This is a genomic window from Nocardiopsis sp. SBT366, assembly GCF_001083815.1.
Classification (GTDB): domain Bacteria; phylum Actinomycetota; class Actinomycetes; order Streptosporangiales; family Streptosporangiaceae; genus Nocardiopsis; species Nocardiopsis prasina.
Map to the genome: position 1 here is coordinate 56027 of NZ_LAVM01000006.1, position 49876 is coordinate 105902.

45 protein-coding genes and 2 pseudogenes (1 of these 47 only partly in view) are annotated in these 49876 nt (G+C 70.4%); 28 read left to right on the top strand and 19 right to left on the bottom strand.

Translation table 11 applies throughout. The annotated features are described in order from the left end of the window. A protein-coding gene (locus ADX84_RS02940) for a Ku protein (RefSeq protein WP_156208015.1) crosses the window boundary here: on the bottom strand, positions 1–726 show its 5' portion. The gene continues 228 nt to the left of window position 1, outside the view; only the first 726 of its 954 coding nucleotides appear in the window; the start codon lies at positions 724–726; its stop codon lies off the left edge, out of view. Positions 727–908: 182 nt separating this feature from the next. Between ADX84_RS02940 and ADX84_RS02945 the strand changes: the two genes are divergently transcribed. Further along, positions 909–2138, top strand: a complete 1230-nt coding sequence (locus ADX84_RS02945) for an acyl-CoA dehydrogenase family protein (protein WP_049567030.1) — start codon at positions 909–911, stop codon at positions 2136–2138. Positions 2139–2200: 62 nt separating this feature from the next. Here the strand turns inward: ADX84_RS02945 and ADX84_RS02950 are convergent, their stop codons facing one another. From ADX84_RS02950 to ADX84_RS02970, 5 genes are all read right to left on the bottom strand, one after another. Then, positions 2201–3214, bottom strand: a complete 1014-nt coding sequence (locus ADX84_RS02950; protein ID WP_049567033.1) for an ABC transporter ATP-binding protein — start codon at positions 3212–3214, stop codon at positions 2201–2203. Continuing rightward, entirely contained in the window at positions 3211–4365 is a 1155-nt protein-coding gene (locus ADX84_RS02955) for an ABC transporter ATP-binding protein (RefSeq protein WP_049567036.1), read from the bottom strand. The genes ADX84_RS02950 and ADX84_RS02955 overlap by 4 nt, the downstream gene beginning before the upstream one ends. Next, positions 4365–5381, bottom strand: coding sequence for an ABC transporter permease (locus tag ADX84_RS02960; protein WP_049567039.1), 1017 nt, complete (start codon positions 5379–5381; stop codon positions 4365–4367). The genes ADX84_RS02955 and ADX84_RS02960 overlap by 1 nt, the downstream gene beginning before the upstream one ends. A 16-nt stretch (positions 5382–5397) precedes the next feature. Beyond that, positions 5398–6909, bottom strand: a complete 1512-nt coding sequence (locus tag ADX84_RS02965) for an ABC transporter permease (RefSeq protein WP_049567042.1) — start codon at positions 6907–6909, stop codon at positions 5398–5400. A 135-nt stretch (positions 6910–7044) separates the two neighbouring features. After that, positions 7045–8772: an ABC transporter family substrate-binding protein gene (locus ADX84_RS02970; RefSeq protein WP_049567044.1), complete on the bottom strand. Its 1728-nt coding sequence runs from the start codon at positions 8770–8772 to the stop codon at positions 7045–7047. Between the two features lie 525 nt (positions 8773–9297). On the opposite strand from ADX84_RS02970, the gene ADX84_RS02975 reads away from it, so the two are divergent. The 7 genes from ADX84_RS02975 (at position 9298) to ADX84_RS03005 (ending at position 17349) form a co-directional block, all read left to right on the top strand. After that, positions 9298–10068, top strand: a complete 771-nt coding sequence (locus ADX84_RS02975; RefSeq protein WP_049567048.1) for a hypothetical protein — start codon at positions 9298–9300, stop codon at positions 10066–10068. Positions 10069–10124: 56 nt separating this feature from the next. Further along, the gene (locus ADX84_RS02980) at positions 10125–10778 is read left to right on the top strand and encodes a TetR/AcrR family transcriptional regulator (protein WP_017544755.1); all 654 of its coding nucleotides are present in this window, start codon (positions 10125–10127) and stop codon (positions 10776–10778) included. 622 nt (positions 10779–11400) lie between these two features. Further along, positions 11401–11808, top strand: a complete 408-nt coding sequence (locus ADX84_RS02985) for a MerR family transcriptional regulator (protein ID WP_049567051.1) — start codon at positions 11401–11403, stop codon at positions 11806–11808. Then, positions 11808–12779: an aldo/keto reductase gene (locus tag ADX84_RS02990; protein WP_049567054.1), complete on the top strand. Its 972-nt coding sequence runs from the start codon at positions 11808–11810 to the stop codon at positions 12777–12779. The genes ADX84_RS02985 and ADX84_RS02990 overlap by 1 nt, the downstream gene beginning before the upstream one ends. A gap of 141 nt (positions 12780–12920) precedes the next feature. Further along, positions 12921–15191 carry a hypothetical protein gene (locus tag ADX84_RS26235; RefSeq protein ID WP_049567058.1) on the top strand — a complete coding sequence of 757 codons (2271 nt, stop codon included), beginning with the start codon at positions 12921–12923 and terminating at the stop codon, positions 15189–15191. A 50-nt stretch (positions 15192–15241) separates the two neighbouring features. Next, entirely contained in the window at positions 15242–15949 is a 708-nt protein-coding gene (locus ADX84_RS03000) for an SEC-C metal-binding domain-containing protein (protein WP_049567061.1), read from the top strand. Positions 15950–16044: 95 nt separating this feature from the next. Next, entirely contained in the window at positions 16045–17349 is a 1305-nt protein-coding gene (locus ADX84_RS03005; protein ID WP_049567064.1) for a DUF5685 family protein, read from the top strand. 41 nt (positions 17350–17390) lie between these two features. Here the strand turns inward: ADX84_RS03005 and ADX84_RS03010 are convergent, their stop codons facing one another. After that, complete coding sequence (locus tag ADX84_RS03010) at positions 17391–17726, bottom strand: hypothetical protein (protein ID WP_049567067.1); 336 nt, start codon at positions 17724–17726, stop codon at positions 17391–17393. 316 nt (positions 17727–18042) lie between these two features. On the opposite strand from ADX84_RS03010, the gene ADX84_RS03015 reads away from it, so the two are divergent. From ADX84_RS03015 to ADX84_RS03030, 4 genes are all read left to right on the top strand, one after another. Beyond that, positions 18043–18753, top strand: a complete 711-nt coding sequence (locus ADX84_RS03015) for a Crp/Fnr family transcriptional regulator (RefSeq protein WP_049567070.1) — start codon at positions 18043–18045, stop codon at positions 18751–18753. A gap of 116 nt (positions 18754–18869) precedes the next feature. Continuing rightward, the gene (locus ADX84_RS03020; protein ID WP_049567073.1) at positions 18870–19715 is read left to right on the top strand and encodes a hypothetical protein; all 846 of its coding nucleotides are present in this window, start codon (positions 18870–18872) and stop codon (positions 19713–19715) included. Positions 19716–19944: 229 nt separating this feature from the next. Continuing rightward, positions 19945–21822, top strand: coding sequence for a hypothetical protein (locus ADX84_RS03025; RefSeq protein WP_049567076.1), 1878 nt, complete (start codon positions 19945–19947; stop codon positions 21820–21822). Continuing rightward, the gene (locus ADX84_RS03030) at positions 21819–22586 is read left to right on the top strand and encodes a hypothetical protein (protein ID WP_049567078.1); all 768 of its coding nucleotides are present in this window, start codon (positions 21819–21821) and stop codon (positions 22584–22586) included. Before ADX84_RS03025 ends, ADX84_RS03030 begins: the two co-directional genes overlap by 4 nt. Positions 22587–22645: 59 nt before the next feature. On the opposite strand, the gene ADX84_RS03035 is transcribed toward ADX84_RS03030, so the two are convergent. After that, positions 22646–23023, bottom strand: coding sequence for an HNH endonuclease (locus ADX84_RS03035; RefSeq protein WP_053107237.1), 378 nt, complete (start codon positions 23021–23023; stop codon positions 22646–22648). A 242-nt stretch (positions 23024–23265) separates the two neighbouring features. Between ADX84_RS03035 and ADX84_RS03040 the strand changes: the two are divergent. From ADX84_RS03040 to ADX84_RS26545, 4 genes and pseudogenes are all read left to right on the top strand, one after another. Beyond that, positions 23266–24475 (top strand): annotated as a pseudogene (locus ADX84_RS03040) (PLP-dependent cysteine synthase family protein). A gap of 691 nt (positions 24476–25166) precedes the next feature. Continuing rightward, on the top strand, positions 25167–25355 hold the full coding sequence (locus ADX84_RS03045) for a hypothetical protein (RefSeq protein WP_156208016.1): 189 nt from the start codon (positions 25167–25169) through the stop codon (positions 25353–25355). After that, positions 25355–26053: a caspase family protein gene (locus ADX84_RS26540; RefSeq protein ID WP_234003823.1), complete on the top strand. Its 699-nt coding sequence runs from the start codon at positions 25355–25357 to the stop codon at positions 26051–26053. Before ADX84_RS03045 ends, ADX84_RS26540 begins: the two co-directional genes overlap by 1 nt. Positions 26054–26329: 276 nt before the next feature. After that, a complete protein-coding gene (locus tag ADX84_RS26545; protein ID WP_049567083.1) occupies positions 26330–26563 on the top strand; it encodes a hypothetical protein in 234 nt (77 codons plus the stop codon). Positions 26564–26623: 60 nt separating this feature from the next. On the opposite strand, the gene ADX84_RS03055 is transcribed toward ADX84_RS26545, so the two are convergent. Together ADX84_RS03055 and ADX84_RS03060 are read right to left on the bottom strand one after the other, a co-directional pair. Beyond that, positions 26624–27085 (bottom strand): hypothetical protein, encoded by a 462-nt coding sequence (locus tag ADX84_RS03055; protein WP_049567085.1) that lies wholly within the window; start codon positions 27083–27085, stop codon positions 26624–26626. A gap of 125 nt (positions 27086–27210) precedes the next feature. Beyond that, the gene (locus tag ADX84_RS03060; RefSeq protein ID WP_049567088.1) at positions 27211–27720 is read right to left on the bottom strand and encodes a TspO/MBR family protein; all 510 of its coding nucleotides are present in this window, start codon (positions 27718–27720) and stop codon (positions 27211–27213) included. 417 nt (positions 27721–28137) lie between these two features. On the opposite strand from ADX84_RS03060, the gene ADX84_RS03065 reads away from it, so the two are divergent. The 6 genes from ADX84_RS03065 to idi all read left to right on the top strand — a co-directional run bounded on the left by ADX84_RS03065 (position 28138) and on the right by idi (position 34770). Next, positions 28138–28383, top strand: a complete 246-nt coding sequence (locus ADX84_RS03065) for a hypothetical protein (RefSeq protein WP_053107239.1) — start codon at positions 28138–28140, stop codon at positions 28381–28383. A 44-nt stretch (positions 28384–28427) separates the two neighbouring features. After that, the gene (locus ADX84_RS03070) at positions 28428–29918 is read left to right on the top strand and encodes a cryptochrome/photolyase family protein (protein ID WP_049567091.1); all 1491 of its coding nucleotides are present in this window, start codon (positions 28428–28430) and stop codon (positions 29916–29918) included. Between the two features lie 454 nt (positions 29919–30372). After that, positions 30373–31776, top strand: coding sequence for a family 2B encapsulin nanocompartment shell protein (locus tag ADX84_RS03075; protein WP_049567095.1), 1404 nt, complete (start codon positions 30373–30375; stop codon positions 31774–31776). Between the two features lie 31 nt (positions 31777–31807). Further along, complete coding sequence (locus ADX84_RS03080; RefSeq protein WP_049567100.1) at positions 31808–33058, top strand: family 2 encapsulin nanocompartment cargo protein terpene cyclase; 1251 nt, start codon at positions 31808–31810, stop codon at positions 33056–33058. 120 nt (positions 33059–33178) lie between these two features. Beyond that, positions 33179–34057, top strand: coding sequence for a geranyl diphosphate 2-C-methyltransferase (locus ADX84_RS03085; RefSeq protein ID WP_049567103.1), 879 nt, complete (start codon positions 33179–33181; stop codon positions 34055–34057). 110 nt (positions 34058–34167) lie between these two features. After that, entirely contained in the window at positions 34168–34770 is a 603-nt protein-coding gene (idi, locus tag ADX84_RS03090; RefSeq protein WP_234003824.1) for an isopentenyl-diphosphate Delta-isomerase, read from the top strand. Between the two features lie 43 nt (positions 34771–34813). On the opposite strand, the gene ADX84_RS03095 is transcribed toward idi, so the two are convergent. From ADX84_RS03095 to ADX84_RS03105, 3 genes are all read right to left on the bottom strand, one after another. Then, positions 34814–35116, bottom strand: coding sequence for a hypothetical protein (locus ADX84_RS03095; RefSeq protein WP_049567107.1), 303 nt, complete (start codon positions 35114–35116; stop codon positions 34814–34816). 104 nt (positions 35117–35220) lie between these two features. Continuing rightward, the gene (locus tag ADX84_RS03100; protein ID WP_049567111.1) at positions 35221–35904 is read right to left on the bottom strand and encodes an HNH endonuclease family protein; all 684 of its coding nucleotides are present in this window, start codon (positions 35902–35904) and stop codon (positions 35221–35223) included. A 191-nt stretch (positions 35905–36095) separates the two neighbouring features. Beyond that, positions 36096–36872 carry a hypothetical protein gene (locus ADX84_RS03105; protein WP_049567114.1) on the bottom strand — a complete coding sequence of 259 codons (777 nt, stop codon included), beginning with the start codon at positions 36870–36872 and terminating at the stop codon, positions 36096–36098. A gap of 355 nt (positions 36873–37227) precedes the next feature. Between ADX84_RS03105 and ADX84_RS03110 the strand changes: the two genes are divergently transcribed. The 6 genes from ADX84_RS03110 to ADX84_RS03135 all read left to right on the top strand — a co-directional run bounded on the left by ADX84_RS03110 (position 37228) and on the right by ADX84_RS03135 (position 43797). After that, positions 37228–38784 carry an ABC transporter substrate-binding protein gene (locus ADX84_RS03110; protein WP_049567117.1) on the top strand — a complete coding sequence of 519 codons (1557 nt, stop codon included), beginning with the start codon at positions 37228–37230 and terminating at the stop codon, positions 38782–38784. A 69-nt stretch (positions 38785–38853) separates the two neighbouring features. Further along, entirely contained in the window at positions 38854–39765 is a 912-nt protein-coding gene (locus ADX84_RS03115; RefSeq protein ID WP_049567120.1) for an ABC transporter permease, read from the top strand. 3 nt (positions 39766–39768) lie between these two features. Further along, entirely contained in the window at positions 39769–40722 is a 954-nt protein-coding gene (locus ADX84_RS03120) for an ABC transporter permease (RefSeq protein ID WP_014910150.1), read from the top strand. Next, entirely contained in the window at positions 40719–41579 is an 861-nt protein-coding gene (locus tag ADX84_RS03125) for an ABC transporter ATP-binding protein (protein WP_049567126.1), read from the top strand. The genes ADX84_RS03120 and ADX84_RS03125 overlap by 4 nt, the downstream gene beginning before the upstream one ends. Next, positions 41579–42382 carry an ATP-binding cassette domain-containing protein gene (locus ADX84_RS03130; RefSeq protein WP_017544776.1) on the top strand — a complete coding sequence of 268 codons (804 nt, stop codon included), beginning with the start codon at positions 41579–41581 and terminating at the stop codon, positions 42380–42382. Before ADX84_RS03125 ends, ADX84_RS03130 begins: the two co-directional genes overlap by 1 nt. Positions 42383–42432: 50 nt before the next feature. Further along, positions 42433–43797, top strand: coding sequence for an alpha/beta hydrolase domain-containing protein (locus ADX84_RS03135; RefSeq protein WP_049567129.1), 1365 nt, complete (start codon positions 42433–42435; stop codon positions 43795–43797). A gap of 109 nt (positions 43798–43906) precedes the next feature. On the opposite strand, the gene ADX84_RS03140 is transcribed toward ADX84_RS03135, so the two are convergent. From ADX84_RS03140 to ADX84_RS26240, 6 genes and pseudogenes are all read right to left on the bottom strand, one after another. Beyond that, on the bottom strand, positions 43907–45004 hold the full coding sequence (locus ADX84_RS03140) for a DUF5937 family protein (protein WP_049567133.1): 1098 nt from the start codon (positions 45002–45004) through the stop codon (positions 43907–43909). Positions 45005–45098: 94 nt separating this feature from the next. Continuing rightward, positions 45099–46007, bottom strand: coding sequence for a GntR family transcriptional regulator (locus ADX84_RS03145; protein WP_049567136.1), 909 nt, complete (start codon positions 46005–46007; stop codon positions 45099–45101). A 145-nt stretch (positions 46008–46152) separates the two neighbouring features. Further along, positions 46153–47175 (bottom strand): 4-hydroxythreonine-4-phosphate dehydrogenase PdxA, encoded by a 1023-nt coding sequence (gene pdxA / locus ADX84_RS03150; RefSeq protein ID WP_049567139.1) that lies wholly within the window; start codon positions 47173–47175, stop codon positions 46153–46155. Further along, the gene (locus ADX84_RS03155) at positions 47172–48371 is read right to left on the bottom strand and encodes a four-carbon acid sugar kinase family protein (RefSeq protein WP_049567141.1); all 1200 of its coding nucleotides are present in this window, start codon (positions 48369–48371) and stop codon (positions 47172–47174) included. The genes pdxA and ADX84_RS03155 overlap by 4 nt, the downstream gene beginning before the upstream one ends. Continuing rightward, entirely contained in the window at positions 48368–49426 is a 1059-nt protein-coding gene (locus ADX84_RS03160) for a 2-keto-3-deoxygluconate permease (RefSeq protein WP_049567144.1), read from the bottom strand. The genes ADX84_RS03155 and ADX84_RS03160 overlap by 4 nt, the downstream gene beginning before the upstream one ends. A gap of 156 nt (positions 49427–49582) precedes the next feature. Beyond that, a pseudogene (locus ADX84_RS26240) lies at positions 49583–49876 on the bottom strand (hypothetical protein); the annotation flags it as partial.

A 49876-nucleotide genomic window follows, 5' to 3' on the forward strand; every position in this document is an offset into this window, starting at 1 on the left:
CTCGCCCTTCTCCTCGGGCTCCCTGCCCTCGTAGCTGACCGTGCCGCCCCGCGCCTTCGTGGCGATGAGCTCCTCCAGCCGACGCTCGTACTCGTCGGAGTACTGCGACGGCTCCCACTCGGTGTTCATCGCGTCGATCAGCTGGGAGGCGAGCCGGAGTTCGCCCTTGTCGACCTCACCGCTCGGAGGCCGCATGACGTCCTCGGGGTCGCGGATCTCGTCCGGCCAGTACAGGGTGCTCGCCGTGAGGACACCCTGCTGTGGGGCGATCAGGGCCAGGTGCTGCCGGTTGCGCATGACCAGCGTCCCCAGGCCAGCCCTGCCGGACTCCTCCAAAGCGGCCAGGAGGAGCTGGTACGGCTTCGCGGAGCTCTTGTCCGGACCGAGGTAGTAGGTGGACGAGAACCACAGCGGGTCGACGTCCTCGGCCGAGATGAACCCGTCGATCTCCAGGGTCCTGCTCCGCCCGGGCTGGATCTGCTCCATGTCCGCGGGTTCGAGGAGCACGAAGGAGTCGGAGTCGTCGACCTCGGCGCCCTTGACGATGTCCTCGTTCGCCACACGCTCGCCGGTGTCCTCGTTGACGCGCTGGTAGCGGACGCGCGCGTTGGTCCCGCGCACGAACTGGTGGACGGTCGGTCCGTGTCTCTCACGTGCGGAGTACATGCGCACCCCGACCGACACCAGTCCGAAGCTGATCGTTCCGGTCCACACTGTTCCTGGCACTGCTGACACCCCCGTCTCCCAGTGTGTGAGCGGGGTGGCAAACACCGGACAGACGCACGTCACGACTCTTCCCCGTTCCGGCGTCCGCGATCCGTTGTGCCTGTCCAGACTGACTGTTACCGTTGGTAGCACTTAATGGTCGTCCCTCCGCCCCCGGAGGATCCAACAAAGGATGTAAGCGCATGAGTGAGGCCACCGCGCCCGTCTTCAGCCTGGAACCGAGCGAGGATGTTCGCGACGTCCGGGACTGGGCCCACGGGTTCGCCGCCGACGTCATCCGCCCAGCCGCCGCCGAGTGGGACGAGCGGGAGGAGACCCCCTGGCCGATCATCCAGGAGGCCGCCAAGATCGGGCTCTACTCCCTGGACTTCTTCGCCAACCAGTGGCTGGAGCCCAGCGGACTCGGTATCCCCGTCGCCTTCGAGGAGCTGTACTGGGGTGACCCGGGCATCGCCCTGGCGATCACCGGCACCGGCCTGGCGGCCGTGTCCGTCGCCTCCAACGGCACCCAGGAACAGCTCTTCGAGTGGGTGCCGCAGATGTTCGGATCCGCCGACGACATCAAGCTCGGGGCGTTCTGCTCCTCTGAGCCCGACGCCGGTTCGGACGTCTCCGCCATCCGCACCCGCGCCGTCTACGACCAGGCCAAGGACGAGTGGGTGATCAACGGCGTCAAGACCTGGGCCACCAACGGTGGCATCGCCGACGTCCACGTCGTCGTGGCCTCGGTGGAGCCCGAGCTGGGTTCGCGAGGGCAGGCCTCGTTCATCATCCCGCCCAACACCCCGGGCCTCTCCCAGGGGCAGAAGTTCGCCAAGCACGGCATCCGCGCCTCCCACACCGCCGAGGTCGTCCTCGACGAGGTCCGCGTCCCCGGCTCCTGCCTCCTGGGTGGGAAGGAGAAGCTGGACGAGCGGATCGCCCGGGCCAAGGAGGGCAAACGCTCCAAGGGCCAGGCCGCCATGAAGACCTTCGAGGCCTCCCGCCCGAGCGTGGGTGTCATGGCGGTGGGTTGCGCCCGGGCCGCCTATGAGTACGCCCGTGACTACTCAGTCCAGCGCGAGCAGTTCGGCAGGCCGATCGGTGACAACCAGGGAGTGGCCTTCCTCCTGGCGGACATGGCCACCCGCATCGACGCCGCCCGGTTGCTGGTGTGGCGAGCGGCGTGGATGGCCCGCAACGGCAAGGACTTCACCAACGCCGAGGGCTCCATGAGCAAGCTCTATGCCTCCGAGACGGCCACCTTCGTGACCCAGAACGCCCTGCGCATCCTGGGCGGCAACGGGTACACGCGGGACTACCCGGTGGAGCGCTGGCACCGGGACGCCTCCATCTTCACCATCTTCGAGGGTGCCAGCGAGATCCAGCGGCTCATCATCGGCCGCACCGTCACCGGCCTGCCGATCCGCTAGGCACGGCCCACGGGCCAAGGAAGCGGCCGGGCGCGGGGCGATCACGCCCCGCGCCACGCCCCCTACTCCGGGAAGTGGCAGGCCACCGGGTGGCCCGCTCCGCGGTCCACCAGCTCGGGGGCCTCCTCCGCGCACAGGTCCCGCGCCTTCCAGCAGCGCGTACGGAACCGGCAGCCGCTGGGCGGGTTCACCGGGCTCGGCACGTCACCGGTGAGGACGATCCGTTCCCGCACCCGCTCCGTACGCGGGTCGGCCCAGGGCGCCGCGGACAACAGGGCGATCGTGTACGGGTGCGAGGCCCGGTCGTAGACGTCCTCGCGGGTGCCGGTCTCCACCACCCCGCCCAGGTACATCACCGCCACCCGGTCCGAGATGTGCCGCACCACCGACAGGTCGTGCGCGATGAACACGTAGGACAGGCCCAGCCGCTCCTGGAGCTCCGCCAACAGGTTCACCACCCCGGCCTGGACCGAGACGTCCAGCGCGGAGACGGGTTCGTCGAGCACCAGGAGGCTGGGTTCCAGCGCCAGAGCCCGGGCGATCCCGACCCTCTGCCGCTGACCGCCGGAGAACTCGTGCGGGTAGCGGTTCCCGTGCTCGGGGCTCAGACCCACCATTCGCAGCAGCTCGGCCACCCGTTCCGGTCCGCCGTCACGCCAGCGCCGGTGCACCTTGAGGGGTTCGGCGATGATGTCGTTGACCGGGAGCCGGGGGTTGAGCGAGGCGTAGGGGTCCTGGAAGACCATGCCCACCTCGCGGCGGACCCGCTGCATCCTCGCCGCCGACATCGTGGTGAGCTCCTCCCCTCGAAAGCGCACCGAACCGGCGGTGGGGGAGACCAGCTGGAGGATGGCCCGGCCGGTGGTGGACTTGCCGCAGCCCGACTCCCCGACCACGCCCAGGGTCTCGCGTTCGGCCAACCGCAGGTTGACCCCGTTGACCGCGTGCACCTGACCGACCACGCGGCGCAGGAGCCCGGAGCCGTGCACCGGGAAGCGCACCTCCAGGTCCCGGACGTCGAGCAGCGGGGTGTCCGGGTCCGTCTGGGTACCGGGTTCCTTTGGCGCGGTCGTCATCGCGTCCCCCCGTTGCGGAAGAAGGTCGTCGGGTCCGCCACGTCCACCAGCCGGTCACTGTGATGGCAGGCGGCCAGATGGCCGCTGTCGGGTCCGTCCACCTCGACCAGTTCGGGCTCGGCCGACCGGCAGGTGGCGTCGGCCAGCGGACAGCGCGGGGAGAACGGGCAGCCCCGGGGCAGGTTGATCAGGGACGGAGGGGTGCCGAGAATGGGCCGCAGGCGTTCGCGGCGCTCCGAGGTCATTGACGGGGTCGAGCCGAGCAGCCCCGCCGTGTACGGCATCCGGGTCCGGTAGAACACCTCGTCGGTCCCCCCGATCTCCACGGGGCGGCCCGCGTACATGACCAGGACCCGGTGGGCCAGGCCCGCCACCACCCCGAGGTCGTGCGTGATCAGCAGGATCGCCGCGTTGACGGTGTCCTTGACCTCCAGCAGCTTCTCCAGGATCTGGGCCTGCACGGTGACGTCCAGAGCCGTGGTCGGCTCGTCGGCGATGATCACGTCGGGGTCGTTGATGATCGCCATGGCGATCATGACCCTCTGCCGCATGCCGCCGGAGAACTCGTGCGGATAGCTGCGCAGGCGCTGCGCGGCCTGCGGGATGCCCACCAGGTCGAGCATCTCGCGGGCGCGTTCGAGCGCCTTGCGGGGCGGAACCAGGCTGTGCGCCCGGACCGCCTCGGCCAGTTGGTCCCCGACGGTGTGCACGGGGTTGAGCGCCGTCATGGGGTCCTGGAACACCATCGAGATCCGTCGGCCGCGCAGGGAGCGCAGGTCCTTCTGCCGCATCGCCAGCAGGTCCCGGCCCCGGTAGAGCACCCTGCCGCTGACGCGTGCGCTGCGGGGCAGCAGACCCAGCAGCGCCATCGAGGAGACCGACTTGCCCCAGCCGGACTCGCCGACGATGGACAGGACCTCGCGTTCCCGCAGGGTGTAGGAGACGTCGCGCACGGCTCTGACCACGCCGTCGTCGGTGGGGAACTCCACGGAGAGGTTCTCGACGCGCAGGACCTCGTGCTCGGTGGGGGCCTTGGCGTCGGAGAGGGTGCGGGCGGTGTGCACCTCCCCGGCCGCGTCGGTGACCGCCGCACCGAGGGCCGGGTCCGGCACGGGGCCGGGCGGCGGGGGGATGGCGGGTGTCTGGGTCATCAGTCACGCACCCTGTTCTGTCGTGGGTCGAAGGCGTCTCGCAGGCCGTCGCCGATGAAGTTCACCGACAGCGCGATCAGGATGATGAAGAGGCCGGGCCAGTAGAACAGCCAGGGGCGGGTGCCCATCGCGCTCCGGTAGTCGGTGATCAGCCGTCCCAGCGAGGTGTCCGGGGGCTGCACACCCATCCCCAGGAAGGAGAGCGCGGACTCCAGCAGCACCGCCGCGGCGATGGCCAGGGTCACGCTGACGATGATCACGCCCACCGTGTTGGGCAGGATGTGCTTGAAGATGATGCGGACCGAGGAGGTGCCCACCGAACGGGCGGCCTCCACGAACTCCTTCTCCCGCAGGGACAGCACCGACCCCCGCACCAGGCGGGCGGTCTGGGTCCAGGTCACCAGCCCCAGGACGATCCCCAGGTAGACGATGCCGGCCTGCCCGGCGATCTTGGCGGCCGCCGCGGCGATCGCCAGCAGCGGGATCGCGATGAGGACGTCGGTGAGGCGCATCAGCACCGCCTCGGTCCAGCCCCGGAAGTAGCCCGCGCAGGCGCCGATCACCGTCGCCACGACCGTGGCCACGATCCCGACCAGGAAGGCCACGGTCAGGGAGACCTGGGTGCCCCGCATGGTCAGCGCGAAGTAGTCCTTGCCGACGTTGTCCTGCCCGAAGGGGTGCTCACCCAGGGCCAGACCGGCGCCGCCGAGGAACCTCGGCACCAGGCTCAGGGTGGGGTCGCCGCCGTCGGTGAGGGGGCCGGTCGCGGAGGGCGACTTGTCCCACCAGCCCGGCACGGGACCGAACCCGATCGAGGTGAAGGACAGCAGGACCACCCCGGCGAGGAGAACCATGCCGAGCAGGGCCGCCCGGTGCCGGAAGAACCGCGAGCGGACCAGTTGCCACTGGGTGCGGGCGGCGATGTTCAGGCCCTCGGCGGCGTCGGGGTCCGGTTGCCCTGGCGCGGTCGTCCCGTCCTCGGGGTCCGGAGGCGGGGCGTCGTGGTGCGTCGTCATCGAGTGTCTCCCTCGGTCATGACAGCCGAATCCGGGGGTCGAGGTAGGCGTAGGTGATGTCGGCGACCATGTTGAACAGGACGATCGCGCCGCCCGCCACCACGAAGAACGCCATGACGGGTGCCGGGTCGGCCTCGTTGAGCCCGGTGAGCAGCAGGTGCCCCATCGCGCGCCAACCGAAGACCGTCTCGGTGACCACCGCCCCGCCGATGACGGTTCCGAAGTCGTAGGCGGCCAGGGTCGTGATGGGGATGAGCCCATTACGGAGGGCGTGCCGGGTCATGACCGTGCGTTCGGGCAGGCCCTTGGCCCGAGCCGTGCGCACGTAGTCCTGGTTCATCACCTCCAGCATGCTGGCGCGGCTGTACCGGGTGTAGGTCGCCAGGGACACCAGGATCAGGGCCAGGGTGGGCAGGGCCAGGTGGCCCGCCGAGTCCAGTGACAGCTCCCAGAACGTGCCCTGGTAGTTGGGGGTGCGGGCACCCACGGTGGAGATGGGTCGGCCCTGCATGGAGGAGCTGTAGGAGGCGAAGGAGCGCAGCATCCGGTCGACGAAGATGACGCCGCCGGTGAACAGGCCCGTCCACAGAGCCGTCGCCACGGCCTCGCGCCGGTACAGCACACCGCCGATCCCGTAGCCGAGCGCCACGCACACGGCGACGGTGGCCAGGGCCAGGCCGCCGATGACGGCCAGGCCGGGGTCGGCCAGGACCGGAGACAGCGCGAAGTACATGACCGTTCCCACCGCGGCCGACGCCAACGCGGCGTACATCGGCCGGTTCGGACTCGGCCCCGAGATCAGCACGCTGAAGCCGACGGCGGCGCCGAAGGCGCTGACCGCCACCACCACCGGGCCCAGCCCGGGGTCGGTGAACCACCGGGTGACCGAGACGAACGTGAGGATCCCCGCCGTGGCGGCCGCGGCACCGGCGAAGGCGATGATCCGAGTGCGCCGGTCGCCCACGACCAACGAACTCCAGGCCAGCCCTGCGAGCAGGGCCACCACGGCGATGACCAGGGGAGGGATGGCCGGTTGCGCCAGCCAGTTGTTGAACTCGATGGCGCCGTACTGCTTGAGCAGGACCCCGACCCAGAAGATGGGCAGGGAGAAGGCGACGAAGGCACCGAAGGTCACCGAGTGGTCGAACCCGCTGTACTGGCGCAGCGCGGACACGACACCGATGGCGATGCCGATGATGATCGCGAGGAGGGTGGCGGCCACCACCAGCTGCATCGTGGCCGAGACGGCGTCGGTGAGCAGGACGTTGACGTCCTGGCCCTGCCGGTTCACCCCGAAGTCACCGGTGAGGGCGCCACCGAGCCAGAGGAAGTAGCGGGAGTAGACGGGGAGGTCGAGGCGCATCCGCTCGATCCGCTCCGCCATTGCGGCCTCGCGGGCGTTCTCCGGCAGTTCGCGGAGGTCGGCGAGCGGGTCCCCGGTGTTGGTCGCGAGGACGAACATCACGAAGGTCGCGGCGAAGAGCACGAAGACCGAGACGACGAGTCTTCGCGCGATGAAGACGAGCACGGGTGCTGACTCCTGGAGGCAGGGGGACGTTCACGCGCGGCCGACGGGTCGGCCCTCCCGGCCGGGCCGGGGCCCGTGCCGTCCGGGTGGGGACCGGACGGCACGGGTGTTCGCGCGCGTTGGGTGCGGTGCGGCCTACTGGACCGACCAGTCCCACACGTTCCAGACGATGTCGGTCTGTGCGGGGTTGGGGATGACGTTCTCCAGGTTGTCGCTCCACGCGGCGGTGCCGGGGTGGCTGAAGAGCGGGATCGTCACCAGGTCGTCCCAGAGGATCGTCTCGATCTCGTTGATGATCTCCAGCTGGGCGTCGGGGTCGGCTTCCTGGAGGACGTCGGCCAGCAGCCCGTCCAGTTCGTCGTTGGCGTAGCAGCCGTTGTTGTTGCCCTTGGCCTCGCCGGTGCACTCGTCGGGGGAGCGGAAGGTGGAGTTCCAGCTGCTCACCTGGGCCGAGCCGGACCACGCGTACATGGCCACGTCGTAGGTGTTCTGCGACAGTCCGCCGTCGGTGTCGAAGAACGTGTCCTCACCGTTGATCTGGACGTCGAACCCGGCCTGGTCGCAGGAGTCCTTGATCAGCTCCGCGGTCTGCTGGCGGCGGGGGTTGCCGCCGATGAAGCCGAGCCGCACCTCCTGGCCGACCATGTCGAGCTCCTCGAGGAGCTCCCGGGAGCGGTCGAGGTCGACCTCGGCCCACTGGTCGCCGCCGCTGGCGGCAACGGCCTCCGCGTAGCCCGGGTCGAAGGGCGCGATGTTGCGGACGTCCATGGTCTCGGCGTCGGGCTGGACCGGCTTGATGAGGTTGTCCACGATCAGCTGACGCGGCACGCATTCGGTGAAGGCCTCGCGCAGCTCGTACTCCTCGAAGGGACTGGAGTCGAAGTTGAAGTCGAGGTGCTCGTAGATGTACTCGTCGTAGACCTGGTACTCCACCCCCTCCAGGGCCTCGACCTGGTTGATCAGGTCGACCGTGGGCTGGGGCCGCATGATGTTGATCTCGCGGTTCTCCAGGGCCTGGGTCTGCTCGTCGGAGGCGATCCAGCGCACGACGATGTTGGACGTGGCGGGGGCCTCACCCCACCAGCTCTCGTTCGGCTCCAGGGTCAGCGACTGACCCGCCTCGTAACCGGCGAGCTGGTAGGGGCCGGAGGAGGGGGTGAGGGAGGAGTCCGGCAGAGCGCCGCTGATGGTCCATCCCTCGTTGAAGAACTCGACGGAGTCGGCGAGGGCGTCGTGGTCCTCGTCGCGGATGGCCTCCACGAGCTCCTCGACGGTGAGTCCGCCCTGCTCGGCGACCACGTGCGCGGGCATGAGGGTGTTGTTGCCGTTGCCCGGGCCGTTGCTCGCCCAGTCCGAGAAGGGGACCTCGTACTCCAGCGCGAAGTCCTTGTCACCGATCTCGCACTCGGGCATGAGGGTGTCCTCGACGCCCGCCGTGCCGTTGGAGGAAAACTCGAAGCGGCCGCTCTGCTGCGCCCACCAGAGCAGCGCGTCGGAGCAGTCGATGACCTCCCCGTCGGACCACACGGCGTCCGGGTGGATCGAGTACTCGACGATCTGCGGGTCGTCGGAGACCTGGTCGTAGGTCCCGAAGTCGGTGTTGGGGGCGACCGCGCCGCCTTCGCCGAAGTACCAGAAGCCGCTGGTCAACTGGTGGTTGATGATCGCGTTCTTGCTGGAGTTGGCTCCGGCGGTGGTGTTGTTGAAGCTGTCGTACTCCTGGTCCCACGCCAAGGTGATGGTGGAGGAGCCGGAGGAGGCGTCGCCGCCGTCGCCGGAGTCTGACGTCGAGCAGGCGGAGAGCACGAGCGCTCCCGCCGCGACCACAGCCGTGGCCTTGGTGATCTTCCCGGTGATTCTCACGCAGTGGTTCCTCTGCCGTTGGGGGACGAATCCAGGATCGAAGTAGAACGGATTCTGGGCAGAGCGTGAGCCCGTGGCAATAGTCCGCAACGGGCTGTTATCCACCTGAGGCGTATTTGGCCCCAAAGCTAGCCAAAAAAGGAACTTTGAGTAGGAAAGCGGACTTTGTGCCATCCTCTGGTCCGTTGATCACCTGCGCCTTCGCTGGGTCTCGGGCCCGCCACGTCATGGAGAAGGCCCATCGTCACCTCATCCCATGAAGGGATTCACGGATCGGATCGGAGGCGGCTGCTTTTCCCTTCGTGTTGGCCGGGTTGCGTGCGGGGTCAAAGTGAAGAAAGGAAACTCTGAGGCAATCAATCGAAACACGCGTGCGAGATTCCCGAAACAACACGTACACCACCCCCGAGCCCCGTCCGCTGACGCCACACAGTCCCTCAGCACCATCCGTCGCCCGGCCCGAGGCCCGCACACCGGACGGGGCTGGCGGAGCCGCGACCCACCACCCCCGTTAGCCTGTGGCCCATGACACCAGGCAACGGCGCCCCCACCCTCACCATCCCGGCGGCCTTCAACGGCCCGGACGGCTCTGGCAACGGCGGCTACAGCGCGGGACTGCTCGCCGCGCGGCTGACCGCCCCGGGCGGCCCCGCCGTCCAGGTCACCCTGCGCACCCCGCCGCCCCTGGACCGGCCGCTCGCGGTGGAGGAGTCCCCTGAGGGCCTGCGCCTGGTCGACCCCGCGGCCGAGGACCGCGCCCGCCTCGTGGCCGAGGCCGTCACCGCAGACCCCCTCGACCCCGGGCTGATCCCCGGCGGACCTGTGGGCGTCACTGAGGCCGAGGAGGCCCGCGGACGCTACGCCGGGCTGGACGACCACCCCTTCCCGCGCTGCTACAGCTGCGGCCCCGAACACGCCGAGGGCGAGGGCCTGCGCCTGTTCGCGGGGCGGGTCCGCTCCGGCGAGGGCCCCGACGGGGTCGGCAACACCGTCGCCTGCACCTGGGAGGTCCGCCCGGAGGTGGACGGCGGCGACGGAACAGCCGCACTCGCCCAGGTCTGGGCCGCGCTCGACTGCCCCGGCGGCTGGTCCAGCGACATCTCCGGCCGCCCCATCGTCCTGGGCCGACTGACAGCCCAGGTCCTGACGGTCCCGCCGGTCGGCTCCACACAGGTGGTGATGGGCCACCTGGAGTCCGTGGACGGTCGCAAGGTCCACACCGGCAGTGCCCTGTACGACGGTGACGGCCGCGTGCTCGCCCTGGCACGCGCGACCTGGATCGCCATCCCGACCTGAGGGGCGCGTCCGCGCTCCGGTTCGCGGCGCCGCGCCCTCCAGTACGGTGAACGCTTGTGGCCTTCGAAAACACTCAGCAGACCGCGCCCGACGACGACACTCCCGCAGCGGCACCCCGGCGGGGACGGAGCGGGCGCGGCCGCGACCCCGAGCGGCGGCGGACCATCCTGGACGCCGCCGACAGGGTGATCCAGCGCGACGGCCCCGACGCCTCCATGCTCGCCATCGCCACCGAGGCGGGAATCAGCAAACCCATCCTCTACCGGCACTTCGGCGACAAGGGCGGCCTCTACCAGGCGCTGGCCCAGCGTCACGTGGACCCGCTTATCGAGGCCATCCGCTCCGAGCTGTACCAGCACGCCGACTTCGATGTGCGCGCGCGGGCCACCGTCGGCGCGTACCTGTCGATGATCTCGCAGAACCTCAACCTCTACCGGTTCCTCATGGACCGCGCCACCTCCGAGGACGTGCGCACCCGCAGCGACCTCGGACTGATGGTGCGCCGCCTGGGGGAGGAGCTCGCGGACCTGTTGCTCACCGAGGGCCGGATCAGGGATCGGCTGCGGGCCCAGATCGCCGCGCACGCCGTCGTGGGCATGGTCCAGGCGGCGGGGGAGTGGTGGCTCGAACACCCCGAGGTGAGCGAACAGGAGATCATCGACGACCTCACCGGCGCCGTGGTCGGTGCCATCCGGGGCAGCGGCACCTGACCCGGCGCCCCGGTCTGGGCCGCCCCGACGAGGCAGCGCCGCTCGGCCGCCCCGGTTCATAGCATTCGCCCCTCGTTCTACTTGTGGCCGATCATCGGCCGCGCCCCGCGCCGCCCGGATCAGGAACAGTCGCCGCACGGTCCCCTCGTGGTCCGGCCGTCTCGCGCCGTCCGGGCTACACCACGCGTCCCTTCATGGCCGGTCGGTCGCCCCGGGCCGCAACGCGGCCCCCGTTCCGCTCGTCGCTGATCGCTGGCCGCGCCCTGCGTCACCCGGGGCAAAGCTGTCGGCCGCACGGGTCTCCTCGTGGCCGGTCGGTTGTCTGGCGCCGCTCGGCCCGGAGCCGTTCGTCCCCACCCGGGGAGCCTCGTGGGCGGTTGGTCATCTCGCGCCGATCGGGCCGGGTCCCTTCGGTCCCGCGCGTCCTACGTGGCGGTCGGTTGCCGCCCCTCCCCGGAGCCGTTCGATCCCACCCGGCGCCCTCGTGGTCGGTCGGCTGACTCGCGCAGCTACCGTTCACCCTCGTCCCTTCATCCCCACCCGTCCCTTTGCTCCCCTCTCCCGAGACGAACTTTCCACCGGTACTTGACCTGGAGCGCACTCCAGGTCCCATGCTTGCGGCATGAAGGACTACTACACCCCCGGTGAGGTCGCCGAGCGCTTCGGTCTCACCCTCGACACCCTGCGCTACTACGAGAGGGCGGGCCTGCTCCGGAGGGTCGAGCGCGCCCCCAGCGGCCACCGCCGCTACCGCACCGACGACGTCGACCTGCTCCACCTCGTCCGGTGCCTGCGCGACACCGACATGCCCATCGCCCGGTTGCGCGACTTCGCGGAGCTGGTCCGCGACGGCGACCACACCATCCCCGAGCGCCTGGACGTGCTGCAGAGCCACCAGCGCGAACTGGACGCCCGCATCGCAGAGCTGTGCCAACGCCAGATCACGATCCAGCACAAGATCGACTACTACGCGGGGGTGCTCGCCGACGATGCCTCGGAAGCGGTCTCCGTGACCGGGGAGAGCGCCTGATGCGACACACCACGATCAACGGCCGCACCGTCAGCGCCCTGTGCCTGGGGGCGATGCAGTTCGGCAGCACCACGGACGCCGCCACCTCCGCCGCCATCCTCGACCGCTTCGTCGAGGCCGGGGGCACCTTCGTCGACACCGCCGACTGCTACCAGTTCTGGATCGAGGGAGGCCAGGGACACGAGAGCGAGACCTTCCTCGGCCGTTGGCGGCGCGAGCGCGGCGTGACCGACGAGGTCGTGATCGCCACCAAGATCGGCGCACAGCCGACCGTGCCCGGCGCCGGCCTGGAGGCGGCGGAGGGGCTCTCGGCCGAAGCCGTGGCGACGGCCGCCGAGCGCAGCCGCGAACGCCTGGGGGTCGACACCCTCGACCTCCTGTACGCCCACAGGGAGGACCCCGACACCCCGGTCGAGGAGACCATGGAGGCCTTCGCCCGGCTCGTCGCCGAGGGGACGGTCGGGGAACTCGGGCTCAGCAACCACCGCACCTGGCGGCTGGAGCGGGCCCGTTCCGCGGCGCAGGCCCACGGGTGGCCGCGCCCGCGGGTGCTCCAGTACCGCTACAGCTACCTCCAGCCCCGTGGCGACGTACCCCTGGAGTCCGCGGGTCACATGCACGCCACCCCCGAACTGTTCGACTTCGTCCGCGCCGAGGCGGCCCAGGGGCGCGAACACGTCCTGGTGGCGTACACGTCGCTGTTGAACGGCGCCTACACCCGTCCCGACCGGCCCCTGGAGTACGCCTACGACCACCCCGGCGCCGCCGCCCGCCTTGCCGTCCTGGACGACGTGGCCAAGGAGACCGGAGCGACCCGCAACCAGGTGGTGCTCTCCTGGCTCGCGGGCCACGATCCGGGCGTCATTCCGTTGGTCGGTGTCAGCAGCGTCGCCCAGTTGGACGAGGCGTTGGAGGCCATGGACCTGACCCTCACTTCCGATCAGCACTCCCGGCTCGCCGCCGCACGCTGATTCGGACCCGACATAGCTCGCACATGTCCCTATAACTCCGCTTTCGCGGTTTCCTGACGCTTCCGGCGGATACCTTCCCTAGGTAGGCGTGCGGCGGATCCGCGCGCACCGCGGACCCGCGAACCAAGGGGGAGGGGCCAGTTGCCCGAGAGCACGACGGCGTTGGAAGCGGACTCCGGTGCCTATCACCAGATCCACTTCGCCTGGGCCGAACCCACCCTCCTCGGTCGCGTCGGCCCCGGACCGGCGGCCACCTCCCTCCCCGACCGGGACCAGCCGGTACTGCGCTCCTGGCGCGACCGCCTGATCCCCGCCCTCACCGCCGACTACCGTTCCGCGCTGCCCGGCACCGACCCGGCGGCCTACCCGGAGACCCTCTGGGCCCACCACTACCCCGACGGCCAGAGCGCCCTCGTCTACCGGTGGCCCGGCGACGTCCGCGAGGCGCACGCCTGGGCGATCGTCGGGCCCACCCGGGGGCTCACCTTCCCCCGTGTGCTCTCCCTGCACGAGAACCCCAACACCCGGCCCGCCGCGAGCAGGCCACCGACACCGGGCTGGGCGACCATGCGCAGCCTGTCCGCCCCGGCTCCCTGGGAGCGCACCGCAGCGCCGGGTGCCCTGCGTACCCGGGACCGGCGCGCCGCCGAGACCCAGATCGACGGCGAACCCATCCTCGTCGGGGCCGTCGCCCACGCGCTCGCGCACCCCGACCGCCCCGTCCACCTGGCTCTGGACCCCGACCGGGCCGATCTGTGGCAGGCCGTCCAGCTGCGCTTCCTGTGGGGCATGCACCGCACCCTGCACGACGTCCTCACTCCGCGCGCCGCCCTGCCCGCCGCCGGCTGGAGCTGGTCCTTCTCCACCTACGACCCGGTCCTGGGCGCGGAGGACGGCCCGCACCTGGCCTTCGCCCCACCCCCCGCGACCCACTCCACGGGGTCGCCCCACCTCTCACCGGTCCCGAGCGACCACCTGCGGATCGCCGAGGGCCTGGTCACCGTCCTGAGGGAGGAGGGCGGCGACGCGCTCGCCGACCACCTCAGGGAGCGCGGGATTCCCGAGGCCACCACCTTCGGCGAACGCCGCGACCTGCTCCGCGACTGGCTGGACCCGGCTCCCCGCCCCGATCCGCAGGAGGAGCCCGACGAGCCCCAGACGCTGGAGCAGGTCCCCGAGAGCGGGGTGGCCGCCGAGGAGGACACCGCGGCCAACCCCGCCTTCGGCACCTATGGCGAGCCATGGCCGTTGACTGAGACGGCACCCTCTCCGCGCTGGCCGCTGACCGGGGTCGAGTCCTCCCCGGAGCGCCCGCCGCTGACCGAGGTCGAACCCGCCCCGCGGCCCACACCGCTGCCGGAGGTCGACTCCTCCCCGGTGCGCTCCCAACTGACCGACGTCGATCCCTCCTCGGAGCGCTCGCCGCTGACCGAGCTCCGACAGGGCCCGACGCCTTCGAGGCTGACCGAGGGCGAACCCTCCCGAAGGCCCTCGCCACTGGTTGGAGCCGATTCCGCCCCCGACCCGGCGTCCGACCCCGAGAGCGACCTCGAGGAGGCCCCCGACCCCTTCGCCGACGACGACTCGGACACCGCCGAGCAGGAGACCTGGGCCGGACGCCTCGATGGTTCCACCGGAAGGCGGGGGCACACCTTCCTGGGAGTGGCGCGGCGCCAGCTCCCGCAGGAACCGGAACACGACCCCCTCTCGATCTTCGGCCGACAACCGCGCCTGGGAGAACCCGACACTGACACGGCCCGGCCCACCGAGCTGGAGGCCGCATCCGGCGACACGCGGCTCTCACCCGGGGCGGGTTTCTGGGACGAGGCGCCGCACACGACGGAGCCCGCCCCCGAGACCCCGGGGGCCGATCCCGAGCCCTGGACCATCTCCGCCTCCACGAGCGCCCCCGGACCCGTCCGGGTCGACCGGCCCGAACCACGCTCCCCCGAGGACGCCCCGCCCCTCGCCCTTCCCGAACCCGTCGACTACGCGGCCGAGACCGTGCCCGAGCCGGACGAGGATTTCGACGACCCTGACGACAACTGGCCCACCCAGTACGCGGACCTGCCCCTCTCCCGCCTGGAGCGGTGGCACTCCAAACGCGGCCCCGAGGGGGCGCACACCGACGTCGTCGACGCCCGCGCCGCGGTCCGGGCCGAACGCGCGGAACTCCAACGCGTCCGCGACGAGCGCGACCACTACCACACCGAGGTCCAGGAGCTCCGCAGGGAGATCGCCCGCCTGGACCAGTCATGGATCGACGCGCAACCCTTCTCCGAGACCCCCGAACGGAACCGGCGCTGGCCCCTGATCCTGCTCGTCCTGGGTCTGGCCGTGGCCGCCCTCGTCATCGGTCTGGAGGTCGGCTCCAGCACAGGGACGGGTCTCCTGGGCCTCCTCCCGTTCTGACCGCCCCGTGTGACGGGCAGCACCCACCCCACACGTCCTAACCTGGGAGGATGACCGACATTTCCCCGGCCCCCACGGCGGTCCCGCAGCCGTTGTGGGACGCGATCCGCGAGCTCGACCTGCCCAAGCGACACCTCAAGGACCTGACGGCCTTCCCCGACGAGGCCGGTGAGATCCTCCTCGAGGCCGTGGACGTCCTGCGTGAGCGGGACGAACACGCGGCTCGGACGCTCGCCGATGCCCTGCGCGAGCACGCGCCGAAGACCGGGCACCGCCAGTTCGCGACCAACCAGATCGTCACGATGCTGCGCGCCGAGGGCCGGACCGACGAGGCCGACGCCCTGCTCAAGGAGCTCATGGACCCCGGCCTGGATCGCGGCGTGGCCGTGCTCCTCGCCGAGGACCTGGCGACGCGGGGCGACTACGACAAGGCCCTGCACTGCTACAACGTCGTCTGCCGGGGGATGCTCGCCCAGCCCCCGGAGACCGTCGCCGAACTCAACCGACTCGGCCTGCTGCCCCTGCTCGGCCGCGCCCGCATGCGCGAGGCGCTCGGCATGGCCCCGGACGCCCACGACCTGGCGACCCGCTCCACCGACGCCTACCTGCCCCCTCTGGAGAACGACCTCCGAGGCGCTCCGAGCGGGCACCTCCCCACGGACGAACGCCCCGCCCCGTCGCCCGGGCGCAACGAACCGTGCTCCTGCGGGTCCGGGCGCAAGTTCAAGAAGTGCTGCGGTTCGCCCCTGGCCCGCTGACCAGTCACGAACCAGTGAGAACCGGACACCCCTTCCGGGAGTCACATCCCGCATCAGTGCGCGCTCGGCGCACCGGGAGAAGAGGTGTCGGTTTCGTGTTCGGAATCCTGCGGCCCTGTCGTCACAGTCTGTCCGAGGACCTCGCACGGGAGTGGATGTCCCACATGTGCGGGCTGTGCCTCGCCCTTCGGGACGACCACGGCCAGGCCTCCAGGGTCGCCACCAACTACGACGGCCTGGTCGTGTCGGTCCTGACCGCCGCGCAGTCCCGCGACCAGGCCGGAACCCGTGCGGCGGGACGCTGCCTCCTGCGCGGCATGCGCGGGGCCCACGTCGCCGACGGTTCCGGCGCCCACCTGGCCGCGGCGGTCTCCCTGATGCTCGCCTCAGCCAAGATCAGCGACCACATCGAGGACGGCGACGGCGCCTACGCCCGCCCCGGCGTGCGCGCCGTCGCCGGTCGCGTGGCGGCGCGCTGGCAGAACGGCGCCCAGCGGACCGGCAACGGACTCGGGTTCGAAGGCAGGGCCCTGGTCTCAGTGGTGGACCGCCAACGCGAGGCGGAACTCTCCGCCCGCGAGGGCACGGACGTCCTGACCGTCACCCGACCGACCGAGGAGGCCACCGGCGAGGCCTTCGCACACACGGCCGCCCTGGCGGGCATTCCCCGCAACGCCGCCCCGCTCCAGGAGGCGGGACGCCTCTTCGGCCGGGTGGCGCACCTGCTGGACGCGGTCGAGGACCGGGCGGAGGACCTGGCCAGCGGTGCCTGGAACCCGCTCACGGCCACCGGTACCCCGGTCAGCCGGGCGCGGGAACTCTGCGACGACGCCGTCCTGGGCGTCGACCTGGCCCTCCGGGAGGCCGTGTTCACCGACGACCGCCTGGTCCGCGTGCTCTTGGTCCAGGAGCTCCACCGCGCCGTCGAGCGCACCTTCGCCCACGGCGGCCATCCCGGCCACGGTCACCACCCCGGCCACGGTCACCACCCCGGCCACGGTCACCACCCGGGTCACGGCGGCCACGTTGATTACCCCGGCGACGGCGGACACCCCCACGACGCCGGACACGGGGATCACTCCGGTCACGGCGGAAAGGGATCGAAGCACTCCGGAAAGGGCGGATGCTGCGGCGCCTGCTCCTGCGGCACCCCCGAACTCCAGGAGCCGCCGCGCGGCCGGGGCCTGCTCACCGGCTGCGCCGCGGCCCTGTTCATGTGCTGCACCTGCCAGTACTGCTGCCGCGACCCCCACCCCGGCCCGTGGTCGGGCGAACCCCAGGATTCCTGGTGCGACGCCTGCACGTGCGTGGCTGACACCTGCTCCACCTGCTGCGACGCGTGCAGCTGCTGTGGCAACTGCTCCTGCTGTGAGAACTGCGACTGCTGCAGTTGCGACTGACCGCGCCCGGGACGGTCTCACGGAGCCCGTCCCGGTGTCCGTCAGCGGTCGCAGCTCCGGCACCGGCGGGTGGCAGAACGCTTGACGTTGCCTCCGGTGGCCTGCAGAGGGGAGGTCTCACTGATCCGCTGCCACAGCCGGGGGTCCGGGTAGTTGATCCAGCCCCACAACGGGGCCCGGACGTCCGACTCGGACTGGTGGGTGCAGCCCAGCCGGTGGGCCACACCCCGCAGGGAGATGAGGATGGCGTCATTGGAGGGGTACGGCTTCACGGTGGAGAACGGAGTCCCCGTCCCACAGCTACCGATGTAGTCCCGGGGCAGCGCACAGGCGCACCCCTCACCGATGGGGAGTTCACAGAAATCGCAGCGCTTCATTCTCTAACAGTGCACCCGCATGGTGACGTTCAGGCAACTTTCGGTGCTCAACGCGCCACCAAATAAAAGAACCTGCCCCCGGGCCCGCTCCAGGCCCCGCCACGCGCGAGCCCGATGGCCCGGTTGGCCACTCGAAGTCTCGTCCTCCTTGACCCTAGGTAGACGGAGTTCACCCGGTGCGCCCCTGGCCGGTCACGCCCTCCTACTTGGGTCTGTAGTGGTCGGCTCTGGCCGAAGTCGGCCAATCTGGGGACCCCGTGCCCCTCGCGGGTGAGAATCCCGAGTGCCTGTCAAAGAGAAGAAGAGGACTGCCCCCATGCCAAGGCACGGTTTCGGAGAACTCGTCAGCGACGAACTGTGGAGCCGGCTCGTATCCTCGGCCCCACACCGCCCCTTCGAAGCCGGGCAGGCGCTGATCAACCAGGGCGACATCGGCCAGGGGGTCCACCTCATCCTCTCCGGGCGGGCGCGTGTCGAGTCGGTGTACGCCGACGGAACTTCAGCACCACTGGCCTTCCGCACTCACGGTGAGATCCTCGGGGAGTCGGTGCTCGCGGGCGGAGGCCGGACCCGCAACGCCACCGTGACGGCCCTGTGCGGCGGCAGCACGGCCTATCTTCCCGCCGAGCGTTTCCAAAACAGGTTGAGGGAACTCAACCTCGTGGACGCGCTGTGGGAGAGCGTCTTCAAACGCCAGGACGAGAGCGACCAGATCCGTGTCCAGCTGGCCCGGCTGCCCGCCGAACGGCGGCTTCCCGCGGCCCTGGTGCACCTGGCCGCGATGCTCGGCGAACCGACCCCGCCCCCGCTCACCGACGGCCCCGACCGCCCCGGAGAGGGACGCCTCCTCCATATCCCTCTGCCCCAGCAGGAGGTCGGGGGGTTCGCCGGGCTCTCCCGGACCTCTGTGCACAACGCCTACACCCAGCTCAAGGAGCTCGGGTTGATCCGCACCGGTCGGCAGTACGTGGTCGTGGTCGACCTTGCCCGGCTCGAGACCCTGGCCCTGGGGAGCCGCCGCGCCTGAGTGTTGTGTGTCACTGGTTTCCCGTTGTGTTCAGAAGTGAACAGAGCACTGCTGTTACCCACGGAAGGCTGTCCGCAGTCGGATGACAGTCGAAACGCCTCCCGAGGAGAACCGGCATGGAACTGGACCTGCCCGAACACGGCAAGAGCTCGCCCCTTCCGCCCTACCGAGCCGTCTTGGCCGTCGACATGGAGAACTTCAGCCGCACTTCCGGTCGCAACCAGCAGGTGATCGGCGCGTTGATCCCGGGCCTGCTGGAGGGCGCCCTTCACCGCTCCGATCTGGCGCAAGTGTGGGAGAACAAGAGGTTCCCCCGTCACGGTGGCGACGGTTACGTATTCGGCACCGACCCAAAGCACCTGCCCTTCCTCATCAGCCCCCTCCTCGAGAATCTGCAGAAGGAACTGGAAAGCATCCAGCCTCTCCTGGCCAACCTCGACCGCGAACTCCGCATGCGCATCCGTGTGAGCATCGACGTCGGACCCCTGCCCGACCTCGGTGAAGACGACCCCGTCAATGCCATGGGCGAGGCGATGATCAGTACTCACCGCCTGTTGGACTCCGAACCGGTCCGCACGGAACTCATGCGCACCGATCCTGACACCACCCTGGTCGCTGGCATCGTCTCCCGCCGGGTGTACGAGGACGTCGTCCTCGGCGGCTTCACCCCCGTCAACCCCTCTCGCTGGCGCCAGGTGAACGCCACCGTCGGGAGTAAGAGCTTCCAGGCCGAGGGATACCTGTTCGTCCCCACCCCCTCCTGGGGACCCAACACCGTCAACGGGGGAGAGGGGCGGCCCGACAACCCCCAACTCTTGGAGGCGCAAGGAGCCGTCCCGAACCGGACGGACGCTGACACCTCCCGAGTGGACAACTCCATTGGGATCAACAGCGGACAGGTGGTCCAGGGAGGAACGATTCACGGCGGGGTCAACTTCGGGGTGACCTCGAATGACGGGTGAGCCGGGTCGGGAGAAGGGCACTCCACGGCAACCCGAGAACGGGGGTGCCCCTGGCTCGGGAGACGTCCGCGGCGGTCCGCCCGGAGGTCGGGAGAGTTCAGACGTACGGGATCCGCAGGTAGGCGCGGAGAACTCGTCTCCAGGAGATCCACCCGAACCACAGGAGCGAAGCGGGAGGAGGCGCCGCCCGTCACCCTGGGGGAACGACGTCGGCAGGAACCACGGCCAAGTGGTCGCCGCGGGCCGGATCGAAGGCGGGGTTCACTACCACGAACACATTGGTGCGGGTATCACGCGACGGCTGCGACAGACCGCCACCGTCGGTGAGGACCGGATCAAGGAGGTCCGGAACACCTTCTGCACGAACGACCCGGAGGGATACGCGACCTTCCAGGACGAACTCAGGGCCGACGGTGTGGGAGTCATACTCGGGAGGCCGGGAAGCGGACGCGTCTTCACCGCGGTACACGCCCTGGCCTCGGTACGGCTCGGGGTCTCGATCGAGGAACTCACCGTCGACCCCAAGGAGGACGACGCCGGTGTCCGCCTCATCAACGTCGACTCCGAGGACTCCAGACTCCTCGATCTGACCCAGCTGCCTTTTCCCTCGCACACGCAGCAGGTGGCCCTGCGCGGTCTCGTGGCGGACGTACGGAGAGCGGGTGCGTCGCTGGTGTTCGTCGCGGAACCGGAGTCCGTGGAATTCCTGGTCGACCTCCGGGCTCAGTGGCGGATCGACGCTCCCGCGCGTGCCGTGGACGTTTTCCGGCGAGCCATGAGCCGAGCTTGCGGCGATGACGCCGCGCGTGTCTGGCTGAAGGACGAAGGGGTACGCGACGCCCTGGAAGGTGCCGAGCCGTCGAGGGCGATCTCGCTGGCCCGTGAGGCGCGTCGGCGCCGTGACTCCTTCTCTGGACAGGCCGAGTGGATCGAGCGCGTTCTTCGGGACCACGTCGAGAACTCCGACGATCTCGCGGGATGGTTCAGGAACCATGACCTGGACACCGAGTTCCAGCGCGTCCTCCTCGCGACGGTCGCCCTTTTGGAGGGCGGACCACGGGCGGTCATTGTCCACCACTCCCGGGGACTGGCCCGGACCTGGCACGTGCCTCCGTTGTGGCGCACACCCATCTCGGGGGACGGGCTCACCTCCCACCTGTGGGAGATACGAGCACACGTCCGTGAGGGCGGGATCTACTTCAATCGTCCCCAAGCGGCGGACGAGGCACTCGACTACCTGTGGCGTGAACACCCCGAGACCCGCGATCTCCTCAAGGAGTGGGTCCCGGAGGCCGTGGCCTCGCTCGACAGCCGCTACCGGCTCGAAGCCGCCCGCCGCTGGCTGCGCCTGGCCCGGAGGCACAGGGACTTCTCCCCGGTGCGCATGCTCCTGGAGGAGTGGGGCGACACCGCGGCCCTCATGTGGGAGGCCATTCCCGCCGTCGCTGAAGCCGCGGTCTCGCCCGAGTTCGGCCCGCAGGTGCGCCTGGCCCTCTACAACGTAGCCCGGTCCCCGGGTGTGCGGTTGCGGGACCGGACCGTGCTCGAGGTCTGCCGCGTCTACGGTCGGGTCCAGCCCGCGACAGCACTCACACGTCTCCGTCACATCGCCGAGAAGGTACCGGCGTACTGGGACGGAAGGCTCTTCCAGGCCCTGGAGGACATCGCCACGGAGACGGAGAACACGGGGATCGTTTTGGAGTCCCTAGTCGAGTGGGTGGACGGGCCGAGGAAGGGGCGGGCGGCCGTGGTCGCGGGTTCGGCCCTCTGCCGTCTGCTGGCCCTGGGTGACGAGCCCGGGCCACGGGTGATCGAGGCCCTCCGCGCCCGTGAGCTGGCATGGGAAAGCGTGGTGTCCGCCTGGTGCGCGGCCGCCTCGTGCGAGACCGAGGTGGGCAGGGTCCTGTGGGTGTGGTTGGACGCTCTGTCCGACCGTAGGGACGCGAGCGACGTCGGTTTCGAGGTGCTGAGGGGTGCCGCCCGGGCGCACGAACCCTTCCGACGGAGCCTCGAGAGGTGGCTCAACCGTTGGCGCCACGCCCACCCGTACAAGGCGCCCGGAATCGAGGACCTGTGGCGGATCATGAACGAGGAGAGGCAGCGATGATCGGACGAGGACGCAGGCGCGACAAGGGCGGGCCCCCGGTGTGGACCGTGGCCTTCCGACCGCCGGACACGGAAGTGCGTTTCCAGGCCCGCATCCCGAGCGCCTGCGAGGGGATGGGGTTCGACGCCGCCTTCGAGATGACCATCGCGTGGAACGGGGCCGGGGCCGCGGCACAGGCCCGCGTCCGGGCGTTCTTGCAGCGCCAGGTGATCAGAATCGCGAAGCGGGTCAGCGGCGATTTCTCGCTCGGTGATCGGGGGAGCGCCGAGGCGGAGATCGCCTGTGCCCTGGCGGAGGAGAAGGGCATCCACGACGAACTGGTGAGGGAGGTCGCGGTTCTCGTGGCCCTGTCGGTCGACAGGGAGGACCTCGACCTCGAACGCGAACGCGAACGTGTGGGTCCCCGCCACGAGATCCAGAAGAAGGCCCACCTCGCTCGTATGGACCGGGTCAGGGAGTTGCAACGGGACGTGCTCAGTGACCCGCAGGTGGCCCGCGTGTGGTGGTACGAGCAGAACCCCGACCTGCTGCACGACATCGAGAACGCGGGGGCCGCCCTCGACCTGATGAGTTCTCCCGGAGCGAAGGTCGAGGAAACCACCGAACACCGAGGCGACACCGGAGACCCGGTGCTCGACGCCTTCCTCGGCGGACTGGAGGAGTGGGAGGTGCCCCCCGTCCTGCAGCGCCTCACCACCATGCTGGAGGGGCTCGAACGCGGTGACCTCGCTGACCAGTTGCGCCAGAAGTGGCTGAACAACTGAGGCGGCCTCCCGGGCAGCCCTCGATGAGCGCTTGACCGGCTGAGGGCCCCGGCTTCATGTCAGTCGCTTTTGAACACCTCTCTCGTGTGCCAGGCGAGGGCGTCCTGATGGGGGCGGTCGGCCTTCCTCTGAGGAACGGAGACGGCCGCCCCCTCCAGGCCGGTGTACTCGTCTGCGGCGGGGGAGTGCCTGTGGAGGCTGGGACTCACCTGAACGGTCAGCTTCGGGGTGATGGTCAGGTAGCCCGCGTCGAAGAGCTTGTGCACGTCCGCGCGCAGGAGCAGTCCGTTGTCGAGCCGGTGCAGGCCGCCGTCGGCGACCGGGTGGATGTGCGCCGCCTCCAGGGTCGGCTGGATGGCGCGCCCCGTCACAGCGCACCGCCCCCGGTAGGCGTCGAGGAGCGCGAGCTTGAAGGCCTCGCTGGTCCGCTGCATCATGCTGCGCGAACTGGTGCTCTTCGGCGTGGAGGGCTCTGGTCGCTGTTGGGCCGGGGCTCCTCCGGGCTCCGCACTCGTTAGAGACGAACGTACGCGGTCCCGCTCGATCATGTGAAGCGGTGAATCCGAAACCGATCGCGCAGACGGGCTGTTCTCGCCTAAAGGAGACGGATCCGTGGCTCCTGCCAACGGTTTGCTTCCAGACGGGTCCCCGCTGCGCCAGGAGGGCTAGCTCACGGCGCATGACCACGACACAGATCGAGCAGAGCACGGAGCCCGTGACGACGCGCATCGTCGACTACTACGACGGGCGGAAACGGGCGTGGGTGAAGGAGGCCGTGCGCCTGCTGCACGCGGATGCCACGCGCTCGGCGGACACGCACGTGTTCCGCTTCCCCCTCCCCACAGAGTGGGGCATCGACCTCTACGTCAAGGACGAGTCGGTGCACCCCTCCGGGAGCCTCAAACACCGCATGGCGCGTGCGCTGTACCTGCACTCCCTGTGCACCGGCTGGATCGAGGCCGACACGCACGTGTTCGAGGCCTCCAGCGGTTCCACGGCGGTCTCCGAGGCCTATTTCGCCCAGCTTCTGGGGCTGAAGTTCACGGCCGTGGTGCCCAAGAACACCAGCGTGGAGAAGGTGGAGCTCATCAAGGCCTACGGGGGCGAGGTGAAGAACCCCGGACCCGACGGCGACATCGAGAAGGAAGCCGCGCGGCTGGCCAAGGAGACCCCGAAGGGGCACTTCATGGACCAGTTCACCTACGCGGAGCGCGCCTACGACCACCGGGACGACCACAACGTCGCGGCGACCGTCTTCCAGCAGATCTCCGAGGAGCGCCACCCCGACCCCAAGTGGTTCGTGGTGGGAGCGGGCACCGGGCGGCACCGGTGCGACCATCGGCCGACACATCCGCTTCAGTCGTCGCGACGCCCGCGTGTGCGTCGTGGACCCGCAGAACTCCGCGTTCTTCCCCAACTGGGTGGCCAACCAGGGCCACCCCAAGAGCCAGTGGCCGCAGGACCCCTCGACGTGGATCAAGGGGAGCCCCTCACACATCGAGGGGATCGGGCGCCCGACGGTCGAGCCCTCGTTCCTGCCCGCCGTCGTCGACCGGATGATCTCGGTGCCCGACGCCGCCTCGATCGCCGCCATGCGCCTGCTTCTGTCACGCCTGCGTCACCGTGCGGGTCCCTCCACCGGGACCAACCTGTGGGGTGCGTCGCGGATCGTCGCGGAGATGCTCTCCGACGGTGAGCAGGGCAGCGTGGTCATGCTCATGTGCGACCAGGGCGAGCGGTACATGAAGAGCTACTACGACGACACATGGGTCGAGCAGACGCTCAAGTTGGACCTCGTGCCCTACACGAAGGCGCTGGAGGACTTCCTCGCGACCGGCCGCTGGAGCGAGCCGGTGGTCGCCGCCGTGCCCGCCGCGAGGGATGCCTGAGCCGAGGTTCCGTGCGCAAGGCGCCACGCGCACGGCGGGCGGGCCCGCGCGGTATCGCGGGGCCCGCCCGGCCATGTGCACGGTGCGGGCGTGGTGACCAGGGATCGTCCACCGGCCGTCACCTGTTCTTCCGCCGTGGATTCATGAAAGTGACCGCCTCCCGGATACCGGGCGTGACTTAGTTTCGGAGACTGTGGGGGCTATTGCCGGGGCCCGGCAAGGATCTGAAACCGCTCGGACCAAGTGGTCGGGAAGACCTCGTGAAGCGTTGCGGGGTTGAGCCTCGTCCTGGCTGTGATCCATCGACTGCTGCTGTCTGGCGCGAGTCGAGTGCGAATCCCGCCCATGCCGCATTGCCGCTTCCGGTCAGTGGAGCCGAGAGTCCCTGCCGAACGACGTATCCGGCTGGGAAACCTCCGCGGCGGAGCGTCAGCGGGTCGTGGCTGAGCGGCCCCTGACAGGGAATAGGGATCGCACGCGTGGAGCCGACCGAGCTTGTGGCCAGGGTCGACTTCGATGTGGACGTCACGGAGGAAGAGGCGGAACAGCACACTCGGGACCTGGTACTCCTGCTGGAGGACCTGGGCGTCGACGAGGTGGGTGTGACGGAAGGTGAACCCGAGGCGAGGACCAGGCTGACCCCGCGCTGCTCGTGGGGGCTGTGTTGCTGGCGGGGGCGTTCCTCAAGCCCGTGCTCACCGGACTGGTGGACGCTGCTGGGGAAGTGGATCGAACAGAGAGGTCAGCGGTCGGTGAAGTGCAGCTCGGCGACGCCAAGGTCACTGTGGAGGGTCGCGTGGGTATGGCGGAAGTCGAGGCCTACATGCGGGCGCTGAACGAGGGAGCGAAGCCCCATGGGACCGCTGAGGACGGTGACTGATGCGCCGGACGGCGATCCTCACAGGGTGCCAACGGCCACGATCACCAGGCCCACTCGACTCACCGCACGCCGACATCTACACCATCGAACGAGTCCTCAAAGCGAACGGGTACTACGTCCGGGTGAAGCCACTGTTGGAACCCGGCCGCAACGAGGCCCCGGAGGCCCTGGAGGCGGCGCTGTCGGAGGGCAAGCCCGACGACCTCCAGCCCGTTTCGTTCTCAGGGCACGGGGTCAAGACAAGTGGGGGCGGCTGCGCCTGGTCCTCCGGGACACGCGCCGGAGGCTCCTGGAGACGACCGTGCTGCCGCGGACGTCCTCAAACGGCTGTTGGAGGACTCCCGGATGTCAGCCAGGTGCTGTTGCTGAACTGCTGCCATGGAGGGGCCTTCGCGGACAGCTTCGTGACCCGGTCCGACGGTGGCGGGGAGGCTGAACCTCTTCATCTGGAGCGTGAGCTCAGCGTGGTGCGGGGACCTACGCGATCGCGACCTCGTGCGCTTTCGAGCTGGTTCGAGAGGGCGACAACAGCGCGGGCGCGCGTCCGTCTCCGTTCAGTGCCTCTGTGGTGCGCGGGCTGGCGAGGGCGGCTACCGGCTCCAACGGCGACGGGTGGATCGACGCGGTCGACCTCTACCAGCACATCCACCGCGAGGCCGACCACGTCGAGGGTCAACGCGTCACCGTCTCGTCGCTAGGTGTGCGAAGTTCACTGGTGCTGGTCCGGCACACGGGGGCGGCGACCGCTGCTGATTTGCCGAAGGCCCGGGCCGGAACCAGGGAAGCGGGGAGTACTGGGGAGGAAGGCACGGAGGCTCCCACAAGGGAGGCGGGCCACTGCGGGCACCGTGCGGGCGGTGTCTGGGGCCGGGGATCCTCCTTCGAATACTTGCGCGACTGCCTGATGAAGCAGAGCGTGCTCCAGCACTGCCGGACGCGAGCGGGTGGGACGCCGCTGCCTGCGAAATGGAGAAGTGCTCCTGCGCAGAGCGGAGGATCGGTGGAGACTGACCGGGAGGGCGGAAGGTTTCGCGCGGGAAGCGGTCGACGAGGGCCGCCCCCTGCGCTACGGCTATCCGGCGGTGCTCTTCGATCCGGAGCGGTCCGAGCGCAGCCGTGGCCGCAGCCAAACTCGCCCGGTGTTCGTGATGGATGAGGACGGGCTTGCCGAACCCGAGACGGTGGCGGGCGAGCTCATCGGCGGTTGAGCCGGGCCGAGCTCCTGGAATGTCTCGGCCCCCCGCTCTCAACGGGCGAGGGCGGCGATGTCAGGGCTGTTCGGGGTCGCGGTTCCAGTAGTGGCCGCAGACCCCGCCCGCCTCCTCGGAGAACGTGGTGGTGAGGTCGGGGTCCCAGCCCTGCTCCAGGAGCCAGGCGCGGACGTCGTCGCGTTCCTCGCGGACGCGCCGGTAGGCGTCCCGAACCCCCGAATACCGGTCCCCGCGTTCGGGGCGTTCGCGCCGGAGGTCGCGGCGGGCCTTGGTGATCCTGCGCCCGTAGTACTCCTCGATCACCGCGGCGGCGTTGAGGTGGCTGAGGAAACCCCGTTCCTGCCAGTCGGACAGGTCCCGGGCGCGCAGGAGCTCCACCTCCCTGCCGGTGCCGCCTGGATCGCCGCCCGAGGCGCGCGCGGCGCGAGCCGCGCCCTGGGTGTTCTCCAGGCGGCCGGTGAGGAACTCCTCGATGGCGGCCAGTGCCGTGGATTGCGTGGCCTGTCCGTCCGACGCCATGGTCGCCTCCGGTCTCGGTCCTGTTCGGTGCGGGTGTGTGACTGCTTGTCACCCACGCCCAGGTTCGCACGGCGGCGGAGACGAGCGGTACGCGGCGGCGGGCCACGGAGTCGGACGGCCGGTGGTCAACTCCCCGTGTTGAGCGACCAGATGGAGAAGTTGAGTGCGGTCGCGAACGCCACCCAGGCCCAGTAGGGCACCAGCAGGGCCGCGGCCCAACGGGACACGCGGGCGAACAGGAGGATGGTCACCGCCAGGGCCGCCAACAGCAGCACGATGTCGACCAGGGCGGTTCCCCGGAGTCCGGCGGTGAAGAACAGCGGCGACCACGCCGCGTTCAGGAGCAACTGGACGGCGAACAGGGACAGTTCCGTGCGGGCTCCCTGCCAGCCTCGCTGGCGCCAGACCAGCCAGCCGGACACGGCGATCATCGCGTACAGCACCGTCCACACCGGGCCGAACAGCCAGGACGGTGGTGCCCACGACGGTTGCTGGAGAGCCGCGTAGTCCCCGGCGGTTCCGGGATTGGAGAGCACACCGACCAGCGCGGCCGCGGTCACGGCGGCGGCGAACACCAGGGCCGCGAGGAGTGCGGACGTGGTCGACGGGGTGAATCTGGGCGTGGCGGTGGTCATGGATTCCCTTCGAGCGCAGGAGCGCTGGCTTGTGGTCGGCTGGCGCCCTGAGTGGCGGCGCCGACACCGTCGGCTGATTACTCGTATACCGAGTAACTCGTTTTCCAAACATTTATGTGTCAGAGAGTACACGTCCCGGAGCGCAGCGTCCCGCCTCTGTGCCTCCCACTCCCAAGGCGGAGTCGGCCACATACTGTCCCCATGGGCGATGCGGCCGTCGAGGGAGAGCCTGCGGGAGCGGGACTCCACCGCTGGTCGGAGCGTGGGCGGAGCCCTCCTGCGCGCGTTCCCCCGAGTGATGGGTGCGATCACCGTCGGGTACGCCCTTCTCGTCCTTGTCAGCCCCGAAGTGATGACCGATGCGATCGGCCTGTCCCACGGGGCGCCGACCCGGACCTGGCCCTGCTCACCCGCACCATGCTCCTGCGTGACCTGGCCTGTGGCCTCGCGATGGTGTTCGCGCCCGCGGGGTGGCCCCTGCTCACGGCGATCGCCATCCGGGTGGCCTCCGATCTCGGGGACGCCCTCATCATGGGCGCCGGCCTGCCCACCGACGCCGACCGCTGCGCCGCGTTGGTGGTCGCGGGCGGGTTCGGCGTGCTGTGCGCGCTGAGCGCCTTCGGAGCGCGTCGCCCGCAGCGGTCCGGTCGCAAGGCCATGTGAGCGCGTCCCAACACGACCCACGACATCGAAGGAAACGGGTGCACATGACCCAGGACAGGCCTCTGTGGTTGTTCGGCGACCAGCTCGGCGGGCACTTCCACGGCACCCACCGGAACCGGGGCCGACCGATCCTGCTGATCGAGTCCGAACTGGCCCTGCGGCGCAGGCCCTACCACCGGCAGAAGCTGCACCTGGTCCTGGCGGCCATGCGGCGGTTGGCGCGGGACCTGGGCACCCGGGTCACCTATGTCCGGGCGGCGACCTACCGGGAGGGACTGCGCCGGTTCGGCCAGGCGGTCGATGTGCACGAACCCGGGTCGCACGCCGCGTTGGCACTGGTCGAAAGCCTGCGGGACGAGGGGTTGGTCGGCGAGGTCCTGCCCACTCCGGGGTTCGTGTTGGGCAGGGCCGAGTTCGCCGAGTGGGTGCAGGGCCGGTCGGGCTTCCGGATGGAGGACTTCTACAGGGACCAGCGCCGCAGGTTCGGTGTCCTGCTGGAACCCGACGGTGGGCCCGTGGGTGGCGGGTGGAACTTCGACAAGAGCAACCGTGAGGGACCGCCCAGGGCCGCGACATTGGGGGTGCCAGCACCGTGGCACCCGCGGGAGAACGCCATTGACCAGGGGGTTCGCCGGGACCTGGACGCCCTGTGCGGGGAGACCGGGAGCAGGGTGGTGGGCGAGGACGGTCCCCGCCTGTTCGCGGTGGGCCGCGCGGAGGCCGGGCGGGCGCTGCGCCGGTTCCTCGATGATCGGCTGCCGACGTTCGGCGCCCGCCAGGACGCCATGTTGGAGGGCGACTGGAGCATGTCGCACTCGCTGCTGTCGGTCCCGCTGAACCTGGGTCTGCTGGACCCGCTCAGGGTGGTCGAGGCCGCCGAGCGCCGGTATCGGAAGGGCACCGCACCGCTCGCCTCGGTCGAGGGGTTCGTCCGGCAGATCCTCGGTTGGCGCGAGTGGACCTGGCACCTGTACTGGCATCTGGGGCCCGACTACCTGCGGTCGAACCACTTCGGTGTGCGCACGGAGCTGCCGGGGTGGTGGCGCGAGCTCGACTCCGAGGGGATCGAGGCACGGTGTCTGAGCCAGACCATGGCGGGGTTGCGGGAGCGCGGCTACGCCCACCACATTGAGCGGTTGATGGTGCTGGGCAGCCACGCCCTCCAGCGGGGCTACCGGCCCGAGCGGCTGAGCGAGTGGTTCGCCACCTCGTTCGTGGACGGTTTCCCCTGGGTGATGGCCACCAACGTCATCGGGATGAGCCAGTACGCGGACGGGGGACAGGTGGCGACCAAGCCCTACACCTCCGGGGGTGCCTACATCCATCGCATGAGCGACCACTGCGGCTCGTGTCGGTTCGACCCCGGGGTGCGGGTGGGGCCCCGGGCCTGTCCGTTCACCGCCGGGTACTGGGCGTGGATGAGGCGCAACGAGGAGGTGCTCTCGGGCAACCACCGAATGGCGCAACCCCTCGCGACGATGCGTCGGTTGCCGGACCTCGAGGCACTCGTCGAGCAGGAGCGGCAACGGGAGTAGTCCTGGGTGTTTTGTGGCTTTGGGGGTGGTTTCTGGGGTGACCGAAAACGCGGGAGTTCGGTGGTCCTGGATGCGAGCTTAATGCGGTCTTCGGGTGGATCTTTGGTCTTTTGTGGGTGCCTTGGGGGATAATGTCTCCGACGTCTTCGGGGGCGGGGGGAAGTTCTGTTGGTGCTGCTCATGCGGCATGTTGGGGCTCTGGGGTGAGGCGATGTGCCTCGAAAGTCCGTTTTGGGAATCGGAGTGTGGTGGGAAGGCCTTCTTGTGTCTGAAAAAGAGGTTCCTGTGATTTCGCGACGGAGTTTCTCGTAAAGTGAGCCGCGGTTTGGGGGACGGTTCGGGAGCGCTCGAGAATGGGCTCCTCCCTGCGTTTCGTGTCCCCTCGCCCTCTCAGTCCCGCGCGGCCCAACCGCCGCGCGGGTACACGCGACCACCATGAGGAGAGACACCTCCGATGTCGATCGACTCAGCCCCCGAGGTTCGGACCAGCGATCAGCAGAGCCTGGCGACCGCGGCCGCGCGGAACCTGGCCACCACCACCAAGTCCGCTCCGCAGATGCAGGGGAAGAGCTCCCGCTGGCTGCTCAAGACTCTTCCGTGGGTCCAGACCGACGGTGGCGCCTACCGGGTCAACCGTCGCCTGAGCTACACCATCGGCGACGGCCGGATCGACTTCGAGCAGAACGGCTCCGAGGTGCGCGTGATCCCGCGCGAGCTCGGGGAGCTGTCCCTGCTGCGCGGGTACGACGACATCGAGGTCCTGGAGGCGCTGTCCCGGCGCTTCACCCAGCGGGAGTTCGGGCCCGGTGAGGTCCTCGCCCAGCAGGGCTCCTCCGCCGACCACCTGTACCTGCTGGCACACGGCCGCGTGCACAAGACCAGCGAGGGCGCCTACGGGGAGACCAACCGCCTCGGCGTCCTGGCGGACGGCGACAAGTTCGGCGAGCGGTACCTCCTGGAGACCGAACCCACGTGGGAGTTCACCGTCAAGGCGGCGACCGCGGGCACCCTCCTGGAGCTTCCGCGCCAGGAGTTCATCGCGCTCCTGGACGACTCTCCCAGCCTCCAGGCCCAGGTCCAGGGCTACCTGTCGGCACCGGGGCACAGCCAGAACAAGTACGGCGAGGCCGAGATCGCCCTCTCCTCCGGGCACTCCGGTGAGGTCGAGCTCCCCGGCACCTTCGTCGACTACGAGCTCAAGCCCCGTGAGTACGAGCTGAGCGTGGCCCAGACCGTGCTGCGCGTGCACACCCGGGTCGCCGACCTCTACAACAAGCCGATGAACCAGACCGAGCAGCAGCTCCGCCTGACCATCGAGGCGCTGCGCGAGCGCCAGGAGCACGAGCTGGTCAACAACCGCGATTTCGGACTGCTGCACAATGCCGACTTCCGCCAGCGTATCCAGACCCACTCGGGCCCGCCCACCCCGGACGACCTCGACGACCTCGTCAGCATGCGGCGCAACACCCAGTTCATGTTCGCCCACCCCCGGGCCATCGCGGCCTTCGGCAAGGAGTGCAACAAGCTGGGCCTCAACATCGGCACGGTCGAGGTCGGCGGGCACCACCTGCCCGCGTGGCGCGGAGTGCCGATCCTGCCCTGCGGCAAGATCCCGATCTCCGACCACCAGACCTCCTCGATCATCGCCGTGCGTACGGGCGAGGACAACGAGGGCGTCATCGGACTGCACCAGACCGGCCTGCCCGACGAGGTCGAGCCCGGCCTCAACGCCCGGTTCATGGGCATCGACGACAGGGCGCTCATCTCCTACCTCGTGAGCACCTACTACTCCGCCGCCGTGCTCGTCCCGGACGCCCTGGGCGTCCTGGAGAACGTCGAGGTCCGCCCCCGTGCCTGAGCCGTCCACACCCTCAGGGAAGGGGGACTGAGTGTCACTGCTGTCCCGGATGTCCTCGACCAGCGCGGGGCACTCGACGGCGGAGCTGGTGCGGTCGCTGCTGCTCGACCCCCAACGCCCCGGGAACGCCGACCTGCTCGCGACGTCCGCGAGACCGGTTCGCGGACCCCGTCTGCCGGGCGGGCCCTCGGGGCTGGGGACCTCCGCCGCCCGGATCCTGCTGCCCGACCGGCCGCCCGTCTCCGAGCCGCGGGGCCAGCGGGCCGCCACCCTGGTTCCGGCCTCGCCCGCGGGTCCCGGACTCCCGCAGGGCGACGGCGGTTCACCGGTCCCCGTGCTCTACTGCCCTCCCGCCGTCCGGGACGACCCGGCGCTGGGGGAGGAGGTCAACGACCGCCTGGTCGAGTGGGCCGAGGAGGTCGGTGTGTACCCCGGCCAGCTCGACCGCGTGCGCGCCTGCGACTTCGGACGCCTCATCATGCTCGCCCACCCCGAGAGCGACGACCCTGAACGGTTGCTGGCCGCGGCCAAGTGCGCGCTTTCCGAGTGGTCGGTGGACGACCACTACATGGACGGTGAGGTGGAGGAGGCCCAGCCCGAACTGCTCGGGCAGCGGCTGGCGATCGCCCACTCGGTGATCGACCAGGCGCACCTGCCGCTGCGCTACGCACCGCAGTTGGAGGAGGTCGTCCAGGCCGACCCGGTCATGGTGGCGCTGCGCGCCGCCCTGGACAACCTGTCCGACTACGCCTCGGCCGCACAGGTACGCCGTCTCCGGCACGAGCTGGCCATCATGTTCGTGGCCTACAACCAGGAGGGGGTCTGGGCGGCGACCGGCCAGCGTCCCCCGGTCTGGGAGTTCCTCATGCACCGGCATGAGAACAGCTTCGTGCCCTGCATGGTGCTCATCGACGCGGTCGCCGGCTACGAACTCTCCCAGGCCGAGTTCGCCGACCCCCGGGTGCGGAGGGTCTTCACCCTGGCAGGGTCGGCGAGCGTGATCGTGAACGACCTCTACTCGATGGGCAAGGAGGACCCCTCGGACTTCAGCGTCCCGCGGCTGATCGCCACCGAGGAGAACTGCTCGGAGCAGGAGGCCATCGAGCGCACCGTCCTCATCCACGACGAGATCATGCACACCTACGAGGCCGAGGCGGCCGCGCTCGCCCTCGCCGGTTCGCCGGAGCTGCGCCGCTTCCTCGCCGGCGTGTGGGCCTGGCTAGGGGGAAGCCGGGAGTGGCACGCGCGGACCGCGCGCTACCACGGCGCCTCCGCCACCTGACCCCACCGCATCCCAGACCCCTCCGAGCGGGGGCGCGTGCCCCCGCTCCGGTTCGGTGTGCGCCGCTGACGCGGTGCGCCCGAACCGAGGACGAACACCACCATGACAAGGAGCAACACGATGACCACGACCATGCCCTCTCACAACCCGGTGCGGAACCAGGGCCAGGTCCTGCGTACCGCCTACCAGCAGTCCGTCGCCGACTACTGGAACGCGGAGAAGGACCCCGTGAACATCCGCCTGGGTGAGGTCGACGGTCTCTTCCACCACCACTACGGGATCGGCGACTACGACCCCTCCGTGCTGGAGGGCCCCGAGGAGACACGCGAACAGCGGATCATCGAGGAGATGCACCGCCTGGAGACCGCGCAGGCGGACGTGCTCCTGGACCACCTCGGTGACATCACCCCGGACGACCGCATCCAGGACACCGGCTCCGGCCGTGGCGGCACCAGCTTCATGGCCAACGCCCGGTTCGGCTGCCACGTGGACGGGGTGAGCATCTCCGAGCAGCAGGTGGAGTTCGCCAACGCCCAGGCCCGTGAGCGGGGTGTGGACGACAAGGTGCGCTTCCACTTCCGCAACATGCTGGACACCGGCTTCGAGACGGGTTCGATGCGGGCCAGCTGGAACAACGAGTCCACCATGTACGTGGACCTGTTCGAGCTGTTCAGCGAGCACTCCCGCCTCCTGGAGTACGGTGGCCGCTACGTCACCATCACCGGTTGCTACAACGACGTGACCGGCGGCCGCTCCAAGGCGGTCAGCCGGATCGACGAGCACTACACCTGCAACATCCACCCCCGGAGCGAGTACTTCCGGGCGATGGCCGCCAACAACCTCGTGCCGATCAACGTCGTCGACCTCACCGCCGCGACCATCCCGTACTGGGAGCTGCGCGCGCAGTCGCAGGTCGCGACCGGCGTGGAGGACCCCTTCCTGGCCGCCTACAAGGAGGGCAGCTTCCACTACCTGCTCATCGCGGCGGACAAGGTCTGACCCCTCCGCACGCACGGCCCGGTGACCGGGGCGCCCTCCCTCAGGGGCCCCGGCCCGGGCCGTCGTCACCACGCGGCACGCCACAACACCGTCGAACACGAAGGGCGCTCATGACCACCGACACCCATGCCGGAGTCCCCGGGTCCGTGAACGAGACCGTGCGGGACGAGCACCGGCCGATCATGCTCGAACTGGTCGACGAGGACGGGACGACGACGGGCACCGCCGAGAAGCTGTCCGCGCACCGGGCCCCGGGCCAGCTGCACCGGGCCTTCTCGGTCTTCCTCCTGGACGAACGGGGTCGCCTGATGCTCCAGCGCCGGGCACTGTCCAAGTACCACTCGCCGGGCCTGTGGTCCAACACCTGCTGTGGTCACCCGGAACCGGGCGAACTCCCCTTCGTGGCGGCCTCCCGGCGCACGGGCGAGGAGCTGGGGGTGGCCCCGACCCTGATGCGCGCGGCCGGGACGGTGAGCTACCACCACACGGACCCGGTCTCGGGTCTCGTGGAACGCGAGTTCAACCACCTGTTCGTCGGGGTGGTCCGGGGCCAGACCCGGCCGGACCCGGAGGAGGTGGCGGAGACGTGCTACGTGGACGCCGTCGGACTGGAGCGGCTGCGCGGGACGGCGGAGTTCTCGGTGTGGTTCCCGACGGTCCTCGACGCCGTGCGGCCCGCCCTGCGGGAGCTGGGCGCCACTGCCGGCTGGTGATCCGGAGGCCGGGGCGGTGGGACCCGGACCGGAAACCGGGGGATCAGACGTCGCAGTCCTTGCAGCGGCTGGTGGCGACCCGGTCGGTGTTGCCGTGGGTGGCCCTCAGGGGCGAGCCCTCGCTGATCCGGCGCCACACGGAGGGATCGGCGTCGAGGACCCATCCCCACTTGGGGGCGCTGACCCCGCTCGGGTACTGGTGCTGGCAGCCGGGAAGGTGCGCCTTTCCGCTGCTGTGGATGTGGATCTCGCTCACGGTGGTCGCCTCGCCGCGACGACGGTCGGTTCTGAGCGCGCAGGCACAGCCGCCGTCCAGGGGGAGTTCGCAGAAATCACAGCGTCTCATCGCACCATCATGCAGAGCCGGTGAACCGTGCGGAAGCCCCCTTCCGCCACCGCGACACGTCCGGGCCGTGTGGACCACCGTCCACCGGCCCGGATCGTCGGGGGTCAGCAGCGGGAGTTGATGGTGCCCTGGATGGAGGACTTCTCGGTGCTGGTCACGGACAGGCCGTAGCGGTGCTTCACGTTGACCCAGGCCTTGACGTAGTCGCAGTGGATCGCGGTGCGCGGCGGCATCCACGCCGAAGGGTCCCGGTCGCCCTTGGAGCGGTTGCTGCTGGCGGAGACCGCCCACAGCTGGGGCGAGGAGACGTCGTTGGCGAAGGCGCGGCGCTGGGCGGCGGACCAGCCGTTGGCGCCCGACCGCCAGGCGTCGTGGAGCGGCACCATGTGGTCGATGTCGAACGAGGACGCGTTGTCGGTCCACACGCCGTCGTACTCGCTGGACCACCGGCCGGAGGTCGGCTGGCAGTTGCCGTCGACCTGGACGGTGTGGCCGTCGCGTCGCAGGACGGTCTCGCGCGCGTCGCAGGGGCTGCTGATGATCACCCAGTGCGGGAAGAGGCTGCGGTCGTAGCCCGCGCCGTTGTTCTTGGCGCGGACGGTCAGGCCGTTGAGCTGTGACTGCGCCGCCGACGCGGAGGGGATGCCGGGCGGCAGGACGTGGTGGGCCAGGGCCGGGGTGGCCCAGCCGAGGACGGCGACGAGCGCGGCGGCGGTGAGCGCGGACAGGGCGCCGACCACCGTCCGGCGCGCGCGGGTGAGGGGGAACGTACGGGGGATCGCGGGCAACGCTGCTCCTTGGGGGAGGAGGGTGTCGGTCGAACCCTCACACCATGGGGCCTCGAGGGCGGTCTGACCAGACCCCTCCAAGTGAAATCCGTTCCGTGGTCCGGTTGCGGCGCGGTGACGGCGCTGGTGGACGACCGTTGCCCACTGGCGCCGTTGATCGACCGCGCGCCCGATCCATCGCGGCCGCGCCTTCACACACCCTGTTCCAGTTCCCGCAGGGCGACGGTCAGGAACTCGTCGAACTCGGTGTCCGCCTCGTCCAGGGCCTCCCGTGCGCGTTCCTGCGTCACGCGTTCCCGGCACTCGCGGAACTCGCGGAAGTCACCCTCGCACTCGCCCGCGAGCTCTCCGGCGGAGAGGTCCCCGCCCGTGTCCAGGTCCATGCGGATCAGGATGAAGTGGACGTCCTCGATCTGCCCCCAGGCGGTCCACGTCGCCATGTTCAGTCCGTCCGCAGTCATCTCCATGACGAACTTGCCGCCGTCGTCGGGGAGCGCTGGGGAGTCGGACGAGCGCAGGGTGGCCTCCATCTCGACCCCCTCGTTGACCACGGTCATGGTCGAGCAGGTGTCGAGCAACGACTCGTACGCGGACGTGTCGAGGTCCGCCTCGTCGAAGTCCCCGGTGACCAGTACGTAGGTGTAGATCGAGGGCCCGGAGCGGGAGTTCACGGCCACCTGCCCCGCGCCCTCGGCCGACTCCTCGGGGAGGTCGGCCGGGCCCTCGTTCATCGCCGCCGCGCACTCGGGGGGCTCGACGGAGTCGAAGTCGGTGCCGGAGGTGCTGGTGCCGTCCAGCTCGGCCATGTCGACGCTCTCCACGTCGTACCCGGCCGGGTAGTCGGATCCGGAGGGCAGGAGGGACTCCAGGCGGTCACTGGCGGTGACGTTGATCTGCTGATCGCAGGCGGTCAGTGGCAGGAGCAGCGCGAGGGGGAGGAAGGGGACGAGGGCGGTCCTCTGGCGCACGGGGAGTCCTTCGGGGTCGGGGGTTCGTTCACCCGTGTCGGACCGCCGTCCCGGCGAGAAGGTTGCGCGTGTGTCCGGACCCGGCCAAGCCGAGGTGAGCCCTCCACCCGGCCGTGGCTCAGGGGAATCGGCGATCGGGGTACCGGGGTGGAGGCGCCGGGTGGGCACTCCGGTCGGTCGCTGTGAGTGGGGTCACGGACACCCACGGTCCCACCAGTCACACCTGTAACTTCCGTCACCTGATCGTTTCTTACCGGGGTCGCGGTAAACGATGCCTTTCACGTGGGTGGATCATGCCTAACCTGTGGGTGTCCCCACGGGACCACCATCCCGATTTCCCCGAAAGGCCTGATCCGTGATCTCTCAGCGCAGCGCGGCCGCACTAGGACTGGTGGGCGGCACGGCACTCCTCCTGTCCGGCTGCGGCTCCCCCCAGGGCGGCGGAGCCTCCTCGGAGCCGGTGACCGGAGGCGAGCTCGTGGTCGCCTCCCTGCCCGCCGTCATCGACCCGCACGCCACCACCTCGCGCTCCAACTGGATGGTCGCCGCCTCGGTGTGTGAGGGCCTGTTCGCCAACGCGGCCGACACCTCGATCCAGGACGGCCTCGTGGACTCCCACGAGTACGACGCCGACGCGGGCGTGTACACGCTGCACCTGAGGGAGGGCGTCCCGTTCCACGAGGGCGGTCAGCTCACCGCCGCCGACGTCGTGGCCTCACTCGACCGCTACGCCGACTCCGACCCGGGCGAACTCTTCAACAGCTTGGTGGAGGAAATCGTCGAGACCGACGACCTCACGGTCACGATCACCACCGTCAACCCCACCGGCGCGATCCCCGCACTGCTCTCCACGCCCGACACCGGCGCCTACATGATGTCCGCCGCCTCGCTGGAGGCCGCCGGGGACGACGAGCTGTCGTCCCTGGACTGCACCGGCCCCTACAGCCTGGACGAGTTCACGGTGGACCGCCAGGCCACGGCCTCCCGGTTCGACGACTACGCCCCGCGGGACGAGGACCCGGACGGCGCGGCGGGGGCCAAGACCGCCCACGCCGACACCCTGAGGTTCATCCCGTTCAACGAGTCCAACACGCTCAACCAGCTGCGCACGGCCGAGGTGAACGTCGCCCCGCAGTTCCTCGGCGTCGACCAGCTGGACGTCTACGAGGCCGACCCCTCGCTCCAGGCGGTGCTGAGCGAGGACTCCGAGTTCTCCATCATGCAGTTCAACCTGCGCTCCGAGCTGATGGGCGACGTGCTCATGCGCCGCGCCGTGCTCAACGCGCTGGACTTCGCGGAGATCGAGACGCAGTACCTCGGCGGGACCGACTACTTCACCGAGGACTCCAGCTTCTTCCCGCCCGGTTCGCCCTGGTACTCCGACGCCGGATCCGAGGCCTACACGGACCGTTCCGCCGAGGAGGCCGAGCGCCTGCTCGACGAGGCCGGGTACGACGGCACCCCGGTGCGCGTGCTCTACCGTCCCTCCAACGACAACTACGGCCCCATCGTCCAGCAGCAGCTGGAGGCGGTCGGCCTCAACGTCGACCTCCAGGCGATGGACGCCGCCACCTTCGGCTCCACGCGGACCGAGGAGGACACCTGGGAGGTGTTCCTCGGCGGGGGCGCGGCCTACTCCGACCCCCTGACCGTGGTCTTCCTCAACGACGACTTCCCCGGTTGGTGGGCCACCGAGGAGAAGGCCGAGCTCATGGCCGCCGTCACCGAGGGCGAGGACACCGAGAGCCGCAAGCCCGCCTGGGACGAACTCCAGGAACTCATCTGGGACGACGTCCCGTTCATCCGCTTCGGCCACGAACCCCGTCTCGCGGTGACCTCCGCCGACGTCGGCGGTTTCGAGGCCACACAGGGGACCGTCCGGGGCTTCTACAACATCTGGATCGACCAGTAGGACCCCGCCGCCCGGCGGCCCGCCGCACGGCCGCCGGGCCCGGAACCCACCGCGCACGAAAGACTCCTCATGAGAACCACCCTGCGGTCCCTCTCCAGGGACCCGAGCGCGATGACGGGCGCCGCGATCGTCGCGATCATCACGCTGCTGGCACTCCTCGCCCCCGTCCTGGGCGGTGATCCCGACCTGCTCCGACCGAGCGAGCGACTCCAGGCCCCCGGAACCGGCGGCCCCCTGGGCACCGACGAGCAGGGCCGCGACATGTGGACGGTGCTGCTCCACGGAGCCCGCACCTCGCTCGGCATCGCCGCCGCCTGCACCCTGCTCGCCATCGTCGCCGGGTTCCTCACCGGCGTCGTCTGCGGCTACTTCCGCTGGGTGGACGCGATCGTCATGCGCGTCATCGACGGACTGATGTCGTTCCCCAACATCATCCTGGTCATGAGCCTGGTCGGTGTCCTGGGCCGCGGGGTGGGGCCGGTCCTGTTCGGCCTCACCGTGGTCCTGGTGCCGCCGATCGCCCGCGTGGTCCGCGCCGCCGCGCTCACCGCGCGCTCCGCGCCCATGGTGGAGTCGGCCCGCGCGCTGGGCGCCAGGGACTCCTGGATCCTCTTCCGCTACGTGGCACCCGAGTCCGTCTCGGTGCTCATCGTCCAGGCGACCATGGGCTTCGCCGCCACGGTGCTGTCCATCGCGGCCCTGAGCTTCCTCGGTATCGGGCTGCCTCCGGACGTGCCCAGCTGGGGCGCGAGCCTGTCCGCGGCGCAGCAGTACGCGGCGGTGGCCTGGTGGATCGGGGTGTTCCCCGGCGCGGCGATCCTGCTGACCGTCCTCGGGCTCATCCTCCTCGGCGACGGACTGCGCGACGCCATGGACCCGAGGGCCCGGCGCCTGGCCGAGCTGGCGCGCTCCTCCAAGTCCTCCGCCCGGTCCTCGCGACGGGTCGCGGCCACCGCCCGCTCCGACGAGAAGGACGGGTGACCCGTGCTCTCCTACGTGTTCAAACGCCTGCTGGCGCTCATCCCGACCGTCGCCGTGCCGATGGTTCTGCTCTTCGTCCTGCTGCGGCTGACCCCGGGCGACCCCGCCGCCGTCATCCTCGGTGAGAACGCGACGGCGACCGAGATCGCCGAGCTGCGCACCGAGCTGGGACTGGACGCCCCGATGTGGCAGCAGTTCCTGGACTGGCTCGCCAGGATGGCGCGCTTCGACTTCGGGGAGTCCATCTTCCTGCACGCGCCCGTGGCCGAACTGGTCCTGTCGGCCGCGCTCGTGACCGGCCAGCTGGCGCTGATCTCCATGCTCCTCGCGCTGCTCATCGGCCCGGCTCTCGGCGCCGTCGCCGGAGCCACGAGGTCGAGGGCACTGGACCGGACCATGGTCGTCGGTTCGGCGGTGGGCGTGGCCATGCCCACCTTCTGGCTGGCCATCCTGATGGTCATGCTCTTCGGGGTGACCCTCCAGTGGCTGCCGGTCGCCGGATTCACCCCGATCACCGAGGACCCCGTCCAGTACGTGCGCTACATGGCGCTGCCCTGCCTGGCGCTGGGCACCCTGGAGGCGGCCACGCTGTTCCGGTACTCGCGCAACGGCGTGCTCGACGCCAAGCACCAGCCCTTCGTGGCCACGGCCCGCGCCCAGGGCCTGCCCGAGCGCACCATCACCCGCTCCTACGTCTTCCCGGCCGCGCTCGCGCCCCTGGTCACGGTGGTCGGGCTCTCCCTGGCCTCCATGCTCGGCGGCGCGGTGGTGACCGAGAACGTCTTCTCGTTGCCGGGGCTGGGCAAGCTGCTGCTCACCGCCGTCGAACGGCGCGACTACCCGCTCATCGAGGGCTGCATCTTCTTCATCGCGGTGGCCTTCGTCCTCGTCAACCTGCTGGTCGACGTGGTCGCCGCCACGCTCGACCCGCGCATCAGGCTGGAGGCCAAGGAGTGACCACGAACTCCACCGACGACATCCTGTTGGACGTGCGCGGCCTGGACGTCGACGTCCTGACCCCGGAGGGTCCGCGCCGCGTGGTCCACTCCCTCGACCTCACCCTTCGCCGCCGGGGCACCCTGGGGATCGTGGGGGAGTCCGGTTCGGGCAAGTCCATGACGGCCACCGCCGTCATGGGGATCCTCCCCGAGACCGCGATCGCCTCCGGGCAGGTGCTCTACCGGGGCCGCGACCTGCTGTCGCTGCCCGCGCGGGAACGGCGAGCCATGGCCGGACGCGAGATGGGCTTCGTGTTCCAGGAGCCCATGAGCGCGCTGCACCCCACCAAGACCATCGGGGGGCAGATGGCGGCGCCCCTGCGCCTGCACCTGGGGCTGACCCGGCGCCAGGCCCGTGCGCGCAGCGCCGAACTCCTCGACCTGGTCGGTATCCCGCCCTCCCGGGGCGTCCTCGACGCCTACGTGCACCAGCTCTCCGGCGGTATGCGCCAGCGCGTCATGATCGCCATGAGCATCTCCTGCGAGCCCGACCTGCTGATCGCGGACGAACCCACGACCGCGCTCGACGCGACCATCCAGAAGCAGATCCTCGACCTGCTGGCCGAGCTGCGCGAGGAGCTCGGCCTGTCCGTCCTGCTCATCAGCCACGACCTCGGACTGGTCTCCCGGTACACGGACGACGTCGTGGTCATGCTCGACGGCCACGCCATGGAGTCGGGCCCCACCGACCGCGTGGTCTCCGCCCCGGAGTCCGGGTACACGCGCGGGCTGTTGGAGGCCTCACCACGGCTCGGGCACAGCCCGGACCGCCTCCCCGTCATCGACAAGAGCCGATTCACCAAGGCGGTGCAGTGATGAGCACGACCGACGGCGCCGCGGGGGCCGAACCCGTCCTGCGCATGGAGAACGTGACCAAGAGGTTCCGTCTCGGCGGGATCCTGCGCCGGACCGCGCACGTGGCGGTCCGGGACGCCTCCCTGGAACTGGGCCGCGACGAGGTCCTGGGCCTGGTCGGCGAGTCCGGTTCGGGCAAGTCCACCCTGGGGCGCATGGCCATCGGCCTCATCCGGCCCACCTCGGGCTCGGTGACGGTGCTGGGCCGGGACATCCTGTCCATGCGCCGGGCCGAACTGCGCGCCTACCGGCGCCGCATGCAGATGGTCTTCCAGGACTCGTCCAACTCCCTCAACCCGCGCATGACCCTGCGCGAGCTGCTGGAGGAGCCCTACCGGGTGCAGGGGCTGCACACCCCCGCCGAGCGGGAGGCCCGCGCTCTGGCGCTCGCCGACGAAGTCGGGCTCGCCCGGTCCTGGATGGGGCGCCTGCCCCACGAGTTCTCCGGCGGTCAGCGCCAGCGCGTGTCCATCGCCCGGGCCCTGGCCCTGGAACCCGAACTGATCGTCGCCGACGAGCCGGTCTCGGCACTGGACGTGTCCGTGCAGGCCAAGGTCCTCAACCTGCTCAAGGACATCCGCCGGGCACGCGGGCTCTCCCTGCTCTTCGTCAGCCACGACATGGCCGTCGTCGACTTCATGTGTGACCGCGTCGCCGTCCTGAACGGCGGCCGGGTCGTCGAGTCCGGCCCCACGTCCCGGGTGCTCCGCGCCCCGGAGGACGACTACACGCGCACGCTGCTCGAGGCCGTGCCCCGACTCTGATCGTCCGTTCCCGCACGCCCGCCCCCCTTCCGTTCTGGAAGAAGGAGAACATGACCACCCGACACGCGCAGGCGAAGCATGCCCTGATCCGGGGTCCCGTCCCCGAGACCGACGGGAACCGGGCCGTGGTGCTCGAACCCTACGGGGTCGACCGCATCCCCACCTACGACTACGTCCAGGAGGAGTACCTCGTCTCCGGCACGGCTGCCGGCGACCCCTACAGCACCCGCATCCTCATCCGACGTCCCGCGGACATGTCGCTGTACACGGGGCGGGCGCTCGCCGAGGTGAGCCACATCTGGGGCGGGAACTCGGTGTGGCGGGCCTTCAACCGCCAGATCATGCGCGGGGGCTTCATCTGGGTGGGCATCGACTCCCAGGCCCCGTCCGCGCTCGACCTCATCAAGGGGGTCGACGAGCGCCGGTACGCGGACATGACCTTCTCCCCGGGGGAACTGGCCAAGGACTTCGCGGGCAGCATCCCCTTCACGGAGAACCCCACGCCGGAGGTGCTGGCCCGCGAGTACGACGAGTTCAAGGAGCGGTGGTGGCGCGCCACGCCGCAGTCGTTCGAGATCGTCGCCCAGGTGGCCAACGCCCTGAGGGAGGGTCTCCCCGGCCTGCCCGAGGCCGCCGTGCGCACCCTGCTGTTCGCCGGGATCTCCCAGACCGGCGGGGTCGTGCGCAGGTTCGTCGAGCGCCACCACGGCGTCCTGCGGCGCCCGGACGGGGGCCCCGTCTTCGACGGGTACATGCCCTGCGCCTCCGGAGGCCCCGCGCTGCCGGACGTGGACGCCCCGGTCATGGAGGTGCTGGGTGAGGCGGAGTTCCAGTCCGTCCGCTGGGCCTGCGGGGTCTCGGGCCAGGTGCGGGGGCTCACACACCGCAGGCCGGACTCGCCGAACTTCCGGCTGTACGAGGTGGCGGGGATGGCGCACCGGGAGACCCGCCAGATGAGCGACCGGGACCGCGAGCGGCTCCGGGACTGCCCGCTCCCCGAGGGCGCCCGGTGGTCCACCTTCCCCAACTCCCACGTGTACAACGCCCTGCTGGAGTCCCTTTCCACGTGGGCGCGCGGCGAGGCGGCGCCCCCGGCGTCCCGCCTCCTGGAGACGGTGGACGACACCGACACCGTGCTCAGGGACGGTGACGGCAACGCCAGGGGCGGGCTGCGCACCACCTACACCGACGCACCGCTGTCGACCCTGGTGGCCGCCACCCCCATGGGCAGGCCCTCCTGGTACCACGGCAGTGAGACGCCGCTCGGCGCCGAACGGCTCGTGGAGCGCTACGGCGACGCGGACGGCTACCGGCGCGAGCACTCGCGGGTTCTGGACCGGATGCTCGCCGAGGGGTTCGTCCTGTCGGAGGACGCCGAGCAGCTGCGGCTGGCCGCGGAGCTGGTCGACTTCTGACCGGCGCGGGTCCCGGTTCCGCGCGACGCGGACCGGGACCCGTGGCGTTCCGGACCGCGATCGCCGCACGGGGGAGCGGGGTCACGGGGCGGCTCCCGCGTCCCGGCGTTCACTGCACGAGGCGGGTCAGGAACTGGTGTCCCAGCGCGTAGACGGTGCCCAGCCTGATGCGGTGGCGCACCAGCCTGCCGTCGCGCACGGACTCCAGCAGCCCGGCCTCGCGCAGGCGCCGCAGGTGCCGGGAGACCTGGGGTTCGGTCATGCCGACCCGTGCCGCCAGCTCGCCCGTGGTGCAGTGCTCGTTGACCAGGTGTCGGCACAGCACCAGCCTGGCGGGGTCCGAGAGCACGGCCATGCGGTGCTGCAACTCCTTGAGGGGGACGTCGGTGGTGCCCATCTCGGTGATGGGGAACTGCACCACGATGGGCAGGTTCGCGCGGGGCTGGGCCTCCTCGAACTTCACCACCAGGTGGGGGCCGGTGAACAGGCTGGGCACCAGGACCAGGTCGCGTCCCGAACAGGAGACGAAGGCGTTCTGCAGCTTGTCGTAGGCGACCTGAGCGGTCTGCGGCAGGTAGTGCCCGCCCGGTGTGAGCGAGGCCAGCACCACTCCGAGCCGGTCCCTGGAGAAGCGCCCCCGCACCTCGCGTTCGGCCGTGGCGAGCTGGGGCAGGGTGGCCTCCCAACGCGCGCGGAAGAACGTGTCGTGGCAGTGCTGGAGCAGGTCGGACAGGTTGTGGCGAAAGGCCGCGCGGTCGGCCAGGAAGAGTTCGCCCAGCTCCTCGCGTTCCTCGCTCTTGGCCCGGCACACCTCCAGGAACTCCGCCCGGTGTTCGCTGGGGTCGCGCAGGCCGTAGTAGCGCTCCCAGCTCCCGCTCGCGATGGTCTCCGCCACCATGGAGTCGAACACCGACGCGGGCATGGCGTTCATCAGCGCCAGTTCGTCCTGGAACGTCGCCGGGTGGCTGGTGTCCAACGGAAGCAGCGCGCGCAGACGGAACCGCGCCCACAGGGGGGCGAAGGTGCGCAGACGCCGATCGGTGGCACGGTCCACGCCGGACCGCACGGCCCGGATGTCCCGGCTCGCGCCGGGGTGGTGGCCCGGTTCGGCGACGCTGTGCAGGAACGCCATCAGCTCGGCGAGTGGCGAGGGGCGCACCACCACACGTGAGGCGTCGGTGCTGACCAGGTCGAACACGATGGGCATGCCCAGATCCTAGTGACCCCCGGCACCCGGTGATCCCGGGCACCCCCGCCACCGTGGGCCCCGTCCGGCGTGACCCCGAGGACCTCGGGGAGCGTCAGCCCCCGGAGCGCAGACGGTCCAGCTCGATGCGGAGTTCGGCGGCGAGGGCCGCGGCGCGGTCGAGCCCGGAGTACGAGGCTGGAGCCTCCGACGCCGCGGACTCCGGCGTGCCCTCCGGGGACGGCGCGGCCGCCAACGACGGACCCGGAGCGATACGGATCTGGTCGGCGGCGCCGTCCGCCTCGATGTCGAAGACCACCCGGTCGGAGCGGTGCCAGCTCTCGAACCACTCCAGGGGCAGGCCGTCCTGGTCGAAGGTGCCGCCCTCCAGGAGCAGGAGCGGGGCTCCGTCGGAGACGCCGAGCTCGCGGGCGATGCGCGGGTCGGCGGGGACCGCGCGGATCTGTCTGCGACCGCTGCTGGGCACGGCGTCGAACCGCGTCTCCATGAGCCGGTGCAGGGAGGCGTTGGCCAGCATGGCCGAGTCGAGGTCGGTGAAGCGTCCCGCCGGGAGCCAGGTGCGTACGTAGGACAGCGCCTCGTCGTCGACCGACCGGATGCGCTCCAGGCGCAGCAGGTCCTCGGTCACCAGGTGGTGGACGGCCGAGGGTGGTCCGCTGCGGGTCCGCTCCAGGGAGACCACCGCTGTGCGCAGGCTCAGCCCCTCGGCGGAGAACTGGTCGAAGAGTCCGGTCACCCGCTGCACCAGGCGGTGGTGCTCGGTGGGGACCGCCGCGACCGGGGCCCGGCCCCTGGTCCGACGGACCGTCCCGTCGTCCTCCAGGGTGGCCAGAGCCTGACGGACCACGCTTCGGGAGACGCCGAAGCGTTCGCGCAGGGCGGCCTCGCTGGGCAGGGCGTCACCGGGCGGGATCGAGCGGTCGCGGATCTCCGCGCGCAGCGCGTCGGCCACCTGGGCGTGCAGGGGCCGGGGGTCGGAGCGGTCGACAGGCATGGCCGTCATTCTAGGGCGTGTGGCGCGGGTGCCACGGAGCGTCGAAGGCGCCCCCGGCCCGCGGGTCGCGCGCGACGGGGCGCGCCCCCGCCTCCCCGGAAACCAGGGGAGACGGGGGCGTCCCGGCCGCCTTGCGGCGGTGCGATCCGTGCCGTCAGGAGGCGGTGGCCTTCCAGACGTGCCCCCAACCGGGAGCGAGCTCGGCGGCCCGGCGCAGCGCCAGGACCAGGCTGGCCTCACGCGCGATGCCCTGCCCCGCGATGTCGAAGGCCGTACCGTGGTCGACCGACACCCGGACCACCGGCAGACCAGCGGTGATGTTGACGCCGTCGTCACCGTAGACGGCTTTGAAGGGCGCGTGCCCCTGGTCGTGGTAGCAGACCGCGACCAGCTTCCACTTGCCCCGGACTGCCGCCGGGATGAGCGCGTCGGCCGGGATCGGCCCGTGGGCGTTGATGCCCTCCGCCCGGGCGCGTTCGATGGCCGGGGCGAGCACGTCGGCGTCCTCGTCGCCGAACAGGCGGTTCTCCCCGGCGTGCGGGTTGAGTCCGGCCACGCCGATGGGCTCGTCCGCCTCCCCCTGGGCACGGGCGAACGCGCTCATCAGCCGCAGGACCTCCAGGGTGCGTTCCTGGGTGACGTCCTCGATAGCGCGGCGAAGCGAGACGTGCGTGGTCAGGTGGAAGAAGGACAGCTCGCCCGCGGACAGCACGAGGCTGTAGTCGCTGACCCCGAACTCGTGCGCCAGCAGTTCGGTGTGTCCGGGCCACAGGTGCCCGCCCAGGTGCATGGCGGCCTTGTTCAGCGGCGGGGTGACGATCCCGTCGACCAGACCCCGCTTGGCCAGGTCCACGGCCGCGATGACGAAGCGGGCCGCGCCGTCGCCCGCCTCGGCGCTCAGTTCGCCGTAGGGGACGTGGCCGAGCGAGGGGCCGGTCTGGACGACGTCGATCACGCCGGGGGCGTCGGCCGCGTCGGCGGGGGAGTCGATCGGGTTCACCGCCGACGCGTCCCCGCCCACGGCGGTGACGGCCCTGCGCAGGGCGTCGGCGTCGCCGACGACCACGGGCCTGGCCAGCTCACGGACCTCCGGGTGGTGAAGGAGCGCCTTGGCGGTGATCTCCGGACCGATACCCGCTACGTCACCGAGGGTGACCGCGAGGGTGGGGCGGCTCATACGTTGCTGCCTTTCGTGTTGCGGACCGCGTCAGCGGCCTCGATGAGGGCGGTGGGGGAGCCGAAGCCCCCGGCCTTGGTGACGATGGCGAGACCCTCGCGGGGGCCGCCCGCAAGGGAGCCCAACGGGATGCCCGGGGCGACCTCGCCGGTCAGGACGATGGCCCTGGCCTGGAGGGACGCGGTCAGGGCGCGTGCCCCGTCGCCGCCGGTGACGACGAACCCGGACAGTGGGTACCGCTGGGCGACGCGCGCTGCCAGCTCCCCGAAGCTTCGGGCGACCAGGGCGGGGTCCAGCCCGCTGGTGCGGTCGTCGGGAGCGACGAGGGCGGTGTGCGGGCAGGCGGGGTCGAAGGTGTCCAGTACCCGCTGCGACCACTCCCGCCATGCGGCGTCGTCGGCCAGCGCGTGGGCGTCGGGCTGCTCCACCCGAGTCCACTCGTCGGCCATCAGCTCGGCCACCTGACCACGTGCGGCCTGGTGGAGGGAGGTCACCACCACCAGGGTCGGGTCCGGTTCCAGGACGGGGCGCCAGGACTCGGCCAGCCGTGTGGCCAGACCGGCCGAACCCACGGGGACGGCTCGGTCTCCCAGGGCTGTGACGGCGGCGGCGACCCGGGCTAGGTCGGCGTCGCTCTCCGCGTCGACGACGGCCACCGGGGCGGCGGCGCGCAGCAGCTCCGCGTTGGCCTCGGCGTCGTCACCGGTCAGCCGGACGTACCGGGCGCCCAGGAGTTCGGCGATCCGGCTCTCGGTCACCGGGGAGACCGGGTCGTCGCCGACGGCGGTCCGGTGCACCTCGACCCCGTCCACCAGCAGGACCCCGTCGCGTACGACGCGTCCGTTGGCGGGGAAGGCCGGGCAGACCACGGCCACGGTTCCGGGCGGGGACACGGAGAGGACGCCGTCGATCTCCGCGCGGATGGGTCCGCGCAGGGTCGAGTCGACCTTCTTGTAGATCAGGTCGAGGCCCGCGTCACGGAGTCCGCGCACGGCCTCGGCGGCCACGGTGGCGGCCCGCTCCGGTGAGAGGGCCCGTGAGTCGGTGGTGACGGCGACCACGTCGGAGGTGGACTCCGCCGCGCTGAGCTGGAGCTCGGTGCGCCAGCCGGCGCGCACGAACTGCACGGCGGTGTCACCGGCGCCGGTGAGGTCGTCCGCGACCACGGCCACCCGTGGTGTGCGTGTGTGGGTCATGACCGGGTCTCCTCCTGGTCGGGACCGTCAGTGGCGGACCCACTGTCGGCCTTGTGCTGTTCGGCGATCTCAGCGCGCTCCGCCTCGGCGGGCGCGGCTCCGGCACGGCGCAGCACCCAGGTGGTCACCAGCGGTGCGAGCAGGGCGGTGACCAGCACGCTCGCGGCGACCTGGGTGGTGGCGGTGCCCGCGTAGGAGAGGAAGGAGGGGTCGGCGGCCGCGATGATGGCCGGGGTGGCGACGGCGTTGCCCGACGCGGTGCCCGCGGCGAAGCCGATCCCCGACTCCTTGCCGCGCCGCAGCAGGAAGCGGTAGCCGAGGTAGACGAGCCCACCGGTGACGAGGGTGATCGCCACGCCCAGGAGGACGCCGGACAGGCCGCCCCTGGCCACGTCCGCCAGGTTGATTCCGGTGCCGAGCGCGAAGGCGAAGAACGGGATGACGATCGCGGGGACCGGGGTGAGGAGCTCTCGCCACTGGGAGTCGAGGTTGCCGACGAGCACGCCGAGCAGGAACGGGATGATCGCGGCGACCAGGGTCAGGAAGGGGATCTGCCCGAGCCCGGAGGCGCCGATGAACAGCAGGGCGAAGAACGGGCCGTCGTTGATGGCCCCGGCGATGTAGGCGCCGCGGTCCTTCGTCCGTCCGTACTGTCCGGTCAGGGCGAGCCAGAGACCGCCGTTGGCGTTCGTGGCCGCGGCCAGCATCGCCATGATGGAGATCCCCAGGACGCCCTCGGGGCCGGTGACCATCGCCAGGGCGATGATGAGCAGGCCCGGGATGATGCTCTTCCCGAGGAGGACGACACCCGTGGTGGCCAGCACCGGACCGCTGGTGCGGAGGGTGACCTGGGTGCCGGTCGCGAAGATCAGCAGGGCGATCAGCGGCATCGCGCTGTCCTTGAACAGCGCCGTGGTGAAACTGCCGATGTCCAGCGCGGCCGGTGCGAAGGTGCCCAGGATCGAGCCCAGGACGAGGGGAATGAGCATGGCCCCGCCGGGGACCTTGTTCATCCACTTGAGAAGGGGTACCAGCGACCCCTGGCTGTCACTCATAAGTGTCCGTTCACATGGGACCGGGTTCGTGGACCGACGTCTCACACGGCACCGGTACACGCTTTGTCCGTACAGAGTGTACGTACAATTTCGCGATAGTCCACCGAACAGGCACAGAACTTCACAACACGCCCCCGTCCACGGGCGGCCCTGGGCCTATCCGCGTGTCCGGGTGTGCGGCATGGGCGGGATGGGGCGGTCAATCCGTGCGTTCCTTCCGGCCTGGCGGGGCTCGCGGTCCTCCCGGACACAGTCCAGGATCTCGACGGCGGCGCGTCTGCCGGCGATCTCGAAGCTCCGGGGGTTGGAGTCGACCCAACTCCACGCGGCGTCGCGGAACACGATCCGAGTGGCGTAGGGGGACCTGCCCCGGCCCCGGATCTCCAGGCCCTCGCGGACCCCCGTCTCGAGGGCCCTCCTGTACTCCTCGGGGAGGGGCTCGTCTGGGTG

What these genes read in the sequence shown, in the direction of transcription:
- idi (WP_234003824.1), top strand. Translation starts at nt 34,168, where the DNA reads ATGACCACCGACACCCATGCCGGAGTCCCCGGGTCCGTGAACGAGACC.
- ADX84_RS03115 (WP_049567120.1), top strand. Translation starts at nt 38,854, where the DNA reads ATGAGAACCACCCTGCGGTCCCTCTCCAGGGACCCGAGCGCGATGACG.
- ADX84_RS03095 (WP_049567107.1), bottom strand. Translation starts at nt 35,116, where the DNA reads ATGAGACGCTGTGATTTCTGCGAACTCCCCCTGGACGGCGGCTGTGCC.
- ADX84_RS03130 (WP_017544776.1), top strand. Translation starts at nt 41,579, where the DNA reads ATGAGCACGACCGACGGCGCCGCGGGGGCCGAACCCGTCCTGCGCATG.
- ADX84_RS02955 (WP_049567036.1), bottom strand. Translation starts at nt 4,365, where the DNA reads ATGACCCAGACACCCGCCATCCCCCCGCCGCCCGGCCCCGTGCCGGAC.
- ADX84_RS03065 (WP_053107239.1), top strand. Translation starts at nt 28,138, where the DNA reads ATGCTCCTGCGTGACCTGGCCTGTGGCCTCGCGATGGTGTTCGCGCCC.
- ADX84_RS02960 (WP_049567039.1), bottom strand. Translation starts at nt 5,381, where the DNA reads ATGACGACGCACCACGACGCCCCGCCTCCGGACCCCGAGGACGGGACG.
- ADX84_RS02975 (WP_049567048.1), top strand. Translation starts at nt 9,298, where the DNA reads ATGACACCAGGCAACGGCGCCCCCACCCTCACCATCCCGGCGGCCTTC.
- ADX84_RS02950 (WP_049567033.1), bottom strand. Translation starts at nt 3,214, where the DNA reads ATGACGACCGCGCCAAAGGAACCCGGTACCCAGACGGACCCGGACACC.
- ADX84_RS03135 (WP_049567129.1), top strand. Translation starts at nt 42,433, where the DNA reads ATGACCACCCGACACGCGCAGGCGAAGCATGCCCTGATCCGGGGTCCC.
- ADX84_RS03075 (WP_049567095.1), top strand. Translation starts at nt 30,373, where the DNA reads ATGTCGATCGACTCAGCCCCCGAGGTTCGGACCAGCGATCAGCAGAGC.
- pdxA (WP_049567139.1), bottom strand. Translation starts at nt 47,175, where the DNA reads ATGAGCCGCCCCACCCTCGCGGTCACCCTCGGTGACGTAGCGGGTATC.
- ADX84_RS03000 (WP_049567061.1), top strand. Translation starts at nt 15,242, where the DNA reads ATGACCGACATTTCCCCGGCCCCCACGGCGGTCCCGCAGCCGTTGTGG.
- ADX84_RS02985 (WP_049567051.1), top strand. Translation starts at nt 11,401, where the DNA reads ATGAAGGACTACTACACCCCCGGTGAGGTCGCCGAGCGCTTCGGTCTC.
- ADX84_RS03010 (WP_049567067.1), bottom strand. Translation starts at nt 17,726, where the DNA reads ATGAAGCGCTGCGATTTCTGTGAACTCCCCATCGGTGAGGGGTGCGCC.
- ADX84_RS02945 (WP_049567030.1), top strand. Translation starts at nt 909, where the DNA reads ATGAGTGAGGCCACCGCGCCCGTCTTCAGCCTGGAACCGAGCGAGGAT.
- ADX84_RS03085 (WP_049567103.1), top strand. Translation starts at nt 33,179, where the DNA reads ATGACCACGACCATGCCCTCTCACAACCCGGTGCGGAACCAGGGCCAG.
- ADX84_RS03145 (WP_049567136.1), bottom strand. Translation starts at nt 46,007, where the DNA reads ATGACGGCCATGCCTGTCGACCGCTCCGACCCCCGGCCCCTGCACGCC.
- ADX84_RS03030 (WP_049567078.1), top strand. Translation starts at nt 21,819, where the DNA reads ATGATCGGACGAGGACGCAGGCGCGACAAGGGCGGGCCCCCGGTGTGG.
- ADX84_RS03140 (WP_049567133.1), bottom strand. Translation starts at nt 45,004, where the DNA reads ATGCCCATCGTGTTCGACCTGGTCAGCACCGACGCCTCACGTGTGGTG.
- ADX84_RS03060 (WP_049567088.1), bottom strand. Translation starts at nt 27,720, where the DNA reads ATGACCACCGCCACGCCCAGATTCACCCCGTCGACCACGTCCGCACTC.
- ADX84_RS03020 (WP_049567073.1), top strand. Translation starts at nt 18,870, where the DNA reads ATGGAACTGGACCTGCCCGAACACGGCAAGAGCTCGCCCCTTCCGCCC.
- ADX84_RS26540 (WP_234003823.1), top strand. Translation starts at nt 25,355, where the DNA reads ATGCGCCGGACGGCGATCCTCACAGGGTGCCAACGGCCACGATCACCA.
- ADX84_RS03035 (WP_053107237.1), bottom strand. Translation starts at nt 23,023, where the DNA reads ATGATGCAGCGGACCAGCGAGGCCTTCAAGCTCGCGCTCCTCGACGCC.
- ADX84_RS03155 (WP_049567141.1), bottom strand. Translation starts at nt 48,371, where the DNA reads ATGACCCACACACGCACACCACGGGTGGCCGTGGTCGCGGACGACCTC.
- ADX84_RS03015 (WP_049567070.1), top strand. Translation starts at nt 18,043, where the DNA reads ATGCCAAGGCACGGTTTCGGAGAACTCGTCAGCGACGAACTGTGGAGC.
- ADX84_RS02990 (WP_049567054.1), top strand. Translation starts at nt 11,808, where the DNA reads ATGCGACACACCACGATCAACGGCCGCACCGTCAGCGCCCTGTGCCTG.
- ADX84_RS03070 (WP_049567091.1), top strand. Translation starts at nt 28,428, where the DNA reads ATGACCCAGGACAGGCCTCTGTGGTTGTTCGGCGACCAGCTCGGCGGG.
- ADX84_RS03055 (WP_049567085.1), bottom strand. Translation starts at nt 27,085, where the DNA reads ATGGCGTCGGACGGACAGGCCACGCAATCCACGGCACTGGCCGCCATC.
- ADX84_RS03160 (WP_049567144.1), bottom strand. Translation starts at nt 49,426, where the DNA reads ATGAGTGACAGCCAGGGGTCGCTGGTACCCCTTCTCAAGTGGATGAAC.